Below are 55,756 nucleotides of genomic sequence, written 5' to 3' on the forward strand. Positions count from 1 at the left end.
GGGTTCGCGCCACGCCCCCGCCGCGTGCCGGATCGGCGTGGACAACCCCTACGAGGGCGCCAAGGCCCTGCTCCTGGACGCGGTCGCCGACGCCAACGGCTGCCAGGCGATCTGGTCGAGTTCGCTCGGCTTTTCCACCGTGGTCGGCTTCGACTCGGACCTGGACGCGGTCGAACTGCTCTACACGTCGCTCCTGGTCCAGGCCACCGCCGCAATGAACCGGGCCGGCTCGCGCCACCACGAGTCCGGCCGCTCGCGGCGCACCAAGACCTTCCGCCAGTCGTTCCTGATCGCCTACGCCGACCGGATCCGCGAGCGGCTCACCGCCGCCGAGGAGGAAGCCGTCGCGGGCGCGAACGCGGCCTCGGACAATGCCCTGCTCCCGGTCCTGGCCGCGCGCGAGGTCGCGGTCAAGGAGACCACCGAGCGAATGTTCCCCACCCAGACCACGCACCGTCTGCGGGGCCGCGACGCGGACGGTTGGCGGCACGGCAAGGCCGCCGCCGACCGAGCCGAACTCGGCACCCGCACCCGCCTCGAACACGGCGAACCGGCCCGCTCGTAGCCACTACGGCGCCCACGTCCCACGCTGCGCCGGCACCGTGGGCGCGGGCGGCCCGCAGCGCCCCTCGGCCACCGCCCGATGCGCCTGACGCGCCGTCATACCCGGTCCGGCCAACGGCTCGACGTCCTCCAGGTGGAGCGGATCGCCGCACACCGAACAGACCACCTCGGCCTGCGCCTCGTGCCCCTCGGACCCACCGTGCCGATAGACCACCGGCGGCCCGGCCTCGTCCGCAAGCCAGGTATCGCCCCACTGCCCGATCGCCGCGAGCACGGGAAAGAAGTCCCGCCCCTTGGTGGTCAACACATACTCGTGCCGAGGCCGCCGCTCCTCGTACGGCACCCGGTCGAGCAGCCCCTCGTCGACAAGCCGGTTCAATCTCTGCGCCAGCACATTGCGGCCGATGCCCAGGTTCTCCTGGAGATCCTCGAACCGCCGGACCCCGTACGACGCCTCGCGCAGCACGAGCGGCGTCCACCCGTCGCCGAACAACTCGAGGACACGCGCGATGGAGCACGGCCAGGTGCCGAACGAGGTCCGCTTCATGTCGCCACATTACTGAGCGGGACGGGCTCGATACGCGATCGATCCCGCCCCGCTCAGTGTTTTTGACTACACGTCAGTTACAGCTCGCTTACCCGGCGCTTACGCGTCGCGCTTCCAACGCGGCTTGCGGTCGCCCGCCGGGCCGCCGGCCGGACGGTCGTAGTGCCCGTCCCGACGCGGCGGACGGTCGTGCGAACGCTCGCCGCCGTACGACGGCCGGTCGTTGTACGCGGGACGGTCGTTGTAGGTCGGCCGATCCCCGCGTGGCGCACGGTCGTTGCCGTACGCGGGACGGTCGGTCCGCGGCGCGCGGTCCCCGTACGACGGACGGTCGCCTCGGTAGCCACCCTCACGCCGGTCCCCGCCGCCGTACGACGGCCGGTCACCGGTACGCGGCGCCCGGTCCCCGTACGCGGGCCGGTCCCCGCCACGCGGGGCACGGTCGCCATAGGACGGCCGGTCACCCGTGCGCGGAGCGCGGTCGCCGCTGTTGTACGAAGGACGGTCGTTGTACGCGGGACGGTCGCCACGCGGGCCGCGGTCGCCCGACGGACGGTCGCCTCGGTAGCCACCCTCACGCCGGTCCCCGCCGCCGTAGGACGGCCGGTCACCGGTACGCGGGGCACGGTCGCCGTAGGCCGGCCGGTCGCCGCGCGGCGCACCACCACGACGGTCGCCGCCGCGGTCGCCGCCGTAGGGCGGACGGTCGCTGCCGCGGTCCCCGCGGTCGCCTCGGTAACCACCCTCGCGCCGGTCGCCGCCACGGTCGCCGCGGTCGCGGTCCGGGCGCTCGTAGCGCTCGGTGCGCACCGGGGCGTCGCCGTTCTTGGCCGCCTCGGCCAGCTCGGCGGCCTTGCGGCGCAGCTCGGCGGCCTCGGCCTTGAGCTCGATGATCCGACCCGCGAGCCGCTCGGCCTCGGCCTCGGCCTCGACCGCGGCGTCCGCCACGGACTGCGCCTTGACCTCGGACAGCGTGCGCGCGCCGGTCAGCTTGCGCATCTCCGGGTCGTTGGAGCCCTGCACCCGAAGGCGGGTCGGCTCGACGCCGGCGTCCTCCATCAGGCGGTCCACCGTGCGGCGCTGGTGCGGCAGCGCGAGGGTGACCACGGCGCCGGCCTCACCGGCACGCGCGGTACGACCCGCGCGGTGCAGGTAGTCCTTCGAGTCGGCGGCCGGGTCCACGTGCAGGACCAGGTCGATGCCGTCGACGTGGATGCCGCGCGCGGCGACGTCGGTGGCGACCAGGACCGGCGTGCGGCCCTCCTTGTACTCGGCCAGCGTGCGGGTGCGCGCGCCCTGGGTCATCCCGCCGTGCAGCGCCTCGGCCCTAACCCCGGCCTCACGAAGCTGCTGGGCGACGCGGTCCGCGCCGAACTTGGTCCGCACGAAGATCATCGTGCGCCCGCGTCGGGCCGCGATGGCGGCCGTGACGTACGTCTTGTCCTTGGGCTGTACGACCAGCACGTGGTGCGACATGGTCGTCACCGAGGACGCGTGCGGGTCCACCGAGTGGGTGACCGGGTCGACCAGGTACTTGCGCACGATCGCGTCGACGCCCTTGTCCAGCGTCGCGGAGAACAACATCCGCTGACCGCCGGCCGGGATCAGGTCGAGCAGCGCGGTGACCTCGGGCAGGAAGCCCATGTCCGCCATCTGGTCGGCCTCGTCGAGGATGGTGATCTCGACGTTGTCCAACACGGCCGAGCCGCGGTCCACCAGGTCCTGGAGCCGACCGGGGGTGGCGACCAGGATCTCCACGCCACGCTCGAGCGCGAAGATCTGCTTCGGCATCGACATGCCGCCGGTGACCGTCTTCATCCGCAGGTCGAGGATCCGACCGTAGGGCTCCAGCGCGTCGTGCACCTGCATGGCCAACTCACGCGTGGGCGTGAGGATCAGCGCGAGCGGACGACGGGCGCGCGCCTTGCGACCCGAAAGCCGGGTCAACATCGGCAGCCCGAAGCCCAGCGTCTTGCCGGAACCGGTCCGGCCGCGGCCGAGGATGTCCTTGCCGGCCATCGCGTCCGGCAGCGTCGCGGCCTGGATCGGGAACGGGTGGGTCACCCCGCGGCGCGCGAGCGCGTCCACGACGTCCTTGTGCAGCCCGAACTCGGCAAAGCTGGGGCCGGTCGGCTCGGGCTTGTCCGCGACCTCGTCGACCGACTCGCCCTCGACGCCCGCCTCGGCGTCGTCGTCGGCGTCGTCATCGATGGCCTGGTCGGCGGCCTCGTCGGGGTCTTCGTCCGCATCGGCGTCCGCCGCGGCCTCGTCCTGCGCCGCGAGCTCGGTGTCGCCGTCATTGGTGTCGTCGTGCTCGACGACCTCGGTAGCGATCTCGGTAGTCTCCGAGGCGACCTCGGTCACCTCGGCTGCCTGCGCATCCGCCACACCCTCCTGCACCTCGGCACCTTCGGTGCCGGGCATGGGCGTAGCAGTGTCATTGGCATAGGGGGGCATGCAAAACCTTCCGGATGCGGCCCGTCTCGAAGGTCCGCAGCCGAAATGTGGTCGCACGAGAAAGCGACACTTCTGCGGAGCACCAGAACGAGCCTACGAGGCGCCGCGGCTCACGGCGGCGCCTGGATATGGGCAAAGCGATTCACCAGCGTACCCGATCACTGCTCGTTTACGCCTATCGGGTGCGTTCGTACTCCACCCGCAGGCGCGCGTCCTCGGGTACGACGAGCAGCCTCGGCCGCTGCCACGTCCAGTGCTCGGGGAGTAGGAAGAGCGTCCCCGAGGTACGCCGCAGCAAGCGCAGACCGGTGTACCGGTAACGATAGGAAGCGCCCGTTTCTTCCTCGACCGCGACGCCGTCGTCCGGTCGCATCCGCAGATCCTGCACCGAGTAGAGCACCACGCCGGTCCGCCGGTGCAGTTGGTGCGCGACCGCCTTGCCCGCGTAGCGCCCCGACATCCGCCCGTACGTCCCCGCCGCCCAGAACAGACACAGCACCACCGCTGCGGCCGTGAGCACCGCCGTGAGCGACCAGTGCCGGCCACCACCCCCGGACCCGCGCCGATGCGCGCCGATCCGCCGGGACAACAACACCCCGTACACGCCGATCGACAACCCCACCACCAGCCCGCCGGGCAGCAGCAGCGCCCACCACCGCGCGCCCCACCCGGGCCACCGCAACGTCGCCGCCCACAGCGCGCCCGGCACCACGAACCACGCGCAACGCAGCGCCCAGGTGAACCACGCGGCGATCCGCCGGTGTCGGCGCAGCCGGATCAGCAGCCGAGGGTGCGCCACCCGGAGCGCCAACAGCCCGCCGACGACCGCGAGCAGCGGCCGACACAACGTGCGCAGCCCGTCCGCGACATACTCCGGGGTCGGCGTGCCCAGCACGCTCTCGTCGAACCCGAGGTAGTCGGCCCGGGCCGAGGCCCGCGCCCACCCGAAGTGGTAGAGCAGCCCCGCGAGCACCAGCGCGCCGAGCACCAGGATCGCCACGAACTGCCGCCCCGCGCCCGCCGATCGCTCCTCCGGGGCACTGCGTGCCACCTCGGTCCGGGCGGTCTCCGCGGTCCGCTGCACCCGATGCGCCGACTTGCGCCGCCGCGCCGACCGCCGAGCGGGCAACGGCGATCCCGGCCCCACGCCGGGCCCGACCGGCGCCGGCCCGGGCTCGCCGAACCATTGGGTGAGCATCGGCACCGGGTCGCCGTACGACACCTCGGCAACCTCGTCGGCCAGCCTGCCGCTCACCACGAACGGCACGAAGTCCGGGGCCGCCGTCGGGACTTGGTCCACCTGCCCACGGGCGTCGCGCGATGCCTGCGGCGCGCCGGCCGCACCGTCGCCCGCGCGCTCCGCCCGCGACTCGGCCGGCTCGGGCGGACTCGGGTCGTCCCACGCCTCACCCGGCAGCGGCCGGTACGGCAGCGGACTCGGCGTCGGCCGCCACTCGCCCCGCGCCCGCGGCACCACCACATCGGACTCGCCCACTCGGGTGGACGCCCGGGTTCCCGGAAACTCGGGCTCGTCGTCGGCGAAGTCCGGCATCGGCCCGATGTCCCCCTGCGTGGTCACCACTTCAGCATGGGCACCGGCCGAGCCCGGCTCCAATTTCGCCCCACCGCCGATCACCCATTCGGCGGCAGCGCGTGATGGCGCACCGGGAGCGCACGAGAACCACGACAGCGCGGCACTAGCGTGAGGGGGTGTCCCAGACCCGAGTGCTCGCCGCGATCTCCCTCGGCGGCGCCATCGGCGCGCTGGGTCGCTGGGGACTCGCGCAGGCAATTCCGCACACCGGCACCACGTTTCCCTGGGCGACCCTGCTGACCAACGTGGTCGGCTGCCTGCTGATGGGCGTGCTGATGGGGATCACCCCACCCGACCCGCTGCTCCGCCCGTTCCTGGGCACCGGGGTGCTGGGCGGCTTCACCACGTTCTCCACGTTCGCCGTGGAGACCCGCACCCTGCTCGCCGGCCACGCCTGGACCGTCGCCGGGCTCTACCTCGTCGGCAGCGTCGTGCTCGGCCTGGCCGCGGTCCGCGTCGGCCTCGCGCTCACCCACCACCGCTACGGAGCCGCCGGGTGATCCCGCTGATGGTGGTCCTGGGCGCACTGGTCGGCGCCCCCGTGCGCTATCTGACCGACCGCTGGGTATCCACCCGCTGGAAGTCGACCCTCCCGTGGGGCGTACTCCTGGTGAACGTGTCCGGCTCGCTGATCCTGGGCGTGCTCACCGGCCTGGCCCCCGACGCACGCATCGCCACCCTCGTCGGCACCGGCTTCTGCGGCACCCTCACCACGTTCAGCACGTTCGGCTACGCGGCGGTGCAGATCCACACCGTGGGCCAACACCTGATCGCCTCGCTCTACGTACTGCTCACCCTCACCCTGGGCCTGGCCGCCGCCGCCATCGGCTACGCCCTGGCCCACTGACCCTCAGCCGTACCCGTGCTCGTGCAACCACGCGTCCCCGATCCCGAAGTGATGCGCCACCTCGTGCACCACGGTCACCTCGACTTCTTCGACGACGTGTTCGTACGTCTCGCAGATCCGCAGGATCGGGTTGCGGTAGATGGTGATCCGGTCCGGCAGGACACCCGCGTACCAGCCGGCGCGCTCGGTCAGCGGGATGCCCTCGTAGAGGCCGAGCAGGTTGGTCCCGTGTTCGCCGTCGGGGCGGGGGTCGTCCTCGACGAAGATCGCCACGTTGTCCATCAGCCTGGTCAGCTCGGCCGGGATCCGGTCCAGGGCCTCGGCCACCAGTTCCTCGAACTCCTCGCGCGACATGTCCAGCACTCCCCCATTCTGCGGCCTCCGCGCCCCCGTTCGCGGGCGCGACCGCGCGCCCGCGGCGACCCCCGGATATCCGCTTTGCAAGCGCCGGCGAAAACCCCGTATAGTTCGGGACGTCCCCGACGGCAACAAGACGCCGGACACGGCCAACAAGCCCCCATCGTCTAGTGGCCTAGGACGTCGCCCTTTCAAGGCGGTAGCACGGGTTCGAATCCCGTTGGGGGCACGCAACAAACCCCCTCCGGGGGGCCGCAACAAGCCGGACAGCCAGTACGGTAGGGTTCAACACGAAACACCGCGAGCGAAGCCCGAGGAAACAACGGCGGACATCGCAGAGGTCCTGTGGAGCAGTTTGGAGTGCTCGTCACCCTGTCAAGGTGAAGGCCGCGGGTTCAAATCCCGTCAGGACCGCAAGATGGAAAGATCGGGGCGCCGAGAGGCGCCCTGATCCATCGAGGCCAGGTAGCTCAGTTGGTACGAGCGTCCGACTGAAAATCGGAAGGTCGGCGGTTCGACCCCGCCCCTGGCCACCGCGCCAGTGACATCGACGCCCCAGACGAGATCTCGTCCGGGGCGTTTCGCGTTGTCCGGGCCGGCCGCCCGACGCACTCACCCGCACGGGTTCCGCACCCGGCGCGCGCTCGTGTCCGCGCCGCTCGCACCGGAGTTCGTCGGGATACTGCGCTCATGAGCGCCGCCACCGGTCCCGATCCGATGCCCACTCACGATCCGCACGACGAGGGCATGGGCGCCCGGCTGAACTGGCTGCGGGCGGCGGTGCTCGGGGCCAACGACGGGATCGTGTCCACCGCGGGCCTCGTGGTCGGCGTCGCCGGCGCCACCGACGACCGCAACCAGTTGCTCACCGCGGGGCTGGCCGGACTGCTCGCCGGATCGTTGTCGATGGCCGCGGGCGAATACGTCTCGGTGAGCACCCAGCGGGACGCGGAGCGGGCCGCGCTGGTCCAGGAGCGCCGCGAGCTGACCGACGAACCGGAAGCCGAGCTCAACGAGTTGACCGGGCTCTACGAACGCCAGGGGCTCACCCCGGCGTTGGCGCGCGAGGTGGCCGAGCAACTCACCAAGCACGACGCGCTCGCCGCGCACGCCCAGGTCGAACTCAAGATCGATCCGGACGAGTTGACCAACCCGTGGCACGCGGCCGGCGCGAGCTTCCTGGCCTTCACCGTCGGCGCGTTGTTGCCGCTGCTCGCGATGGTGCTGCCGGCCGCCTCGACCCGGCTGCCGATCACGGTGGCCGCCGTACTGTTCGCCCTGGTGTTGTGCGGCTGGAGCGGCGCCCGCCTCGGCGGCGCCCCACCCGGGCGCGGCATCGTGCGCACCGCCGCCGGAGGGCTCCTGGCGATGGCGGTCACCTACGCGGTGGGCAGGCTGCTCGGCGCGAACGGAGTCTGATTCGCCACAGAGTCCGATTCACCGCAAATTGATGGCGAAAAGTATGTTTAAAGTGGACCCATGAGCCAACTGTTCGACGCCGGTCCCCCCGGCTGCCCACTCGCGGGCGTCGTGGACGTGTACCTGCCCCGGCTCGCGGAGTTCGCCTTCGAACCGGGGCTCGTGGCCGCCGTGGACCAGCACGCGGCGGCGGTGCGCACCTCGCTGGCCGCCGACGGCACGGGCCTGATCCCGCGTCAGCTGCGCCGCGAGGACCTGGCCGACTACGTGCTCGGATTCACCGATGTACTGGCCGAAGCCGACTGGCGGGAGCCAGTCGGCTACGACTTCGCCGCGCTGCGCCTGACCGCCGTGTGCTGGCTGGTCCGCGAACACGACCTGCTCGGCTGAGCGCCGACTACCGGCGCTCCTCCCGGGTCTGCGCGGGCTGTCCGGCGATCGCGTCGGCGCGGCCCTGCTGGTAGGCATTGACGCTGGCCCGCGCGTTGGTGCTCTCGCGCTCGGCGACATCGAGCCAGCGGTCCCAGCGCTGCCGCATCGGCTGCACCAGGCCGCCGCCGACGCCGACGATCAGGATGCCGGCGATGGTGGCGAGCGCGGCGGTGAGCACCGGGCCGGTGATCGCGCCGGCGATGCCGGCCTGACCGAGCGCGGCGATCACGCCGAGCGCCACGATGAAGGCCCATGCGATGGTGCCGAGGGTCTTCCCGTAGGAAACCGCGCCGAGGGCCGAGCGGACGATGTCGCGCACCGCGCCCGCGATGGCCATCGCGATCACCACGATCACCAGCGCCACGATGCCGCGCGGCAGCCACAGCACGATGGCCCGGATCATGTCGCTGATCGGGTTGGGTCCGAACACCCCGAAGCCCAGTTGCAGCGCCATCAACAGGATCGCGTAGTAGATGACCTTGGCGACGATGCCGGTCGCGTCGTACTTGGATCCTTCGAGGGTCCTGGCGACCCCACCGCGCTCGGCCACCTTCTCGAAGCCGACCTTGCGCAGCACCCGGTCGACGATGCGCGCGATCACCTTCGCGACGAACCAGCCGATCGCCAGGATCACGAGGAACGCGATCAGCTTCGGCACGAATGTCGCGAAGGACGACCACGCGTCCGTGAACCCCTTGCTGAAGTCGACCGACAGCGCAAGATCTTGGTTCTGTGTCATGGCGTCCCTCTTCACTGAGGTCTCCGCGCGTCACAGTGGTCACGCGCTCTCCCTCAAGTGGTAACACCGAGTATCCGAGCCTGCACGCGGAGCGCTGTGCCCCTACTCCACAGTGATGAGCGGACCGGCGCCGAACCCACCGCACCGGTGCGGGCCACCGGCCACCCCGCTCGCACACAGTCACGAAGGCCGGCGATTCGGCGAGGTCCGGATCGTGGCCGGAATCCGTGAATACTCACTCAGCGTGTTCGGCCGGCGATTTCGATCCGGGTCCGTTCGAATCCGCCTCGACCGCCGCCGTCGACTCCACCCCGGCCCGCCCGCGCGGCCCGCCCCGGACCGGTCGGCCGGTCACCGCGATCACCGCCCACCACAGCCCGCTCCGACGGCGTCCGGGCCACCGGGCGCACCGGCCGACACCCCGGCCGACCTCCGGGCGCGGGGCTGCCGCCCACACGGGCCGGCGCGGCCGGATTGTGGCGACCCGAATCACCCTCGCCGCGCAGTGGTTCGAACCATCGGCGCGAGTGGGCCCGAGGCCCGACGATGACGTCCATGTGACCAAGGTCACTGTTTCGATTGGAAATGGTTTTCATCGGCGGCCGGAAATCAACCGCTCATTCTATGTGATATTTTACTGTAGACCGTCGTGAATCCCCGGCGATGAGGCGACGAAGCGGGCCGAGCGAGACGGCCGCCCGCCGTCGGCACCCGAGCCCGACGTGCTCGAAACCCCGCGACGTGGCCGAAGCCGCGCACGTGGGCCGCCGAACCCGCGCCGGCCCGGCCCGAACGCACAAAAGAGTGCTGCACCGGACCCGGCGGGATCCGGTGCAGCACTCAGGGGAAAAGCTTTTCGACGCAGCCCTCAGGCTTCGCTGCGCTGCTGCGGAATGCCCGCGAGCAGGGCGCGGACCTCCACCTCGCGGTAGCGACGGTGTCCGCCGAGCGTGCGGATCGACGTGAGCTTGCCGGCCTTGGCCCAGCGCGTCACCGTCTTGGGGTCGACGCGGAACATGCTGGCAACCTCGGCCGGCGTCAGCAGCGGCTCGGCATCAGGCGTACGAGCGGTCATGAGCGGCCTCCTCGGGAGAACCGAACCAACACGGTTCTTTCTTCAAATTCTGCACCTTGACCCACGATGTCCTAAATAGTTCACGAGGGCCAAGTCGGTTATAGGACGAACGGCTTGTCCTTCACAGTACAAGTACACCATCCGCCGCACCCGGTTGGTCAAACCGCCGGAATTGGCATCCCAGGGTTCAAGCCACGCGATCCCGAAGGACCAGGCATAGCGGACAGTCACCCGACTGTGACGATGAGTCACTCGGACCCGATCGACCCCTCGTGCCCACCCCGCCCCACCAGCAACGAAGTATCCCCGATGACCCGACCCGGCCAGACCGACTACATCTGGTTTGTCCTTTTCATCATATACGAACCATTCGCTGGCGTATGCACCGTGTTGTGAGTCGATCTCCGTCAACCTGGAGGGCTGGGAGTCCCACAACTCGAACCAGCAGGTTGAGAGGCTTTCAGATCGTGGGGCGACTGAACACGAAAGAGTGACGACGGTCACGCCGAAACTTCATGAAATGCGGACGCTTGCTCAGCTCGCGTGCTCCAGCGCGCGTACCGATTGCCAACGCTCCGTAATCCTGCGGTAGGCCGCCGATGCTCGCGCTCCGTCACCGGACCCCAGCGCGGCGAGGCCCTCCGCGACGTCCGCGACGGAGTTTTCCGCGGCCGGATCGTCCGCCCCGAGCAGCCGCACCAGACCCCCGTAGTCGAGTTCGACCAGCGCGCGCGGATGGAACTCCTCCAGCCACCGGCCCACGCTCTCCAGGCCGGTGATCAGCGCGCCGTCCTCGACCGTGTCCCGCAGCACCTTCAGCGCCCGGGCCACCCGTCGCCGCGCCTGCACCATCGGCGTGCGGTAGTAGAGCTCGCCGGGTCCGGCCGCGGCGCCCTCGGCCGCCGGCACCAGCACCCGCTCGTCGGGGGCGAACAGTACGAACCAGCGCACCGGGACGTGCCACGTGCTGCTGTGGATGTGCGGATGCACGTCCGGATGCGCGGACTTCCACCGCTCGTGCTCGACGTGTGTCTGATCGATGACCATCCGCGGCCAGAACACGTCGAGCACCGTCGCCGGATACTCCCGGCGCAGCTCGGCCAGCGCCGTCCAGCAGCGCAGCCGGGTCTGCCGCGGGCAGATCACCGGGATGCCGTCCAGGACGTGCACATAGGCGTCCTCGCTCTCGTGCGGCGGGGCGATCACCGGAGGGGTGGCCAGGAGGTTCTCCAGGCCGCTCCGGTGCTCCTGCGCGGTCAGCCCGGCGGGCGAGGGCGGCTCGGGCGCCGCGGGGGTGCCTGTCGGCCGTGTGGCGACGTAGGCGGCCCAGCGGGCGCGTTCGGGTTCGGGAAACGCGGCAAGCGGCTCGTACACCCGCAGGTACGCCGCGTAGGGGGCAACCACCGAAGTCCGCACGAACGAATCTTGGCACGTCCGCGAAGCCTGGACGTGGAGAAGGTCCAACCCGGTGATCCGCACGGGTTCTAGGCTTGAACCGCCGCGCAGTTCCGCGCGGCGACACGTCACCACGCACCCATGGAGTCACCACAGTGACGGACAGCATGGACGGCCCCGGCGGCACCACGTCGGGCCTGGTGTTCGGCAGGTCGACCGGCCACGAACAGGTCGTCTTCTGCCAGGACCGCGCGAGCGGACTGCGCGCGATCATCGCGATCTACTCCACCGCCCTCGGACCCTCCCTCGGCGGCACCCGGTTCCACCCCTACGAGAGCGAGGAGGCGGCCCTCGCGGACGTGCTCAACCTCTCGCGCGGGATGGCCTACAAGAACGCCCTCGCCGGGCTCGACCACGGCGGCGGCAAGGCCGTGATCATCGGCGACCCGAACCGGGACAAGACCGAGGTGCTGCTGCGCGCCTTCGGCCGCTTCGTCCAGTCGCTCGGCGGTCGCTACATCACCGCCTGCGACGTGGGCACCTACGTCGACGACATGGACGTGGTCGCCAAGGAGTGCGCCTACGTCACCGGGCGCTCGCCCGCCGACGGCGGCGCGGGCGACTCGTCGGTGCTCACCGCCTACGGGGTCTTCCAGGGCATGCTCGCCTCCGCCGAGCACCGCTGGGGCACCCCGACGCTGCGGGGGCGCCGGGTGGGCGTCGCGGGCGTCGGCAAGGTCGGCCGGCACCTGGTCGGGCATCTGGTCGCGGACGGCGCCTCGGTGGTGGTCACCGACGTCGACGAGCGCGCGATAGCCAGGCTGCGGCAGGAGCACCCCGAGGTGGACGCGGTGGCCGACACCGACACCCTGATCCGGCTCCCGGACCTGGACGTCTACGCCCCGTGCGCACTCGGCGGGGCGCTCAACGACGACACCGTGCCGGTGCTGACCGCCGCCGTGGTCTGCGGCGCGGCCAACAACCAGCTGGCCCACCCGGGGATCGAGAAGGCGCTGGCCGAACGCGGCGTGCTCTACGCGCCCGACTACCTGGTCAACTCCGGCGGGGTGATCCAGGTCGCCGACGAGCGGCACGGCTTCGACTTCGAGCGGGCCAAGCGCAAGGCGACGGGGATCCGGGCGACCACCGCGCGGATCTTCGCGCTGGCCGACGAGGAGGCCGTGCCGCCCGCCGTCGCGGCGGACAGATTGGCCGAGCGGCGGATGGCGGATGTGAGCCGCCTGCGTGACATCTACCTCCAAAGCTGACCGACACGGTATCGTCAGACCCGGCAAAGGACCCCAGATCAGGCCCCTGACCAGCCGGAACGGCACAGCCCGGTCGGGGTCCGAGCCCCGCTGTCACCCATGCGACGTACCGTCCGGCGGCGGAAGCAGGTACCGTTAATCCCCTACGGGCCGGTTCTCAAGTGTCATCGAACCGTCCCTGACTATGAACGCGTGTCAAGACCCGGGGCCGTGAGCCCCGTCGTTGAGGGGGTCGAGCCATGGGGCGCGGCCGGGCCAAGGCCAAGCAGACAAAGGTCGCCCGCCAGCTGAAGTACAACAGCGGCGGTACGGATCTGAGCCGTCTGGCTGAAGAGCTGGGCGCGTCGTCGCCAACCGACTTGCCGATCGGCAAGCCCGAGGTTGACGACGACACGAGTGAAGACGAGTTCGACGACCCCTACGCGGGGTATTCGGCTCGCTACAACGATGACGAGGACGAGGAAGACGACGGCCGATCGCGCCATCGTTGACCCCGCACCCCTCGTCATCGGGCACGGGACGAAACACCCTCTTCAGCCGGGGTGCCCGTGTGTGGTGACACCGCCCGGTCCGGGACCGAGTAGGACGACTACTCGACCCCGGGCCGTTTGGCGTGTGCGCGAACGCGCCCACGGGGGTGCCGCCGTCCCGAACCGGGACGACGGCCACCGCCGCGGGTGCTTTTGTCATGCCCGGTGATCGCCGCTCAGTACGGCCCGGCCGGAGCCGGCCACGATCTCGCCGAGCCGCCAGGCGGGCACTCCGCGCTCGGCGAGCACCGCGAGCGCCGCGTCGGCCGCGTCGGCGGCGACCACCGCGACCATGCCCACGCCCATGTTCAGGGTCTTCTCCACCTCGGCGCGGGTCACGTCGCCGAGCGAGGCGACCAGGCCGAAGATCGGGGCGGGGGTCCAGGTCGAGCGGTCCAGGCGGGCGTCCAGGTGGGCGGGCAGCACCCGGGCCAGGTTGGCCTCCAGGCCGCCGCCGGTGACGTGCGAGTAGGCGTGCACGTCGGTGCGCCGGGCCAGGTCGAGGCAGTCCAGCGAGTAGATCCGGGTCGGCTCGAGCAGTTCCTCGCCGAGCGTGCGGCCCAGTTCCGGCACGTCCCGGTCGAGCCGCCAGCCGGCGAGGGTGAAGAACACGTGCCGGGCCAGCGAGTAGCCGTTGGAGTGCAGGCCGGACGCGGCCATCGCGAGCACCGCGTCGCCCTCGCGCACCCGCTCCGCGCCGAGCAGGCCGGCGGCCTCCACAACGCCGGTGCCGGCGCCCGCGACGTCGTACTCGTTCGGGTCGAGCAGGCCCGGGTGCTCGGCGGTCTCGCCGCCGACCAGCGCGCAGCCGGCCAGTACGCAGCCCTCGGCGATGCCCTTGACGATCGCCGCGATCCGCTCCGGGACGACCTTGCCGGTGGCGATGTAGTCGGTCATGAACAGCGGTTCGGCGCCGCACACCACCAGGTCGTCGACGACCATGCCGACCAGGTCGTGGCCGATCGTGTCGTGCTTGTCCATCGCCTGCGCGATGGCCACCTTGGTGCCCACCCCGTCGGTCGCGGTGGCCAGCAGCGGGCGCTCGTACCGCTTGAACGCGGACACGTCGAACAGGCCGGCGAAGCCGCCCAGGCCGCCGACGACCTCGGGCCTGGTGGCCTTGCCGACCCATTGCTTCATCAGCTCGACGGCGCGGTCACCGGCCTCGATGTCGACGCCGGCGGCGGCATAGGTCGCGGTGCGGGGGGTGGGGGTGGACTGGTCGCTCACGGCGGCGGCCCTTTCGGGTCGGGTCGGTGGATCTTCTCGGGGCGCCCCGTCGCGGCCCCCGGAGCGGGGGGCACGACGCGGCGATCCGAAGAGAGGAACTCGGGGGCTCGGCTGATCAGGGACGGCGGAGCGCGTCCTCGGCACCGCCGCCGGCGAGGAGGGCCTGCACGCCGTCCACGTCGGTACGGACGGTCTGCTCGATGCCTTCGAGCAGGTGCTTGCCCAGCCGCTCGGGGTCCGGCAGTTCGATCGGGTATTCGCCGTCGAAGCAGGCCCGGCACAGCCGGTCCTTGGGAATGGTGGTCGCCTCGACCATCGCGTCGATGGAGATGTAGGCGAGCGAATCGGCGCCGAGCGACTTGGCGATCTCGTCCACCGAGAGACCGTTGGCGATCAGCTCGGCCCGGGTGGCGAAGTCGATGCCGAAGAAGCACGGCCACTTCACCGGCGGCGAGGAGATCCGCACGTGCACCTCGGCCGCGCCGGCCTCGCGCAACATCCGCACCAGCGCGCGCTGGGTGTTGCCGCGCACGATCGAGTCGTCGACCACGACCAGGCGCTTGCCCTGGATGACCTCGCGCAGCGGGTTGAGCTTGAGCCGGATGCCCAGTTGGCGGATGGTCTGGCTGGGCTGGATGAAGGTCCGGCCCACGTAGGAGTTCTTGACCAGGCCGTTTCCGTACGGAATGCCGGACTGTTCGGCGTAGCCGATCGCGGCGGGGGTGCCGGACTCGGGGGTCGGCATCACCAGATCGGCGTCGACCGGGAACTCCTGGGCCAGCCGGCGACCCATCTCGACCCGGGACGCGTAGACGCCGCGGCCTGCGATCGTGGTGTCCGGGCGGGCCAGGTAGACGTATTCGAAGACGCAGCCCTTGGGCTTGGCCTCGGCGAAGCGCCGGGTGCGCAGGCCGTGCTCGTCGACCGCGATCAGCTCGCCCGGTTCGATCTCGCGAATGAACGAGGCGCCGACGATGTCGAGGGCGGCGGTCTCGCTGGCGACCACCCAGCCACGCTCGAGCCGGCCGAGCACGAGGGGCCGGATGCCCTGGGGATCGCGCGCGGCGTAGAGCGTGGTCTCGTCCATGAAGACCAACGAGAAGGCGCCCTTGACCTCGGGGAGCACCTGCATCGCGGTCTGTTCCAGGGACAGGTCCGGGCTGCCGGCAAGGAGCGAGGTCAGCAGGTCGGTGTCGCTGCTGGCCTCGATCCGGCCCTGGTAGGGGTAGTTGAGTTCGCTGCGATCGGGGCCCTGCTCGGCGACCAGACGGGACAGCTCACCCGTGTTGGTGAGGTTTCCGTTGTGGCCGAGCGCGATGCTGCCGGTCGCGGTGGCCCGGAAGGTCGGCTGGGCGTTCTCCCAGACCGACGAACCGGTGGTCGAGTAGCGGGCATGGCCGACGGCCATGTGCCCGCGAAGGGAGCCCAGAGTGGTTTCGTCGAAGACCTGGGAGACCAGGCCCATGTCCTTGAAGACCAGGATCTGGGATCCGTTGCTCACAGCTATGCCGGCGGATTCCGTCCCGCGGTGCTGCAATGCGTAGAGACCGAAATAGGTGAGTTTTGCGACCTCTTCGCCGGGGGCCCAGACGCCGAAGACGCCGCAGGCGTCCTGCGGGCCTTTTTCGCCGGGGAAGAGATCGTGGTTGAGTCGTCCATCGCCACGTGGCACGGGATCGAGTCTACGACAGGGCCGGATCGGTCGCGGATCACCCCATCAGTGGCAGGTATGCGGACAAGTCGCTGCGTTCGCCACTGGCCAGCACCCGACCCTCCTCGACCGCGTCCGCCCAGGTCAGACGGCCGGTGGCGAGGCGGATCCAGGTCCTGGGGTCGGTCTCGACCACGTTGGGCGGAACGCCCCGAGTGTGCCGGGGACCTGTGACGCACTGCACTACGGCGAACGGCGGGACGCGCACCTCGACCGAGTGTCCGGGGGTGCGGACGGCGAGCGCGTCGGCCAGCGCGCGAACCACCACGCCGAGCGCGTGCCGGTCGTGCGGGAACGGCTCGCCGAGCGCGCGCTCGAGGTCGTCGCCGTGTACGACAGCCTCGACGAGGCGGGTGACGAGCATGTCGGTAAGCCGCATCGGGCCGATCCGGGTGATGGTGATCCGGGTGTCGGGGACACCGTCGAGGGCGGCGATCGCGGCGTCGACGTAGTCGGCGGGGGTGTGGCCGGCCTCGGCCATGTCGTCGGCGATGGCCGAGATCACCTCGGCGTGCGCGGAGGTGCCGTTCGCCCACTGTTCGACGGTGATCGTGGGGCCGGTCGGAATCGGCTCGGCGAGCCAGCGCGGCACGGCCTGGACGCTCGCGGCCAGGTGGCCTACCAGGTTGGCGGTGGACCAGCCGGTCAGGTCGGACGGCGCGGCGAGTCGGGCGGGGGTCAGCCGGTCGGTCACGGCCACCAGCACGCGCCATTCGGCGATCAGCGCGGCGCGCACCTTGACCGGATCGACCTTGCGGGGGCGGGGGGCGGCGGGGCGGCTCGTCATGGATGCAGGTTAGGGGGCGACGCGCGGGGTCGTAGGTAGCCGATTCGTTTCTGCACAGCGTCGGCCCGCGCCCGCCGCCGGGTCGCCACGCTGGAGCCATGAGCAATTACGGGGATCCCGACCGGGTCGACACGATCGCGGCCGAGTTGGCGGGGGCGACGCAGCGGATCCGGCCCGGGTCGGTGGCGATCGACTGGCACGGCGACGCGGCGGACGCCTTCGCGACGCGGGCGCAGACCTGGCGTCGCGAGTGCGCGGCGACCGAGCCTGCGGTGCTCGCGGTGGTCGAGGCACTGCGTGCGCACGCGGCGGCGATGCGCGCCGCGCTGTCCCGGATCGCGGCCAACGAACGGGCCGCCCGCGAGGGCGCCGGGCCGGGCGAGGCGGAACACCTTCCGGCCGGGGGCAGCGCGGCGTGGCTGGAGGAACGATGGGCGGCGCGGTGAGCGGTGGATTCGGGGTGGCGCCGGAGGGGTTGGTGGGGGTCGCGGGGCGGGTGCGGGCCGTGGCCGGGGAGGTGTGGGCGGTGCGGGAGCGGGTCGCGGGGGTCGACGTGGCGGCGAGTCGGCCGTTGGCGCCGGAGACCTTCGAGGTGGTGCGGGCGCGGCTGCGCGAGGCGGTGGAGACGTTGGATCGGGCCGAGCGCAGCGGGGTGGATCTGGCGGATCGGCTGGCCGAGAGCGCGCGGGCGTACGCGGAGGTGGACACGACGGCGGCTACCCGGCTGCTCGCACTGCTCCCGGTGGGCGGCGCACTCCCACCGCCGGTCGCCGAGGCGCCGTTCGAGCCGCCCGAGGGGTACGACGGGCCGCTCGGGGTTCGGCCGATCGGGCGCGGAGCGGGGATCGTGCGGGTCGCGGCACCCGAGCCGAGCGAGGAGGAGATCGTGGCTCGGGCGAAGGGGTGGGCCGACCTGGGATTGGGCTACAGCATGGGCGGGCTGCACGACGGCTACCGCACGGACTGCTCGGGGCTGGTCTCGATGGCCTGGGGGCTGCCGCCGCCGGGGCTGACCACGGTGACCCTGCCGGAGGTGTCGCATCCGATCGACCGGGACGAACTGCGCCCGGGCGACATTCTGCTCAACACCGCGCCGGGCGCGGCCGGGCACACGCTGATCTTCGCGGGGTGGGCCGACGCGGCGCATACGAGCTACCACGCGTACGAGGAGAGTGCCTCGAAGGGCGCGCACTACGGCACGGTGCCCTACCCGTATTGGTCCGGGCACGGCACGTTCCGCCCGTATCGGCTGGGGAGTTGACCCGCACGGGGGTGCCCGCGGCGCGGGCACCCCCGTGGGTCGGGTCAGCCGAACAGGGCCTGGAGGGTCTCCTCGTGGGCCGTGCGCAGTTCGGTCAGGGGCACGGTGAAGTGGCCCTGGAGGTCGAGCGTGTCGCCGTCGACCACCCCGATCCGGGCGCACGGCAGACCGCGCACCTTGCACATGTCGCTGAAGCGCAGTTCCTCGCTGCGCGGCACCGCGACGATCGCCCGGCCCGCCGACTCGCTGAACAGCGCCACCGTCGGGTCGAGGTCCTCGGCCAGCACCACGCGCGCCCCGTTGCCGCCCGTCAGGCAGGCCTCGACCAGGGCCTGCGCCAGGCCGCCGTCGGCGAGGTCGTGCGCGGCGTCGATCATGCCGTCGCGCGAGCCCGCGATCAGGACCTCGGCGAGCAGCCGCTCGCGCGCCAGGTCGACCCTCGGCGGCAGCCCGCCGAGGTGGTCGTGGGCCACCTGCGCCCACGCCGAGCCGGACAGTTCCTCGTGTGTGTCGCCCAGGAGCAGGATGATCTGCCCCTCCTCGGCGAAGCCGATCGGCGTGCGCCGCTCGACGTCGTCGATCACACCGAGCACGCCGACCACCGGGGTCGGGTGGATCGCCGTCTCGCCGGTCTGGTTGTAGAAGGACACATTGCCGCCGGTCACCGGGGTGCCCAGGATCTGGCAGGCGTCGGCGAGACCGCGCGTGGTCTCGGCGAACTGCCACATCACCGCCGGGTCCTCGGGCGAGCCGAAGTTCAGGCAGTCGGTGACCGCCAGCGGCTTGGCGCCGGTGGTGGCCACGTTGCGGTAGGCCTCGGCCAGCGCGAGCTGTGCGCCGAGGTACGGGTCCAGCTTGCAGAAGCGGCCGTTGCCGTCGGTGGCCAGCGCCACGCCCAGGCCGGTCTCCTCGTCGATGCGGACCATGCCGGAGTCCTCCGGCTGGGCCAGCACGGTGTTCCCGAGCACGTAGCGGTCGTACTGGGCGGTGACCCACGACTTGTCCGCCAGGTTCGGCGACGCGACCACCTTCAGCAGGGTGGCCCGGAGCTCCTCGGCGCTGCCCGGGCGCGGCAGTCGCTCGGCGGCGTCCGCCTGGAGCGCGTCCTGCCACTGCGGGCGGGCGTAGGGGCGCTCGTAGACGGGGCCCTCGTGGGCGACCGTGCGCGGCGGCACGTCGACGATCTGCTCGCCGTGCCAGAAGATCTCGAGCCGGTCGCCCTCGGTGACCTCGCCGACGACGGTGGCGATCACGTCCCACTTGTCGCAGATCTCCATGAAGCGGGCCACGTGGGCCGGCTCCACGACGGCGCACATGCGCTCCTGCGACTCGCTCATCAGGATTTCTTCGGGCGAGAGCGTGTGGTCGCGCAGCGGCACGGTGTCCAGCTCGACCCGCATGCCGCCGGAGCCGGCCGAGGCCAGCTCGGAGGTGGCGCAGGACAGGCCCGCGCCGCCGAGGTCCTGGATGCCCGCGACCAGATGCTCGCGGAACAGTTCCAGGGTGCACTCGATCAGCAGCTTCTCCTGGAACGGGTCGCCGACCTGGACGGCGGGGCGCTTGGCCGGGCCGGAGCCCCCGCCATCATTTTCGGTGAAGGTCTCCGAAGCCAACACGGAGACACCGCCGATCCCGTCGCCGCCGGTGCGGGCGCCGTAGAGGATCACCAGGTTGCCCGCGCCGGACGCCTGCGCGAGGTGGATGTCCTCGTGCTTCATCACGCCCACGCACAGCGCGTTGACCAGCGGGTTGCCCTGGTAGCAGGGGTCGAAGACGATCTCGCCGCCGATGTTGGGCAGGCCCAGGCAGTTGCCGTAGCCGCCGATGCCCGCGACCACGCCGGGCAACACGCGCCGGGTGTCGGGGTGTTCGGCGGCGCCGAAGCGCAGCGGGTCCATCACCGCGACCGGGCGGGCGCCCATCGCCAGGATGTCGCGCACGATGCCGCCGATCCCGGTCGCGGCGCCCTGGTAGGGCTCCACGTAGGAGGGGTGGTTGTGCGATTCGACCTTGAAGGTGACCGCGTAGCCCTGGCCGACGTCCACGACGCCGGCGTTCTCGCCGATGCCGACCAGCATCGCGTCGTTCTCGGGCATCTTGTCGCCGAACTGGCGCAGGTGCACCTTGCTCGACTTGTACGAGCAGTGCTCGGACCACATGACCGAGTACATGGCCAGCTCGGACGAGGTGGGCCGGCGACCGAGGATCTCCCGGATCCGGGCGTACTCGTCCGGCTTGAGGCCGAGTTCGGCGAAGGGCTGCTCGACGTCGGGGTGCTCGAGCGCGTTCTTGACGGTGTCCAGGCTCATCAGGCGTTCACCAGGCGCTTCAGGATCGAGGTGAAGAAGGGCAGGCCCTCGGTCGTGGGACCGGTCAGCGGCTCGACCGCGTGCTCGGGGTGCGGCATCAGGCCGACCACGTTGCCGGCCGCGTTGCTGATGCCGGCGATGTCGCGGCGCGATCCGTTCGGGTTGACGTCGAGGTAGCGGGCGATCACCCGGCCCTCGGCCTCCAACTCGTCCAGGGTGCGCTCGTCGGCGACGAAACCGCCTTCACCGTTCTTCAGCGGAACGGTGATCTCCTGGTTCCGCGCGAAGTCCGACGTCCACGCGCTGGACACGTTCTCGATCCGCAACTTTTGGTCGCGGCAGATGAAGTGGAGGTGGTCGTTGCGGGTGAGCGCGCCCGGCAGCAGGTGGGATTCGCAAAGAATTTGGAAACCGTTGCAGATGCCCAATACCGGAAGGCCGGCCCGCGCCTGCTCGATCACCGATTCCATGACCGGCGAGAAGCGCGAGATGGCGCCGCAACGCAGGTAGTCGCCGTAGGAGAATCCGCCGGGCAGGACGACCGCGTCGACCTGCTGGAGGTTCTTGTCCTTGTGCCACAGGGCGACCGACTCGGCGCCGGCGATCCGCACGGCGCGCGCGGCGTCGCGGTCGTCGAGCGAGCCGGGGAAGGTGACGACGCCGACGCGGATCGTCACTTCCCCTCCTCCGCCTCGACGCGGACCGTGAAGTCCTCGATCACGGTGTTGGCGAGGAAGGACTCGGCGGCTTCGCGGATGCGGGCGAGCGCGGCCTCGTCGACCGGTCCCTCCAGCTCCAGTTCGAAACGCTTGCCTTGGCGGACGTCGGTGATTCCGTCGAATCCCAGACGCGGCAGCGCGCGCTGCACGGCCTGCCCCTGGGGATCGAGGATTTCCGGCTTGAGCATGACGTCGACGACGACGCGTGCCACAGGCACTCCCACTGTGATGGTTCGGGCCGGGGCCGTATCTCGGGATACGGGGTTCGGACCCTGCTGCTGGATCGGGTCGGTCGACGCCGGCACCCGATGGATCGGCGGTATCAGGGTACCGGCCGCCTCCGGGCGGCCGTCCCGGCGCCGAGTTATCCACAGCTTCGGAGTTGTCCACAGGGGGGTTCACCAGGTCGCGATGTCAATAAATCACCGTCAAACGGGCAATGCGCCCCACTCAGGCCGGCCGAGCGGCCCGGCGGGGGCAAGCTTGTCCACAGGCTGTGGATCAGTCCGTGTCCGACCTGCGGACACGCCCGTCCGGGCGCGGCGAGAGGAATATCTCGCGTATCGTGAAAACGAATCGCCGACCGGTAAATTAGCGCTTACCGAACCGAAGAACAGCGGACCACACCGCGACGGTTCACGTTTAGCGCTTAGACTCGGCAATGTAGTTTTGTTTTTCGCCTCGGTGCTATCACCCGAGAGGACACCGCCATGGCCCAGCGTGTAGTCGTCAGCCTGCACGACGACATCGACGGAAGCGAGGCCACGGAAACCATCCGTTTCGGCCTCGACGGCAAGTCGTATGAAATCGACCTTTCGGAAGAGCACGTTCAGCAGATGCGGGATGCCCTGGCCCCTTATCTCGCGGTCGCGCGGCGGACCGCGCGGACCGGAAAGCCGTTCCGGCAGACCACCGTCACCTCCGACCCCGCGGCGGTGCGGGCCTGGGCCCGCGCACGCGGCATGGACGTGCCCGCCCGCGGGCGCATCCCGGCCCGCGTGTACGCGGAATTCGAGGCCGCCAACACCGCCAACTGACGGCGCCTCGTCCCCCGCGCCCGGCCACCCGGCGCCCGGCGGGACATCCGGCCCCCGCGCTCCGCCTATCGGCGGGGACGGGGGCCGGGCCGTTCCCGGGCGCTCCCGGGTCGGCTCGGAAGAACTTTCCCGAGCAAATCCGGACATCCGTAGCGATCCGACTGCGCAGCGTGCCGAGGCACCTCCGACGGTCCGATAGAGTTCTCTTGCACCCGGGAAACCGGGGAACACACGCAGGCGTAGCTCAGTGGTAGAGCGCCCCCTTTCCAAGGGGGAGACGCAGTGTTCAATTCCTGTCGCCTGCTCTGCTCGACCCCTCGAACCGAGGTTGGTGGCAACCACCTCCGCGGATCGGGTAGGGTTGGGGACACAACGCGGGGCAATGCTCCGAGTCGTGCGGACGTGGCTCAGTTGGTAGAGCATCACCTTGCCAAGGTGAGGGTCGCGAGTTCGAATCTCGTCGTCCGCTCCAGATGTGAGAAGGCCGGATCACTCAGGTGATCCGGCCTTCTTGTTGTGTGCTCCTGCTTTGCCCCCCCGATTTTCGGCCGCCCCGGCGGATGCCAGGGTGGCCGAAAATCGACGTCGGTGGGATGTGGGGGTCAGGCTCAGCGGCGCCCGGTCAGCCGCTCGTAGACCTCGACGTACTTCTCGTGTGTGCGCGCGACGACCTCTGCGGGCATCGCCGGCGGCGGGGTGTCCGCCGCGCGGTCCCAGCCGGAGGCGGGCGAGGTCAGCCAGTCGCGTACGTACTGCTTGTCGAAGGACGGCTGGGCGTGGCCCGGCTCCCACCGGTCGGCGGGCCAGAAGCGGGACGAGTCGGGGGTGAGCACCTCGTCGGCCAGCACCAGGCGGCCCTGCGGGTCGAAGCCGAACTCGAACTTGGTGTCGGCCAGGATCAGTCCGCGCTCGCGCGCGATGTCCCGGGCCCGGGTGTAGACGGACAGCGTGGCCTCGCGCAGCGTGGCGGCCAGTTCGGTGCCGTGGTGCCGGGCGACGTAGTCGTAGGACACGTTCTCGTCGTGCTCGCCGACCTCGGCCTTGGTGGCCGGGGTGAAGATTGCCTCGGGCAGCTCGGAGCCCTCGGTCAGGCCCTCCGGGAGCGGGACGCCGCACACCGAGCGTGCGGCGCGGTACTCGACCGTGCCTGACCCGGCCAGGTAGCCGCGCGCGACGCACTCGACGGGGACCATGTCCAGGCGTCGGCACACCAGCGCGCGGCCGGCCCAGTCGGCGGGGGCGCCGGGGACCTCGGTGGCGAGCACGTGGTTGGGATACAGGTCGGCGAGCAGTTCGAACCACCACAGCGACAGGCTGGTGAGGATCCGGCCCTTGTCCGGGATCCCCGGCTCCAGCACCCAGTCGTAGGCCGAGATCCGGTCGCTGGCCACCATGACGAGGTTGCCGTCGGCGTCGGTGTACAGGTCGCGCACCTTGCCGGTGTGGATGTGGGTCAGACCGGGAACCTCGACCGGCTCGGGCTTGGTGACGAATCCGCTCACTGGAAACCAGCACTTTCTTGGGTCGCGGTGGGGAGAGCCGAGTCTTTCACGGGCTACACACGTCCGATGCCGGGGCCGGGGCGGAGGGCCGCAGGGGGCGGGGTGCGGGCGGTGTGCGCGTGGGCGTGGGCGGGGGCTGACGGGCGAGTGGCGTCCGGCGGGCGGGGACCAGGGTGGGCAGTCGGCGGGCGAGGCCGGGCGACGCGGGAGCGGGCGGCGCCGGGCAGGCAAGGCCCGGGCGGGCAGTGTGCGGTCGAGGCTGGGCGGACAACGGTGGACGTACGAGACCCGGGTGGACGGCAGTGGGCGGGTGGATCGCGTCGGGTGGGCAAGGCCGGGGCAGCGGGCGGACGCACGATGCCAGGCGACGCGCGGGCCGCAGCCGACAAGTGAGGCTGGGGGCGAGCAGTGGGCGCGCGAGTCCGGGGGCAGCGGGCAGGCGCGCGAGACAGGGCGGAGGAGTCCCGGGCGGACGATGGGGGACGCGCGAAGGGCAGGCGGCCCGGGCGCGAGCGCTCCCGGGGCGCGTCTTCGAACCCACGTCGGATCAGGCCGAGGCGCCCGGTGCGGTCTCTGCGTGCCGGGGAAGCGGCCGGGCAGCGGTTCCCGTTCGGCGGTGTCCCCGGTACGGCGAAACGTGCACGGCGCGGATCTGACGGACGGACGCCGGGCGGCGCGGGACCCGGCGGACGCATGCCGGACGACCCGGAACCGATGGGTACACGCCTCGCGACACAGGACCTGACGATCGGAGGCCGGGCGACACCAAACCCGACGAGGGGACGCCGGGCAGCATGGAACCGACAAGCGCATGCCGGACGGCACGGAGTCCGGCGGGCGGACCCCCGGAGAGCACGGAACCGGACACACCGGCGCCGCACGGCGCGGAACCCGACGGGCGGAGGTTGGGCTGCGCGAAGTCGGCAGGCGCACATCGGATGGCACGAAGCCCGACGGGCGCATTCAGGACGGCGCGGAGCCCGGCGGACGCACGCCGCACGCCGTGGAGTCCGACGCACGGACGCCGGACCGCGTGGGGTCCGGTGGGCGGATGTTGTGCGGTGCGGGAGGGGGTGGGCGGGGGTTTGGGAGGATATGTGCCGGGCTTCAGGCGGCCGAGCCGCCCGGGTGTACCGGTTCTCGGGTGGGGATGCCGATTCGGGCGAGCCAGGTGCGGAGGGGGGTGTCGTTGCCCTCGTCCACCGCGCGGGTGATCAAGGTGGCCAGGTCCACCGTGTGGCCCGTGACGTCGACCAGGACCGGGCCGTCCAGCCAGTCCACCGCCGGGTGCATCCGCTCGGTGTCGAGCGCGGCGCAGGCGACCACCGCGAACAGGTGGTCGGCGGCCTTGCGATGGTCCTCGTCCCGGTCGCGGCGCAGCACCGCGAGCGCGTGGTCGACGGGGGCCGCGAACGCCTCGGCCCGGGCCCGCCAGACCGGCTCGATGACCGCCTCGGGATAGTCGGCCCAGGAGACCGGGTCGGGCGTGGGCCCGTCCGCGAAGATGCCCGCCGCGAGCCGGGAGATCTCGTCGTCCATCGCGACCGGGTCGGTCAGCAGGTCGCTCGCGGGTCGCTCGGCCAGGCGCGCGCCGAACGCGTCGGCGAGCTTGTCCCGCCGGGAGAGTTCGGTCAGCGCCGACACCACGCCCGCCATCAGCGCGTCGGGGCGCCGGCCGATCGCCCACGCGGGGGCGGCCAGCCGGGTCAGCAGCCGGTCCCAGCCCGCGTAGGCCAGGCCCACCTGTTCGTGTGCGGTGGCGCGCAGTTCGGGCTCCAGCGGGATGGCCAGCGCCGCCGCGCCGACCGCGATCTCACGCTCCATCAGTTCCGCGTGGCCCTGGCACAGGCCGAGCAGTTGGCGGGCGAACGCGCGGGAGATCCGCCGGGCCGGGCGCAGCGGGGCCGGGCCGAGCGAGCGCCGCACGTCGGCGACCGCGTCCAGGCGGCGTACCCAGCGCCGGGCGCCGGCCACCACGGGCTCCGCCGACGCCTCGGTGCCCGCGATCACGGGGGCAAGGAGCGCGCGCAACTCCCCCACCCGCAACCACCACAGGAACGGCGCGCCGATCACCAGGACGGTGCGCCGGGATCGGCGGGGGTCGGGTTCCAGCCAGCTGTCGCATTCCGGGCACAACCGGATGCCGTCGGGCACCGGCACGTCCAGTTCGCCGGCCAACTCGCGCACCATCGTGTGCAGTTCCGGGGCCTGCTCCGGGCCGAGCACGATCGCCGGGATGCCGGTCCGACGCACCAGCGCAAGGTCGAGCGCGACCCAGCCGAGCACCGCCACCAGGGCCGCCGCGAGCGCCGCGAGCGCCGTCCCCGCGGCGCCCGTGCCGAAGGTGTGCGCGGCGCCGTAGGACAGCAGGCCGGCGGCGGTGAGCGCGGCCAGGATCGCGCCGTTGCGCACCCACAGCACCGCCCGCGCCCGCGCGCGCGCCTCGGCCAGCGCCAGTGGTTCGGCCGACTCGCCCACGTGCATCGCCCCCATCCGATCCTGGATCCGGGGATCACTCGTCCGGGTCGTCGGTCACGACCCGCGGTGCTCGCACGATAATGCGACGAGTTCTGGTGTTCAGCCCCTTCGGGCCGAACACCATCCCTGCGAGTGAGATCCGGGGCCGGACGGCTGTGTGGGTTTGAGCCGACCGATGGTGCCCGCGAACGGCCGAATTCCGCGGTGCTCGGCCGCACCCCGCCCGGTTGGGCCCGGTTCGGCCGGATTCAGCCCTTCGCGACGCCGCCGGCGACCTCGATCGTGCCGTCGATCGCCTTGGCGGCGATGTCGGTGCGGTGGTGCGAGCCGGGCAGGCCGATCAGCGCGACGCCCTGGTACGCGCGGTCGCGGGCCTGGGCCAGGGACGCCCCGGTGCCGGTGACCGAGAGCACCCGGCCGCCGGAGGACAGTACGTCGCCGGCCTCGCCGCGGCGGGTGCCGCCGTGCAGGGCGTAGGTGTGCGACAGCTTGGCCACCTCGGCCAGGCCCTTGATCGGGTCGCCGGTGCGCGGGGTGGCCGGGTAGTTCTCGGCGGCCACCACCACGGTCACCGCCGCGCCCTCGTGCCAGCGCAGCGGCTCCAGCTCGGCCAGGCGCCCGGTGGCGGACGCGTGCAGCACGCCGGCCAGTGGGGTGGCCAGGCCGGCCAGTACGACCTGGGTCTCCGGGTCGCCGAAGCGCACGTTGTACTCGATCACGCGCGGGCCGCGCGAGGTCAGCGCCAGGCCGATGAACAACACGCCGGAGAACGGGGTGCCGCGGCGGCGCATCTCGTCCACGGTGGGCTGGGCGACGGTGCGCACCAGGTCTTCGGTGAGGCCCTCGGGGGCCCACGGGAGGGGTGTGTAGGCACCCATGCCGCCGGTGTTGGGGCCCGCGTCGTCGTCGCCGACCCGCTTGAAGTCCTGCGCGGGCTGGAGGGCGAGTACGTCGTTGCCGTCGCACAGCACGAACAGCGAGACCTCGGGGCCGTCCAGGAACTCCTCGATCACCACCCGGTCGCAGGACGCGGCGTGCGCGCGGGCAACCTCGACGTCGTCGGTGACCACGACGCCCTTGCCCGCGGCGAGGCCGTCGTCCTTGACCACGTACGGCGGCCCGAACGCGTCGAGCGCGTGGTCGGCCTCCTCGACGGTGGTGCACACGTAGCTGCGCGCGGTGGGCACGCCGGCGGCGGCCATCACCTCCTTGGCGAACGCCTTGGAGCCTTCCAGGCGCGCGGCGGTGCCGGAGGGGCCGAAGCAGTCGATGCCGCGTGCGCGCACGGCGTCCGCGACGCCGGCGACCAGCGGCGCCTCGGGGCCGACCACGACGAGATCGACGCCGAGGCGCTGCGCCAGGTCGGCGACGTCGCCGGCGTTGAGGGTGTCGACCGGGTGCAGTTCGGCCACCTGTGCGATGCCGGCGTTGCCGGGCGCGCAGTGGACGGCGGTAACCGCGGAGTCGAGGGAGAGCGAGCGGCACAGCGCGTGCTCACGGGCACCGCTGCCAATCACGAGGACCTTCACACGGGCAGCCTAGTGGGTGGGCAAGGTGCACCGAACTCAGGCGAAGACCACCATCGCGCCCAGCGTCACGCTCTCCTGCGCGGCGGCGTAGAGCGTCGCCCACACGAAACGTTCGCGGGCGAAGGGCGCGCCGTCGTAGGTCGGCGTGGGTCGGGGCGGGTCGAGCAGGTCCACGCCGATGTAGGGGGCCAGGTCCTCCAGCTCGCGCAACATGCCCAGGCTGGAGCCCAGCGGCCCGCCGTCCTCGGGCAGCGGGTCGTCCATCAGCGGTTGCGGGAAGTCGACCGGCAGATAGGCACCCGCGTGGTCGTAGTGCCAGACCAGGTGGGAGAACTGGGCCGCCGCCTCGAAGGTCTCCAGGAGGCGGTCGTAGTCCTCGCCGAGCCGCTCCACCGGGGTGACCGGGAACCCCGTGCGGTGCAGCAGGTAGGCGCGGCGCAGATAGTGCAGCGACTCGTGGTCGAACGCGCCCGCGAGCCGCACCTCGGCGGTACCCGGCTGCCAGGTCCGCACCGGCACGGTGGGCAACCCGTGGCCGACCAGCGCGGCGTCGTAGGCGGCCAGTTCGTCGCGGAACGGATTCTCCGGGTTGTGACACAGCGCGTCCACCAGCGGAACGAGCCAGACGTCGCAATCCACGCTGCAGCTCCCGGTCTTGTTCGATCCCACGCGGCGGTTACCGGCGCCACGGTACCGCCCCGGTCGGGCCAACCGTCAGCGCGCGTCCGCGAGTTCGCGGGCGAGCCGGCGGCCCACCGCGGTGTAGTCGCGCATCAGCGCCATCGCGGCCTCGGCGTCGCGCCGCGCGACCCGGTCGGCGAGTTCGCGATAGCGGCCCCAGCCGGACGAGGTGGGCGGGGCGTCGCGCAGGTAGGGGACGATGTACATCCAGGCCTGCACGCGCAGTACGGCGAGCACGTCGGACAATCGGCGATTGCCGCTCCAGCGGCCGAGTTCGCCGAAGAAGCGCCGGTCGAGCAGGGCGACCTCGGAGACGTCCCCGTTCCATCGCGCCGCGTCGAGCCGGTCGCCGAGCGCGCACAGCGTCGGCATCGCCTCCTCCGGCGCGGTCCGCGCGATCCGGCCGATCAGCGGTACGCCGAGCAGTCGGCGCGACTCGACGATCTCGGCGAAGTCGGTCCAGGTGAAGCTGCACACCTGGAAGCCCCGGTGGTGGCCGCCGAGCAGCAGGCCCTGCGCGGCCAGTTGAATCAGCGCCTCGCGCACCGGGGTTGCCGACACCCCGAAGCGCTGCGCGGTCTCGTTGACGGTGAGCGACGTGCCGGCCGGGAGCCGACCGGTCACCAGGTCGTCGCTGAGTACCTCGGCGATCTCCTGGCGCAGGCTGATCCGCCGCAACGGGGCCTGCCCACCGGGGACATCGGCAAAGCCGGTAAGTCGAACGCCGTCTAAAACACTGCCCTGTGCCGCACGCACGCGGTCTCTTCTCGCCGGCCGTCGGCGCCGTCGCGCCGACGGGCACCCGTCCGATCAAGTCGATCGCGTCGATCATATGAACGGATATCCGATTTGGGGAGCAACGTGCCCATCCGATTTCGCCCGCGACGTCGGGAGTGGGCCGGCAAAGCGGGGAAAGCCGGGCTCGGGGCGCGAAAAAAGCCGTACCCCGCACCGGTCGGGGTGCGGGGTACGGCTGCTCCGACGCCGAGTCGGGCGAGGGTCACACGCAGAACGTGTCCGCGACGCTCAGCGCCTCGTCCAGGATGGCCAGGCCCTCCTTGACCTCGGCCTCGGTGCTCGTGCACGGCGGGACCACGTGGGTGCGGTTCATGTTGACGAACGGCCACAGTCCCCGGGCCTTGCAGGCAGCGGTGAACTCGTTCATCGGCTGCGCGGCCGGCCCCGCGGCGTTGTACGCCACCAGCGGCTCGCGGGTGTCCTTGTTCTTGACCAACTCGATCGCCCAGAACACGCCCAGGCCGCGGACCTCGCCGATCGAGGGGTGCCGCTCGGCCAGCGCGCGCAGCTCGGGGCCGATCACGTGCTCCCCGAGCGACTTGGCGTGCTCCACGATCTTCTCGTCGCGCATCGCGGTGATCGTGGCCACGGCGGCGGCGCAGGCGAGCGGGTGCCCGGAGTAGGTCAGGCCGCCCGGGTAGGGGCGCTCGCGGAAGGTCTCGAAGATCCGGTCCGAGATGATCACCCCGCCGAGCGGGACGTAGCCGGAGTTGACGCCCTTGGCGAAGGTGATCAGGTCCGGGGTGATGTCCCAGTTGTCCACCGCGAACCACGCGCCGGTGCGGCCGAAGCCGGCCATCACCTCGTCGGCGATGAAGACGATCCCGTACTTGTCGCACAGCGCCCGGACCCCGGCCAGGTAGCCGGCCGGCGGCACCAGGATGCCCGCGGTGCCCACCACGGTCTCCAGCACGATCGCCGCGATGGTCTGGGCGCCCTCGAACACGATGGTGTTCTCCAGGTGCGCGAGCGCGCGCTCGCACTCCTGCGTCTCGCCGTCGGCGTGGAAGGCGGAGCGGTAGGCGTACGGGCCCCAGAAGTGCACGATGCCGGACACGCCGGTCTCGTTCGGCCAGCGGCGCGGGTCGCCGGTCAGCGCGATCGCGTTGGCGGTGGCGCCGTGGTACGAGCGGTAGGTGGAGAGCACCTTGTGCCGGCCGGTGTGCAGGCGCGCCATCCGGATCGCGTTCTCGTTGGCCTCGGCGCCGCCGTTGGTGAAGAAGACCCGGTTCAGGTCGCCGGGGGCCAGCTCGGTGATCAGCCGGGCGGCCTCGCTGCGCGCGTCGTTGGCGAACGCCGGCTGGACCATGCACAACTTGTCGGCCTGCGCCTTGATCGCCGCGACCACCTTGGGGTGCTGGTGGCCGATGTTGGTGTTGACCAGCTGGGAGGCGAAGTCGAGGTAGCGGTTGCCCTCGTAGTCCCAGAAGTAGGAACCTTCGGCGCCCGCGACCGCCAGCGGGCTGATGAGCCCCTGCGCGGACCAGGAGTGGAAGACGTGGGCGCGGTCGGCGTCGTATACGGCCTGCCCGGCCGCCTGGTCCAGAGTGCTCATGCGGCCACCCTAGGGCCGGACAAACCCCGCCCGAAGGAGGCAGGTTGTCAACGATCATCGGGCCCGGCCGACAGTGTGTCGGCCGGGCCCGATGGTCCGCGCGGATCGACTACTTGCCGCGCAGCAGGCTGTTGATCTCGATGGTCTGCGTGCGGCCGGGGCCGACGCCGATCGCCGAGATCGGCGCGCCGGACATGTCCTCCAGGGCCCGGACGTAACGCTGCGCGTTCTTCGGCAGATCCTCGAACGACCGCGCGCCGGTGATGTCCTCGGTCCAGCCGGGGAGCTTCTCGTAGATCGGCTTCGCGTGGTGGAAGTCGGTCTGCGACATCGGCAGTTCGTCGTGCCGCACGCCGTCGATGTCGTAGGCGACGCAGACCGGGATCTGCTCCCAGCCGGTGAGCACGTCCAGCTTGGTCAGGAAGAAGTCGGTGAGCCCGTTGACCCGGGTCGCGTAGCGCGCGATCACCGCGTCGAACCAGCCGCAGCGCCGGTCGCGCCCGGTGGTCACGCCGCGCTCGTGGCCGATCCGGCGCAGCGCCTCGCCGTCCTCGTCGAAGAGTTCGGTCGGGAAGGGACCGGCCCCCACGCGGGTGGTGTACGCCTTGAGGATGCCGATCACGCCGGTGATCTTGGTCGGGCCGATGCCGGACCCGGCGCACGCGCCGCCCGCCGTCGGGTTGGACGACGTGACGAACGGATAGGTGCCGTGGTCCACGTCCAGGAGGGTGCCCTGGCCGCCTTCGAGCAGGACCACCTTGCCCTGGTCCAGGGCCTGGTTCAGGACCAGTGTGGTGTCGGCCACATACGGGCGCAGTCGGTCGGCGTAGCCGAGGTATTCCTCGACGATCTCCTCGACCCGCAACTCGCGGCGGTTGTACATCTTGACCAGCATCTGGTTCTTGTCCGCCAGCGCGCTCTCGACCTTCTGGGTCAGGATGCCCGCGTCGAACAGGTCCTGGACGCGGATCCCGACCCGGTTGATCTTGTCGGCGTAGGCCGGGCCGATGCCGCGCCCGGTGGTGCCGATCTTGCGCTTGCCGAGGAACCGTTCCGTCACCTTGTCGAGCGTGCGGTGGTACGGCGTGATCAGGTGCGCGTTGCCCGAGATGAGCAACTTGGAGGTGTCGATGTCGCGTTCGACCAGGGTGCTGATCTCGTGCAGCAGCACCCCCGGGTCGACCACGACACCGTTGCCGATGACGGGCGTGCACTCGGGCGTGAGGATGCCGGAGGGCAACAGGTGGAGGGCGTACTTCTGATCGCCGATGACAACGGTATGGCCGGCATTGTTGCCGCCCTGGTACCGGACCACGTAGTCGACGGATCCGCCGAGCAGGTCGGTAGCCTTCCCCTTGCCCTCGTCTCCCCATTGGGCGCCGACGAGTACGAGTGCGGGCATGAGGCGTACACCCCTTCCAGGCGGGGCATGTTTGACAACGGGAGCCCCGGACGGTCCAAGCCCCTTGACGCGGTGCGCGGCAAGGGGCTCTTGCGGGGAGAGGTTACCTGAGGAAGGACGACCGGTGTCGGCCGAGCGCTCGCTGCTCGTGATCACGGACCCTGCGGCTCGCTCGGCGGACGGCGAATCCGTCCGGGTCGCGCTCGATGTTCTGCGGGCCTGCGCCCCCAGCAAGATCGTCATTCCCACGGACACCGCCGACCTGCAGCGCGCCCTCGCGCGGCGGGGTCGTCGGCGTGTCGTGGTGATCGGCGGGGATGCCGGCGTGCATGCCGTGGCGCGCTTACTGGACCGGCAGGGCGAGCTGGGCGAGACCCCGCTGGGGATCGTGCCGGTGGACACCGGGAGCGGCCACGGACTGGCCGAGGCGTTGGGTCTGCCGGCCGAGCCCGCCAAGGCCGCGCGCGTGGCACTGGGCGAGAACGAACGTTCCTTCGACCTGATGGCGGACGACCTGGGCGGCCTCGCGCTGCGGTCGGTACGCATCGGCCACGGGGTCCGCGCGGCGCGTGCGACCCCGGCCGGGACGTCGGCCGGCCGGCGCGGGCGCGGGCTGTTCGAGCAGGCCGCGCGGACCGTGTCGAACACGCTGCGCGCCGCGGTCGGGCCCTCGGGACACCGGCTGCGGATCGAGGCGGACGGCACGGTGGTGGCGGACCTGGATCGCCCGGTGTTGTCCGTACATCTGGGCTGCGACGGCTCGGCGGCGCCGCACCCGAACATGACGGAAATCACGTCGAACGGGTCGAACGCATCGAATGGGTGCAACGGCTCCGGGACCGCGAGCGTGATGATCACCGGACACCCCGGCAACACCCGCTTCGGCCAGACCGCCCCGACGCGCGAACCGCTGATACAGCTGCGCGCCCACGAAATCACGGTCTGTGGCCGCGACTTCACCTACGCCGCCGACGGCATGCCGACCGGCCCGGTGCACCTGCGCACCTGGACGGTCCGTCCGACGGGCTGGCGCCTGTTCGTCCCGGCGTAGCCCGATGCCCGAAATGCCGTAAATAGAAGGCAATTACCGAAACGCCGCAGCAAAAACGCCGGCCGAGCCCAAGAATCAGCCCGGCCGGCGTTTGCGGCCGGCTCTCCCGGAGGCCGGGTAGGTCAGCCCTCCAGGACGTTGGCCGCCGTGGCGCTGCTGTCCCGCAGGAAGATCGTGCAGCGCGAGTACTCCTCTTCCTCACCGATGGCCCCCGCCGCCCGCGCCAGCGCATGCAGGGAGCGCAGGAAGCCCCGGTTCGGCTCGTGCTCCCACGGCACCGGTCCGTGCCCGCGCCAGCCGGACCGGCGCAGCGCGTCCAGGCCGCGGTGGTAGCCGACCCGGGCGTAGGCGTAGGACTCGATCACGTTGCCCTCGGCGAACGCGGCGTCGGCCAGGTCGGCCCAGGCGAGCGAGAAGGTGGGGAACTTCGCGGCCACCTCGGCCGCCGGCACGCCGTCCACGAGCAGCGCCAGCGGCTCGGATTCCTCGGGCAGGTAGGTGGGGTCGGGTCCGCCGAAAAGATTCTGATCGATGGTCATGGGCTCATGATTGCCCATCGATCGGCCGGTACGACGCAAAGCCCGCGACCGAGGGGCCGCGGGCTTTGCGAGGTGCGGCGCGGGCTACTTCAGCCGGGTGCCCGCCGAGCGCAGGTCCCGGCAGGCCACCACGACCCGCTCGGCCATCCCGGTCTCGGCCGCCTTGCCGTACGAACGCGGGTCGTACAGCTTCTTGTTGCCCACCTCGCCGTCGACCTTGAGCACGCCGTCGTAGTTGCGCAGCATGTGGTCGACGACCGGGCGGGTGAAGGCGTACTGGGTGTCGGTGTCGACGTTCATCTTGACCACGCCGTAGTCCAGCGCCTCGCGGATCTCCTCGAGCAGCGAGCCGGAGCCGCCGTGGAAGACCAGGTCGAACGGCTTCTCCCGGCCGTACTTCGCGGCGACCGCGTCCTGGATGTCCTTGAGGATGCTCGGCCGCAGCTTGACGTTGCCCGGCTTGTACACGCCGTGCACGTTGCCGAAGGTCGCGGCCAGCATGTAGCGGCCCTTTTCGCCCAGGCCGATCGCCTCGACGGTCTCAAGGGCATCGGCCGCAGTCGTGTAGAGCTTGTCGTTGATCTCGTTGGCGACGCCGTCCTCCTCGCCGCCGACCACGCCGATCTCCAGTTCCATCACGATCCGCGCGGCGGCGCACTTGGCGATCAGCTCGCGGGCGATCTCCAGGTTCTCGGCCAGCGGTACGGCCGAGCCGTCCCACATGTGCGACTGGAAGAGCGGGTCCTGCCCCTTGGCCACCCGCTCGGCGGAGATGTCGACGAGGGGTCGCATGAACCCGTCGAGCTTGTCCTTGGGGCAGTGGTCGGTGTGCAGCGCGATGTTCACCGAGTACTTCTCGGCGACCACCTTCGCGTACTCGGCGAAGGCGACCGAGCCGACGACCATGTCCTTGACGGTGGTGCCGGACAGGAACTCGGCACCGCCCGTGGACACCTGGACGATGCCGTCGCTCTCCGCCTCGGCGAAGCCGCGCAGTGCGGCGTTGAGGGTCTGCGAGGAGGTCACGTTGATCGCCGGGTAGGCGAAACGTCCCGCCTTCGCCCGGTCGAGCATCTCTGCGTAGACCTCGGGAGTTGCGATGGGCATGCGTCTGCTCCTTGTTGCTCGAGCCGGCGGTGATATGAGGGTTTCGGACACGGATGGCCGTATCCCCGCTTGCCGCCCATCCTGGCAGACCGCCCGGGTCGACACCGCATCCCGCCTCCTCGTTCGGGGGAGTTCGTACGCAGGAGCGGGCGCGATATCTGACGGATCATCAGGTGGGCGTCACGGGGATCGTCGAACTGCGCGCGGGCGTCCGCCCGAACCGGGTTTCTCGCCCACAGCCTCCCCAGCCGACCGCCGCGTCATGCGCGCCCGCCGATCCGGTCGGTGCCGTCGGGCCCCTCGCGGTGCGAACTTCGCCCCCGGGCGCAACCCGCGGGGAGGTGGGGCGTCCTCAAGTACAGGGCCGGGTTCGATGGGGCGGGCGCGGTCGCACGACAGCGAAGGGGGCGGCAGGGCTGTGGCGCTGCTGAGCGTGCCGGAATTCGGGGGCGACCAGAGGTCGTCCGCGCCGCCGACGGAGGACGGGGGTGCGGTGCCGGGCATCGTGCGCCGGCCCCGCTTTCGAATGTTGCGGGGCGGCCAGGAACCGCCCGCCCGACCGACGTTGACCCAGCTCTACCACGCCCAGCGGCTCGGCATGGTGCGCCTGGCCATCCTGCTCGTGGACGACCTGGGCTCCGCCGAGGACGTGGTCCAGGACGCGTTCACGGCGCTCTACTCGCGCTTCGGCGAGGACCTCGAGGACGTCGACAACGCGATCGCCTACCTGCGCACCTCGGTGGTCAACCTCTCCCGCTCGGTGCTGCGTCGGCGGCGTACCGCGCGGGCGTACGTCCCGCCGCACGAGCCGGACGCCTCCTCGCCCGAGGACGCCGTCGTGCTCTCCGAGGAACACCTGCGCGTGCTGGCCGCCGTCCAGCGGCTGGCCCCGCGCCAGCGCGAAGTCCTGGTGCTGCGTTACTGGTCCGACATGACGGAGGCACAGATCGCCGAGACCCTCGGACTGTCCCGTGGAGCGGTGAAGTCCACCGCGAGTCGCGCCATCGATGCCCTCGAAAAGATCATGAAGGACGAACAGTCGTGACCGAACGAGATGCGCACAACGAGCCGATGGAGGAACTGCTGCGCGCGGCCCTCGGGGCCCGCGCGGACGGCGTCACCGCACACCACCTGCGCCCGTCGGGCCCGCCCGGCGCCACCACCCGCACCGGGCACTCCCGGTGGACGACGATGGGGATCCCGCTGTCCGCGGTGCTCCTGGCCGCGGCGGCGTTCGCCGGCGTGTCGCTGGCCGGGGCACCCGAGACCGACCGGAGCACACCGCTGCAGTCGCAGGTCCCGGTGCCGCTGCCCACCGCGGTGGTGAGCCCCTCCCTCGGAGTGGCGAACGCGGTCCCGCCGGAGAGTGCTTCGGTCCCCGGTCCGTCCGAGACACCGGAGTCGGACCCGCCACCGTCGAGCACCCCGCCGCCGAGCCGGCCGCCGAGCTCGAACCCGCCCAGCACCTCGCCGAGTTCCTCGGCCAAGCCGAAGTCGAGCGACGTCGCGGCGGTGCACTTCGACGTCCAGCCGTCCTGGCGGGTGGTGCGGGAGGACGCCATGCACGAATGTGTGCTCGCGGACGCCCGGTTCGCCGGCGACTGCCTGGGCCACGGCGCGTGGGTCAACGTCAAGCCCGTACCGGACCCGGACGGCAATTGGCCGACCGAGACGACCGTGGACAAGGACGAGGGTGGGCTGACCCAGCCGTTGTGCATGCGCGACGGCAAGTCGGTCCCGATTCCGACGGCCGGCGCGATCACCATGAAGCTGACCACCAAGTCGACGGTCACCGTCGCGGGGCAGCCGGCCAAGTACCGCTCCTGGACGGTGACCTGCGCCGATGTCGGGTCCTACCAGATCCGGCTGTGGTGGCTGGTGGACCAGGGGGTCTACGTGCACACGACCGGGCTGCCGGCCGGCGACGACCTCGCCGACCGGGTGGTGGCGTCCCTGGACCTGTCCGGCTTCCGGCCCGCGACGGGCGGCTGAGCGGGCGCGGGTGGGCGCCGGTGCGCGCGGGTGGGTGCCGGTGGGTGCCGGTGGGCACGCCGACCGCGCCGGCTCAGTGCTTCTCGGCGACCTGCTGCGCGGCCTTGCGGGCCGCGACCAGGATCGGGTCCCACACCGGCGAGAACGGCGGTGCGTAGCCGAGGTCGAGGGCGGTCATGTCCTCGACGGTCATCCGGTGGGTGAGCGCGACGGCGGCGGTGTCGATCCGCTTCGCGGCGCCGTCCCGGCCGACGATCTGTACGCCCAGGAGTCGCCCGGTGAGCCGCTCGGCGATCATCTTGACCCGCATCGACCGGGCGCCCGGGTAGTAGCCGGCCCGGCCGGTGGACTCGATCGTCGCGGTGACGAACTCGTAGCCGGCCGCCGCCGCGTCCTTCTCGCGCAGGCCGGTGCGGCCGATCTCCAGATCGCAGACCTTGCTCACGGCGGTGCCGACCACGCCGGGGAAGGTCGCGTAGTCGCCGCCGATGTTGGTGCCGATCACCCGGCCGTGTTTGTTCGCATGGGTGCCGAGCGCGACGTGTTGCCGGCGGCCGGAGACCAGGTTGAGCACCTCGACGCAGTCGCCGCCCGCCCAGATGCCGTCGGCGCTCACCCGCATCCGCAGATCGGTCCGCAGGCCACCGCTCTCGCCCAGCGGCAGGCCCGCCGCGCGGGCCAGTTCGGTGGCCGGGCGCACCCCGAGGCCGAGCACCACGATGTCCGCCGGAAAGCGGCCGGCGGCGGTCAGCACGGCGCTCGCCCGACCGTCGGTCAGCTCGACCTCCAACGCCTCCGTTGCGGTCACCACGTCGATGCCCAGGCCCTCCATGGCCTCGTGCACCAGCGCGCCCATGTCCGGATCGAGCGTGGACATCGGCTGCGCGGAGCGGTCCACGACGGTCACCGTCAGGCCCTTGCGGACCAGCGCCTCGGCCATCTCGATGCCGATGTACCCGCCGCCGATCACCACCGCCCGGCGATGCTCGGGGGCGAGCCACTCGGTCAGCTCGCGCGCGTCGTCCAGGGTCTGTACGCCGTACACGCCGGGCGCGTCGAACCCGGGCAGCGCCGGCCGGACGGGCACCGCGCCGGTGGCCAGGACGAGTTGGTCGAAGCCGATCCGGTCGGTTTTCCCGCTGCCCAGGTCGCGAACGGAGATCTCGCGCCGATCCAGGTCGAGCCCCTCGGCCTCGACCCCGAGCCGTAGGTCGATCCCGCGCTTGCGGTGCTCCTCGGGCGTACGCGCGATCAACGCGTCCGGACCGTCCACGTCACCGGACACCAGATAGGGGATGCCGCACGCCGAGTACGAGGAGAATCGGCCGCGTTCGACCACCACGATCTCCAGGTCGTCCACGTCGCGCCGACGTCGGGCCTGGGAGGCCGCACTCATCCCGGCGGCGTCGCCGCCGATCACCACCAGTCGTTCGTTGCCCACGTGCTGCCCCTGACTCTGTGTGCGTGCGGATGCCCGCGATGTCCGCGAGCCGTACCGATCCGGCCCCGCGCCGGTCGCGATCGCCGCCGGCAAGGTCCCGACCTGGTAATGATGCGGGCTCCGGGGCGGGGACGGGTGACGAGGCACGCGTCGCGCGGACTACCCTCCAGAGGTGGAATTCCAAGCTGTCAACGTCCTCGACGCGACGTCCCTCATCTCGACGTTCGGACTCATCGGCATCCTCGCGATCATCTTCGCGGAGACGGGCCTGCTGGTCGGGTTCTTCTTCCCGGGCGACTCGATGTTGTTCCTGGCCGGCGTCGCCGCGTCCTCGTCGGCGGAGGAGATCGTCGGCACGTCCATCTCGCTGCCCTGGTTGCTGGTCGGCGCGCCGGTATGCGCGATCGCCGGCGCCCAGTTCGGCCATTTCCTGGGGGCCCGGTTCGGCACGAAGATGTTCAGCAAACCGGACTCGAAGCTGTTCAAGGCCGAGTACGTGACCAAGGCCGAGGAGTACTTCGACAAGTTCGGGCCGGCCAAGGCGGTGCTCCTGGCCCGGTTCATCCCGATCGTCCGCACGTTCCTGAACCCGGTCGCCGGCGTCCTGGAGATGCCCGCGCGGACCTTCTTCGTCTGGAACGTCATCGGTGGCCTGGTGTGGACCGACGGCATCATCCTGCTCGGTTACAAGCTCGGCGACACGATCGGCAGCAGTATCGACAAATACCTGCTGCCGGGAATCTTCGTGATCGTGCTGATCTCGCTGCTCCCGATCATCATCGAGGTGGTGCGCAGCAAGCGTGAGGCAAAGCGCGAAGCGGCTTCCTCAGGTAACTGAATCAATACGCTGTGAAACGGCGGCGGGGCGCATTGGCGCCCCGCCGCTTTTTCGTTGTCCGGGCCGGCGTTCGGAAATTGGCCGTATTGGAATCCGCAGGCGTACAACCTTTTCGCGATGCGATGCGTCGGCGGCGGGTCGGCGGTGGATTCCGGGTACGAAAACACCCTGCCTCCGGACGGGGACCGGAGGCAGGGTGGGTTATCGGGGTGTCACCGTCGACACCGTCAGGCGGCGGAGCCGTTCTTGCGGCGACGCGAGAACACCAGGAAGCCCGCGCCCGCGATCAGCGCGGTGCCGGCGGCGGCGCCGATCAGCACGGGGGTGTTGTTGTCGTCGGAGCCGGTGGCGGCCAGTTCCTTGCCGGGCTTCTTGACCGGCGGCTTGACGGGCTTGGTCGGAGGCTTCGGCTTGTAGTTCGGGTCCGGCTTCGGCGCGGGCTTGCCGGCCTCGACGACATCGAACAGGTAGCCGTCGCTGATCGACACGAAGCCACCCTCGGGGTCGTTCCCGCCCTCCTTCGGGTTCTTGGAGCCGGACAGCACCACGTACGCGGCGGCGGTCTGGCCCAGCGGCGCCTTGGCGGTGAAGGAGATGCGCACGTCAATGGTGACCGTGGCCTTGTCCTTCAACTCCCACGGCCTCGTCTCGTCGTCCGAGTCGATCGGGAAGAAGGCCGCGATGACGCGCGGGCCGAAACCGTCCTCGGCGGGTATGTCCTGCTGCCACGCACTCGTCCACTGACCGGTGACCGGGTGCTTGTACTCGACCTTGAGGTGCTCTGCGCGAAGCGAGCCGGCCTCGTTCTCCAGCTCGATGGACGGTATGAAGTGCAGGTCGCGGCCCTTGTCGTTGGTGATGGACGCCTTGAACGCACCGGCGTCACCACCCTGGACGAACTTGGCCGGCATGCCGGAGACGGAGACCCTCGGGCCGTCGCCCTTGTTCGGGTTCGGGATGACCACGGCCTCGCCGGCGGCGGCCTTCGAAACCGGCGCCTTGGCGTCCGGCGCCTTGGTGTCCGGCTTCGCGGTGGTCGAGGTCGTCGGGGCCGCCGACGTTTCCTTGCCGGGCGTGCCCTTGTCGTCCTTCGGAGCCGCAGTCGAGGACGAACTGGTGGACGGAGTGGTGCTGTTCTCACCCGTGGCCATCGCGGCAGGAGCGGCGAATAGCGCGACCGTGGAAACCATGGCCGCGACGGCGGTCGCAGAAAGGCTGCGGCGCAGCTGCATGAAAAACCCTCTTCGAGTGGTGCTGAAGGTGAAGGTGGCCGCCGGGTCGGACGGGGAACCGACCCGGCGGCCCGAGGGGGAAGGGGCGGGGGTGTTCACGTCCCGTTCGGCGCGAATCGACTCGGCCGTGAGATCACGGCGAGCGCGCAGGACGACATACACGACGTATTCATACTTCCCCCCCGGGAAGTCCGGTCGGCGGATGCGCCGACTTCGGAACCGGATCCGACAATATCCGAGACCGGGGAAAAAGCAACGGCCGTCCCAAGAATGCGTAATGCATCACACGGGACGGCCGGCTGCGGAATGTACGCGCGGCGAACTAATTCAGTTCGAGGTCTTCCAGGTGGTAGGCGACCCGGTACTCCAGGCCGGCCTTTTCCACCGTCGGGGCGGCGCCGCGTTCCACGATCACCGCGACCGCGACCACCTCGGCGCCGGCCTCGCGCAGCGCCTCGACGGCGGTGAGAACCGAACCGCCGGTGGTGGAGGTGTCCTCGACGGCGAGGACGCGGCGGCCCTTGACGTCCGGGCCCTCGATCCGGCGTTGCAGGCCGTGTGCCTTGCCGGCCTTGCGCACCACGAACGCGTCGAGCCGGCGGCCCTGTGCGGCGGCGGCGTGCAACATCGCCGCGGCGACCGGGTCGGCGCCCAGGGTCAGCCCGCCGACCGCGTCGAAGTCGAGGTCGGCGGTGAGTTCCAACATGACCCGGCCGACCAGCGGCGCGGCCTCGGCGTCCAGGGTGATCCGGCGCAGGTCGACGTAGTAGTCGGCCTCCCGCCCGGAGGACAGGACGACCTTGCCGTGCACGACGGCCTTGGTCTTGATCTGGTCGAGCAGCGCATCACGGTCGGAACTCATGGCAAGGCAGCCTAGTGCCGGGGGACGCCGATCCCGGCTCAGGCCCGGCCGGTGTGGCGGCGGCGAACCTGCGACAGTCGCCGCCGGCACCCCGAGCGCACGACGGGCGGCGCGGCCGGCGTTCAGGTCCGCGCGGTGTTGCGGCGGCGGACGTGCGCCAGGCGCCACACCACCAATGCGCCCAGCACCGGGACCAGTACACCGAGCGCGCGACGGGCGACGCGGCCCGTGCCGCGGCCGGCCTCGGACCACAGATCCGGTTCGGCGGACAGTACGGACACCGGCGGCGCCGGGCGAACTCGGGTGCGTGGTCCGGCGAACGGCTCGGCGATCGGCTCGACCGGTTCGAACGGGGTGTCCGGCGGCGGGGCCAGCTCGTCGGCCAGCGCGGCGGCGAACAGGTCGGCGGCCCGGCCGAAGGCGACTCGCCGAGCCGAGTCGGTCTCGGCCTCGGTCTCGGCATCGGTGCCAGCGGCGGCCTCGGCATCGGCATCGGCATCGGCATCGGCCTCGACCTTCGGCCCCGGCTCGGCCGTGAACACGATCCGGGTCTCACCACCCCGGTCCGACTCCCCGTCGTCGGCCGCGCTCAGGTCGTAGAGCCGCATCGTGAACTCCGCGTCCAGTCGCCCCGCCCCGCCCTCCTCCGCGCCCTCGACGGTCGCGGTCAGCGCCAGCGGCTCGGCCGCGTCGACCAGCCGCAGGGTGCCGCGATAGGCGACCGTGTCGGCGCCCACCCGTAACCGCCAGCGGCCGATCAGCTCGACGCCCCCGGCCCCGTCCCGGGCCGGCCGGTCGAGCAGTAGGCCGGGAACACACTGGCCGAGCCGCTCGGCGTCGTGGAAGGTCTCCCATATCGCGCGCACCGGGATCGGCACGACGACCTCGTACTGCATCCGTTCTCCCCGTTCCGCGCGGCGGACGGCGGTCCACCCGCGCGACCTCGGACCGGCCCGGACGGCCGACCGCTACCGCCCACCCCATCACACCCGCCGGTGTCGCCCGGTCGGCGCGTCGGGGTCGATCACCCGCGGGCGCGCGTCGGGCTCGGCATCCGGCACCGGCGGCCCCTCGGGCAACCGCAGCCGGCGCGCCCTCGGGTAGGCCACGGGCCCCACGAGCCCAGCGAACAACACCGCGGCGCCGGCCAACGCGACCCCCGCCCCCAGCGGTCCGCTGCCCAGCACCTGCGCACACCACCGCGCCGCCAACCACGAGCAGACCCCCGCGCCGGCCGACACGATGGCCAGGCCCAGATGGGTGCGGGCCACCCGGAGCGTGTCCAGGCCGCCCAGTCGGCGGCGCAGCACCAGGGCCAGCCAGACCAGGCCGATCACCTGCGCGGCGCTGTACCCGGCGGCCATCCCGGTGACCGCCCACTTCACCGGCAGCGTCCAGTAGGCCAGCAGCGAGAACAGTGCCCCGGCCGCGGTCATCGCGACGTTGGCCCAGAACGGCGTGCGGGCGTCCTGTACCGCGTAGAGGCCGCGCTGGATCAGGTATTGCGCCGAGTAGGCGATCAGCCCGGGCGCGAACGCGGTCAACATCAGGCCCATCGCCCGGGTGTCCGCCTCGGTGGTGATGCCGTGCTGGAAGACCAGCGCGGTCACCTGCGGGCCGAGCGCGAAGAACAGGAACGACACCGGCACGATCACCAGCGCGTTCAGCCGCAGGCCGCGGGAGACCAACTCGCGGACCGCCGCCGGGTGTCCGTCGGCCGCGGCCCGGCTGATCCGGGGCATCAGCATGGTGGCGATCGACACGGTGACCACGCCGTGCGGGACGATCCACAACAACTGCGCGTTGGAGTAGGCGGTGTAGCCCACGCCGTGCCCGAGTCCGGACTTGACCGCCCGGTCGGACACCTCGACCGCGAGCCGGGTCACCAGCCAGTAGCCCACCTGCGAGACGCCCACCAGGGCGACCGCCCAGCCGGCCATCCGCAGCGGCGCGCCCAATCCGTGGCCGCGCCAGTCGAAGCGCGGTCGATAGCGCACGCCGGCCGCGCGCAGATAGGGCACCAGGGCCGCCGCCTGCACCACGATCCCCAGTGTGGTGCCCAGGCCGAGCAGCCGGATCTGCGCGGGGGTGATGCTCTGCGCGTCCCGCACGTCGTGCGCCACCAGCAGGAAGGACCCGAACACCGCGATCACCACGATGTTGTTCAGGATCGGCGTCCAGGCCATCGGCCCGAACCGGGCGCGCGCGTTGAGCACTTCGCCGACCAGCGCGAAGACGCCGTAGAAGAGGATCTGCGGCAGGCACATCCGGGCCAGCGCGATGGTCAGCGTGCGCTGCGCTCCGTCGTAGTCGGCGTAGGCGGACACGATCGCGGGCGCCGCGAGGACGCCTGCGACGGTGAGCGCGAGCAGCAGACAGCCGACCGCGGTGAGCAGCCGGTCGGTGTAGCCGGCCCCGCCGTCCGCGTCCCGGCGGGCCGCGCGCACCAGTTGCGGCACCAGGACCGAGTTCAGCGCACCGCCGATGAGCAGGATGTACAGGATGTTGGGCACCGTGTTGGCGACGTTGTAGCCGTCCGCGAACAGCCCCGTGCCGAGCGCCGCGACCACCGTGGCGCTGCGCGCGAAGCCGGTCAGCCGGGAGATCACCGAGCCGAGCGCGAGGCTCGCGCCGCCGCGCAGCACCGACCGTCCCCTGCCCACCGCACCGCCCCCTCGGGCCCGGCCGCGTGCCGGTTCGGCCGGGCGCGCCGGCTCCGTCGCACGCTTTCCGGACCGGGCATCACGATCCGTACCCCGAGCGTGCCTGCCGCGCGGCGGAGCCGAGACGACATGGCTCACAAACGACTCCAATTCGGCCTGGATCGGGGCTTCGGACATGCTCCCCCGTTGTCTGAGTCCCCGAGAGGCCACTTCTGTTGCATCCGAATTTCTCGGTGACGAAACCCCGTTGCCACGGGCTCATTAAGGGATGCGGGGCTACCCGCATCCCTCCGTCCCCGAGGAGACCTCCCGTGGTCACGCTGCTCCCCGCGCCGCCCGCGCGCGCTGCCGTTCCCGCGCTTCCCGTCGTGCCCGACGCCGGTGTGCTGCCGCCCGCCGGGTCGGCCGGCTCCGCGCTGCGGGTCGGCCCGCTGCCGCAGGACGCGCACCTCGCGCATCTGGACGCGCGCGGCGACGCGGGTTTCCTGCAATACCCGTCCTGGGCCGTGGTCAAGGACACCTGGCGCAGTGAGGGCATCGGCTGGTACGACACGAACGGGGTCGTGGTCGGCTCGGCCCTGGTGCTGTACCGCAAGATGCCCAAGGTGCCGTACTGGTTCGCCTATCTGCCCGAGGGTCCGGTCATCGACTGGACCGACCCCAAGCCGGAGCGCTGGCTGACCCCGCTGCTCGAACACCTGCGCGCGCGCCACGTGTTCACCGTCCGGATGGGACCGCCGCTGGCGCATCGCAGATGGCGGGCGCAGACCGTCAAGGACGCGGTCCGGCACGGCCTCAAGCACCTGGACCGGGTCACCCCCGACGAGATCGACCCGCTGGGCGCGACGGTCGCACTGCGGCTGGGCGACCTGGGGTGGCGCGCGTCCGGGGACGGTGCGGACGCACAGCCGCGCTACACCTTCGAGTTGCCGTTCGAGGGCCGCCCGTTGGACCAGGTGAAGGCGGGCTTCAACCAGGAGTGGAAGCGGGCGATCTCGAAGGCGGACAAGGCGGGTGTGGACATCAGCGTGGGCGGATACGAGGACCTGCCCGCGTTCTTCGAGCTGTTGCAGGTCACCGAGCGCCGCAACGGCTTTCGACTCGGCCGCGAACTGCCCTACTACCAGCGCCAGTTCCGCGCGCTGAACACCGAGTCGGCGGGCCGGATGAAGCTCTACCTGGCCCGCTTCGAGGACCGGTTGCTGGCCGCACACACGCTGATCAGCTCCGGCTCGCGGGTCTGGTACCAGACCGGCGCGTCCACGGACCACGGGCGTGGGGTGCGGCCCAGCCACGCGTTGCAGTGGCGGATGATCCGGGACGTGCACGAACGCGGCGTCCCGGTCTACGACATGCGCGGGGTCAGTCCGGTGATCGACCCGGACGACCGGCTGTTCGGGGTGCTGCGCTGGAAGCTGGGTACGAACGGGCGGGTCGTGGAGAACCTGGGCGAGTGGGAATATCCGGTGATGCCCGCGCTGCACAAGGCGTTCCGGGCCTACCTGTCGATCCGCTGACCGGTGCGCGCTCGGGCGCATGGTCGGCGGCGCTCCGGGTGATCCGGACCGGCCTCGCCGGTGTTCACTCGCGTGCGTAATCGGCGATGCGCGGGTTGTTCAGGGTGGCCGGCGGTACGTCCATCCGGGCCTCCTGCGGCGGGAAGCGGCCAGCGAGGGCGAGCCGGCCGGCGGCCAGGAACGGGACGACCGCCGGATCCGGCGCGTCGTCGGCGGCCCGCAGCACGTTCCCGGGGGTGGGCGCGGCGAGCAGGAAGCCCCGGCCGGCCGGGCCCGGCACGGTGATCCGGTACGGCACGGTCCACAGGCCCGCGGCCCGCAGGCCGGCATCCACGCACCAGAACGCGCGCGGGTGCGCGTCGGGGGCCGGGGCGCGCACCACCAGGCGGCCGGCCGGGCGCAGCACGCTCCGGGTCATGCCGTAGAACTCCTGGGTGTACAACCGCGCGGCGGCGCCGACGGTGGGCCCGGGCAGGTCGGCCACCACCACGTCGAAGCGCTCGGCGGTGCCGCGTACCCAGCCGAAGGCGTCCGCGCCGACCACCCGCACCCGGGGGTCGGCGAACGCGTCGCCGGCGAGCGCGCGCAGCGCCGGGTCGGTACGCGCGGGGGTGGTCTCGCCGACGGCCGCCACCACGAGCACCACCTCGCGCACCGCCGGGTAGCGCAGCACCTCACGCAGGGCCAGTCCGTCGCCGCCGCCGAGCACGAGCACCCGCTCGTGCCGCCCGGCCATCGCGGGGTGCACCAGGGCCTGCGCGGTCTCGCTCGCGCCGGCGGCCGACACGCGCCGCTCGCCGGACACGTACAACTCGGGGCCGGTGTCGGTGTGGGTGACCACCACGTCGCCGTGCGCGGACACCACGTCGCCGGTGTAGAGCGCGTCGCGGGCGGCCCGTTCGAACGCGGGGCTGTAGAGCCAGGTGCCGGTGAGCAGGGCGAGCACCGCGCCCACCGCCGCGTAGAGGGCCGGCCGCAGTCGGGTGGGCAGATCGGCGCGGAAGAGCCACAGCACCACCAGCGCGCCGGCGATCGCGTTGACCATGCCGGCGAGCAGCACGGTGCGCAGTTGACCGAGGTGCGGCAGCAGGAGGAACGGGAAGAGCAGGCCGCCGATCAGCGCGCCCACGTAGTCGGCGGCGAACAGGTCGGCCACCGCGCTGCCCGCGTCCTGTGGCCGGATCCGCTGGACCAGGGTCATCAGCAGCGGGATCTCGGCGCCGATCAGCAGCCCGAGCACGCCCGCCACCGCGATCATCGGCCAGCGGTAGACGTCGTACCAGGCGAACCCGGCGTAGAGCGCGGTCGCGCACAACCCGCCGCACGCGGCGAGCAGCAGTTCGGCGACCAGGAACGCTGCGGCGGCGTGGCGGGCCAGCGGCTTGGCGGCGAGCGCGCCGACGCCCATCGCGAAGACCATCACCGACAGCACGATCGAGGTCTCCACGACCGGATCGCCGCCCAGCGTCCCGCCGAGCGCGGCCAACGCCAGCTCGTAGACCAGCCCGCAGGCCGCGCACACGAGCACCGCGAACAACAACACGCCCCGCGCCGCACCCGCGCCGAGGCCTGCCCGCCGGGGCGGGGCCGCCGACGCGCGCACCAGGGTGACGGCGCGCGGCGCGGAGGAACTCACGCCGAGCAGGGTAGGCGCGCCACGGCCGGGGGAGGTCGGACGCGCCGAGGGTTCACCCGATCCGACTACGCGAGCGCGGGGCTCGGGCGTGTCTTCAAGCCCTCGGGCGTGGGCCGGCGTGCTGCGCGCCCGAGTTCGGGTGCGGCCGGTCGTCACATCGCGCGGCTCCGGGTGTTCACGATGCGGCGCTCCTGGGGGTAGGTGTGCCACGTGGACCAGACCGCGCCGGTGCCGCAGGGATCCACGACCATCGCGGTGACCGCGTGCGGGAGGCCCGGATACTCGCCGATCAGTCCGTGTTCGTGGCCGGTGGCCAGGGCGACGATCTCCCGGACCCGGGCCACGAAGGCGCCGGCGCCCAGTTGTTGGGTCAGCGCGGTGAACTCGTATTCCCACCGGCCGAGCCGGGTCGCCGCGCGGGCGGGCAGCGGGGTGGCCGCGCCCGGTACGCAGGCGACGGTCTCCGACACCGGGTCTCCTCCGCCGCGCGCGGCCGTGATCAGCATCTGGTGCGAGGCGCCTAGGAGTCGCAAATCCAGCTTCAGTCCGCCGAGTTCGACGGCGCGTGCGGCCAACGCGGGAAGCGGCGGCAGGCCCAGGCACCAGCCGAGGGCGTCCGCGCGGGTGTCGGTATACGAGGTGGTGAGTGTGGCGTGCATTCTCGCGCTCATCTGTCCGGGCAACGGGGAAGACCCACACGGGAGGCTCCCGGGGGTGACAATCGGCTGCAAACCAGGGGACATGACTCACGGTAGGGGCCCGAAGGCACACCGTCGTCACCCGTAAAGGTGAAAGCCGTTCACACGAACGGGTGAAGGGCACCCTGTGAGCCGCCCGGGCCCGCACGCGAGGATGGGCACCCAGAGCCGAACCCGCGAAGGAGCCGTACGGATGACCCGACCCCTGTTGGCCCGACACCTGGACGGCCTCGGCACCACGATCTTCGCCGAGATGTCCGCCCTCGCCCGCAGCACCGGCGCGATCAACCTCGGCCAGGGTTTCCCCGACACCGACGGCCCCGCCGAGGTGCTCGAAGCCGCGGTCGCCGCGATGCGCGACGGCGCGAATCAGTACCCGCCGGGCGACGGCATCCCCGACCTACGCCTGGCCGTGGCCGAGCACCGGCAGCGCTTCTACGGCCAGACCTTCGACCCGGACGGCGAGGTACTGATCACCACCGGCGCCACCGAGGCGATCGCCGCGGCTCTCCTGGCGCTGCTCGAACCCGGCGACGAGGTGATCGCGCTCGAACCGTTCTACGACTCGTACGCGGCGTGCATCGCGATGGCCGGTGCGCGCCGGGTCGGCGTCACGCTGCGCCCCCCGTACTTCCGCCCGGACCTCGACGAACTGCGCGCGGCGGTCACCGAGCGCACCCGGGTGATCATGCTCAACACCCCGCACAACCCGACCGGCACCGTGCTCACCCGCGCCGAGCTGGAGGCGATCGCGGCGGTCGCGATCGAGCACGACCTGATCGTGGTCACCGACGAGGTGTACGAACACCTGGTCTACGCCGGCGAGCACATCCCGATCGCCACGCTGCCTGGCATGCGCGAGCGCACGGTCACCATCTCGTCGGCGGGCAAGACGTTCTCGTTCACCGGCTGGAAGATCGGCTGGGTGTGCGCGCCGCGCGAGCTGATCGCGGCCGTGCGCACCACCAAGCAGTTCCTGACCTACACCTCGGGCGCCCCGTTCCAGCCCGCCATCGCCCACGCGCTACGCCTGCCGGACGCCTACTTCACCGACCTGCGCGACGACCTGCGCGCCAAGCGCGACCTGCTCGGCGGCGGCCTGCGGGCGGCCGGCCTGACCGTCTACGAGCCGCAGGGCACCTACTTCACCACTACCGACATCACCCCACTCGGCTACACCGACGGCCTGGACTTCTGCCGCCGACTGCCCGAACTGCGCGGGGTGGTGGCCATCCCGGAGGTGGTCTTCTTCGACAACGTCGAAGTGGGCCGCCCGCTGGTCCGCTTCGCCTTCTGCAAGCGCACGGAGGTGTTGCAGGAGGCCGCCAAGCGCCTGGCGGCGACGGGGTGACCGGGGCCGTGGCCGGCCTTGAGCGGCTCGCGACCTGCTCGGCGGCCGGACCGGTCACCTACTGCTGGCACGACCGACGTGAACTCCGGCCGGTCCGAACGCCTGCCGACCAGCCGGAGCTCACCCGGGTCCACCGCGCACCTCGGCTTCACCGAGGACGTCGGCGTCGAGCGGGCGCAGCGCCGCCCTGAGTTGGTCGGGGTCGGCATTGATGCGGGCCGTGGCGCGCCAGGAAACGACCGCGCGATGCACGGCCTCCCCCGTCCCCGACTCGGCGGCGTCGGACACCAGTGCGTCGAGCAGCTCGACGGTGAACGCTCGGACCTCGTCCGCGTCCGGATGCCGCGCCCACGGGAACACCTCGGGCAGCGCGAGCGGGAGCGACTTCGCCCTGTCGTCGTACTTCATCGGAGCAACCGCCTAACGGCCGGCGTGTGTGTGGGAGCCGGGTCGGCCCCCACACACACGAGTGTTCCGTCGCTACGCCTCGTCGTCGGCGGCCGGCTTTTCCTCCGGGCCGTACTGCTCGGTGATCCAGTTGGCGAACGAGATGCACGTGCTGATCCACGCGCGCGTGGTGAACACGAAGAGTTCGCGGTTGATGCCGGGCTCGCAGTCGAGCTGGGCCTCGCCGATCAGGCGCAGCTGGGCCTCGTGCTCGTGGGTGTAGACCTTGGGCCAGAAGAACTGGCGGTGCCACTCGTCGAGCAGCTCCAGCATCCGCGGCTTGTCGGCGGGGTCGAACGCACGGTCCAGGAACATCCGGACCGTGAAGATCTCGTGCTTGTCGCCGCGCAGCATGAAATAGACGCGGAAGCCATCCCAGGGCGCACAGATGTCGCCCTCGTCATCGGTGAAATGGTTCACCTGAAGTTCGTCGAGGACCTGATTGATCAGGTCCGCCGACGGCTTGACCACCGGGGCGGCCGGAACGAAGGTCGACCTCGGAAGCGAGGACGGGTCGATGCTCATGAAGGATCCTCTCCAGACGTAATCGACGCCATCCTCTCTCATTCGGCCCAGCCGGGTGGGCCGCGCCGGCGCTCTCACTCGTACTCGGTGCCGCCCTTGCGGGTCAGGTATGCCTCGGAAACGATCTTGCCGATCGCCCGCCCGCCGACCACGTCGCTGTACCGCTCGCGCGCGGGCCGGACCACGATCCCCTCGCGCAGGTGCGCAGTCGTCCCGGAGACCGTCTCCCGCCCCTCGGCCAGGGCCAACAGCGCGGCCTCGGCGTAGGCCCCGGCGTAGAGGGTGGGCACCACGGGTAGTCCGGTGGCCAGGTCGCCCAGCAGCTCGGCCAGTTCCTCGGCGGGCACGTGCCGCACCGCGCCGGACTCGTCGGCGAGCGCGACGTCGAACACCGCGTAGCCGGGCAGCTCCGACCGGCCCTGTGCGCCGTAGGCCAGGTCCTGTACGCCCTGCCCGAACACCTCGCCGAACACCCCGACCCGGGCCGCACCGAACCGCGCGGCCAACTCGGCGGCGGCGATGGGCACTTGGTGGGCGAGCACGGTGCGCCAGTAGAGGTTCTGCTCGTCCCGGACCAGCGCCTGCGACCTGGCGCCGAAGCCCTTCGAGGACACGAAGCTCTCGCCGGTGGCGGCCACGTAGGTGTAGAGGCAGGCGGTCCCGTGGATCTTCTCGGTGGCCACCACCGGCTCGCCGGCCGTGAACAGCTCCGGGTAGCGCCGTACGTTCTCGATCTCGACCCAGGGCAGGAGATCGGCGGCGGCCACGATGTCGCCGCTCATGTGCACCGGGATGGGCGGCACCCACTTGACGATGCCCAGCAGTTCGGCGAAGTCCTCGTCGTCGGCGAGCGCGGTCTCCAGGTCGAGGTCCAGGTCGGCGAGCGCGGCCGGGCGGCACACGAGGCCCTGGGACAACTCGCCGCGCAGCCGGATCGCCCGGACCCGGTTCTTCGCCGACCCGGCCAGCCGCCCGGTGAGCCCGAGTTCCTCGATCAGCGGGTCCGGGAGCACGGCCTGCTCCGGGATGTAGAGGGCCACGTCACCGGTGACGTAGGCGCCTTTGGCCACCACGGCCCGGTAGAGCCCGACCTGGGCCAGTTCCAGCGCGTCGGCGTTCGGGTGCGGGTGCACCACCAATCGCTCGACCGTGACCTTGAGTGTGGACATGGGTCGCCCCTTCCCCGTTTCCCCGTTGGTTGTTGCCCGTCGCCCGTTGTGCGTTGTGCGTTGTCCGTGGGCTCCGGACTCCACGGTCGCGCGTACCCGGGCCGGGTCGCCAACGAATTACCGGCGGCCCGGGACGGCATGGGATGCGGGTGAACACGGTTCGCCCCGCGCCGCCGGAACAGTGTGGGTGGTCACCAGGACGGCGCTCGTCGGGTGGCCGTGAACGTAGACGTTGCTGGTCAGTTCGCTGATTACCTCGGCAACGTCGTCCTCGTGGGCGCCGGCAACGCTGTGGCCCGCACCTCCGCCGATTCCCGTCGGCTTCGCTCCTGGAAGAAATCGAAAACGGTCAGGCATCGAGAATTTGCCGTGCGCGGGCGCGCAGGGGTTGTTCCAGGTCGAGGTTGTCGCCGCGTGTGGTGGTCTGGAGGAGCTGGGTGATGACGGCGAGTTCGGAGAATCGGCCTGCGGGGGTGTTCAGGACGTGCGCGAGTTCGCTCCGGATTCGGGCCGCGACGTCCGGTACGAGGAGGCTGTAGGTGTGGAGCATCGCGGCGTCGTAGCCGGCCGGGGCGGTGCCCCAGCCTTCCCAGTCCAGGATGGCGAGCCGGGGTGCGGTCAGGTTGGCCCAGTGCAGGTCGCCGTGGGCGGTGCTCCAGGCGGGGACGGTCGTGTCGATCGGGCGTCCGAGGTATTCGGGCATGGCGCGGTCGACGTATGCCTGGCGCAGGGCGATGCGGTCGGTGGTCACGGGGGCGATGTGGTCGAGTGCCCGGCGCAGGTCGTGCCACCACGTGTCGTCGAGTCCGGGGTCTTCGCGGAGTACGGGGCCGGCGGTGGTGATCGGGCGGGCCGTGACGCGGTCGTGGAGTTCGGCTCGGAAGGCGTGGTCGCCGTCGGCCCAGTCCTCGACGCCGCGCAATCGGGGCCTCGGTGCGGAGTCCGGGATAGCTTTCTCGGCGTCCTCCGGCCCGAGCCACAACCGGCCGCCCGCCTTGTCGGCAGGTGCACGGACGAGTCGCAGCCACCCGAGGCCGTGATCACCGGCGACGGGCCCGCTGAGGGTCCTGCCGCGCCATCCCCACACTTCGGTGCCGTCGTCGGGAACGACCGTGAGAGCGGTTGCGGAACGCCGGTAGGCATCGCGCATCAAGGCGACTTCGCGCGGGTCGTCAGGCGGCGAAAACATCGCTGATCCTTCGGAGTCGACTCGGTTCGAGCGGCGGACGCGCACAGGCTCTCATGGCGTCGCTCCAGTGTTTCGGGTCGCTGCTGGAGAGCAGGACACGACACACTCCCGGCGCGGATGCCGGCACGATCAGGGCGGCCTGCGCGGCCGTCAGTCCGTCGCCGACGAGTTCGACGGCCTCGGGTGTGAGCATCACGGGCAGCTCGCCTCCGTGCAGTGGGGCCGATGCGAAGACCTCGACGCCCGCTGCGAGGGCGTCTCGAAGCACGCCGCCGCCCGCCATTGCGGCGACGACCGGTTCGAGGTGGACCAGGGAAACGGGGAGTTGCACCGCCCGCAGGTGGTGCCCCTCACCGGCCACGGTCCACGCCATGGACAACAGTGTCTCGACATCGAACCGGCCGGTGGAGAAGCCGGTCCAGGTCGCGATGCCGTAGCCGCCGATCGCGCCCTCGGCAGCCGCTTCTTCGAGGGCTTCGATCGCCGACAGCAGCCGCGCGGCTCGGGCCTCGCGACTGCCCTCCGAGGCGTGTTCGGGATTGTGGAGGAATACGACGTCGGGTCGTCGCCCGAGTTCGGAGCGGCTGCGGTGGATCTGCCAACGTACGAACTCGGGCGCCAGGCTGTGCCGGGTGCCCGCTTCGCGTCGGTTCAGGACTCCTGCGGCGAGTGCCTCGGCGGCGACCTCCCGGGTCATGAAGCCGACCTTCGTGGACACCCGGATTCGGGGGTGCGCCGCAAGGATCGGCGCCAGAGCGCGCTCGGCCGTCCCGGCCCCGTAGTTCGGCGCTGTGTCGATCCACTCCACCCCGGCCGCCACCGCGACCTTCGCCGCGAGCGCCACATCGCGGCAGCGATAGGTACCCAACGCGAGCGTGGCCGTCATGTGGTCACCGTCCCGACGTGCGCGACCTGGCCGGCCACCAGCTCGGTGACCACGGCGGCGGCCTGTTCGACCCGCACCCCCGACGCCTGGGCGAGCTCGCCGAGCCGATAGGAACGGCCGTCCAGGAGAAGGGCGAGCATCGCGTGCACCTGCGCAGCGAAGATCCACTCCTCGCCCCCTGCCGTAAGTACGACTTGGCCGTCGGGGTCACGGGTCACCGATGCCCGTGAGACGAGCAGTCTCACCGGCAGCCCGGGCGACGCAGGCACGCCGTCGACATAGGGAAGCGAAGGGGCCTGTCGGGGCTGTTCGGTCGCGTCCCGGAACTCGGCGTATCGATCGACCACACCCTCGGTTTCGAGCTCGGTCGTGATGAGCTTGAGCAAGCTTTCGGCGAAGTCCTGCTTCTGTCGTGCCGTTCCGAGCCGCGGCACGTCGGCGCGTACCGCCTGGTGGGTGCGCAGGGTGTCGGCGAGCCAGCCGATCAGGTCGGCGCCGGTCGTGCTTTGCAGGCCGAAGGTCAGGTGCAGGGACCCCCCGCCATTCTCGGCGGCGACGGCGTGCCACCAGCCGCGCGGCACGTACAGCGTGTCGCCAGGGGTGAGTACAAGGTCCGCGATCGGTTCGTCGGGTAGCGGTTCGGGGGCTTCGACGTCGCGGTGCATCGGCGCGACACGGGTAGGACCGTACAGGCGCCACCGCTTGGTGCCGTCGACCTGGACGACAACGACGTCGTGGTCGTCCCAGTGGGTTCCGAAGCCTTCGTTCGCGGTCCACGACGCGTACAGGTTGGCCTGCACCGCAGTGCGAAAGTCGCGTTCCAGCTGGGCGGCGAGGTCGCCGATGCGGGCGTGGAGTTCGTCGGCGGCGTCCAGGACGAGGGTGGCCCCGGCGGCCAACTGCTCGTGCAGGGCCGCTGGTTGTTCGTGATCTGGTAGACCACGATCACGCTGCGGCACGTCGCTTCGCGCCGGTCCTTGTGGTACGTGGGTGTCGAGCCGCACCCGTAGGGATCCTGGGCGATGCGGGCCATGCCTTCGTCGAGATCACGTAGTTGCGCCGTTGTCAGGTTCCGGCGGGCCCTCTCGCAGGCGGGACTGTACGTGACCGAGTACGACATTCCGATCCTCCCCCATGATCGTCATTGCGTCTGCCTCTTCATGGATCCCTTGAACCCAGTCGTGCGCCTGCCGGATGGCCTCGTCAATTTCGGGGCGTGTCCGCCGCGACCACTGGTTCAGAACCAAGAGCATGTCCCGTGCGGGCGTGTCCTCGATGGCCCTGGTGAACTCGTCGCGTTGGTCTTCCGGAAGCGCGTCGCGGATGCCCGCGATCGTGGCCGGAATCTCGATCAACTCGTCCTTGATCCATGTCCGGAACGTGCGCCCGTCCGGTTCCGGCCCGTCCCGGCGCTCGTTCTCGTCGGTGTGCTCGTCCATAGGCTTCCCTCAATGTGCGTCATGGCCCGGCTACAGCCAGTGTGCTGCCGAGAGGGCGGTGCGGTGAAGTAACTTGCCCCTGGGGCTACTTCACGTCCCAGCCCTACATCACACACGACCAACGATTCACCGGCGGCCGGGGACACGACGGAACGCACGAGGACGCGGGGAGTGTTCGTCGCCCGCCGCCCGGACGCGGCCGGCCCCGGCGCCAAGATGCCCAGCTCGGCCGCGAACAGCCGGACGGGGCAACGTAGTTACCAACCTTGGTACGCCGCATCAGCGGCACATGCCTGGGCACCGAGGGCCGTTCGGGACCAGCTCTCTCCCGCCGGAGAGGCCGCAGACGCGAAAGGACGCCCGCAAAGGGGACCATCGCCTACTTCGCGCGTCGGATCAGTCGCGCTTGAGCTCGGAAAGCAGTGCGGTCCAAGCCGCAGCGCCGAAACTCTGGATGGGGCCGTTCGTCAACTTGCTGTCGCGCACTCCCGTCTGTGTGGCGTGGGTGACATGGGCGACCTGCACACACTCCCCTCCCCCGTTGGAGTAGGACGAGGTCCGCCATATCGCCCGAGTCGGGACCGACGCGGAGCGCGGATGGACGTTCTCAATCACTGTTCAGCTCTCCTGACACATGTTCGATGAGCGCGATGCGGGAATGGCCTCGATCGTCTTGGTGAACTCGTCGCGTTGGTCTTCCGGTAGCACTTCACGTATGCCCGCGGTCGTGGCCGGCGTCTCGATCGTTTCGCCGCCGCCCACGAACGGAACGTCAGCCCGTCGTGCCCGTCGACCTCGCGCTCGTGCTCGTCGTGGTGCTCGTTCATAGGCTTGCCTCGGTGTGCGTCATGACTCGGCTACAGCCAGTGTGTTGCCGAGAGGGCGGTGCGGTGAAGTAGCGCGCTTCCCTGGCGCTACTTCACGTCCCTGCGCCTACGTCACGCCACCAAT

At 71.3% G+C, this 55,756-nt stretch carries 54 protein-coding genes and 5 tRNA genes (1 of these 59 cut by a window edge); 21 read left to right on the forward strand and 38 right to left on the reverse strand.

What is annotated here, in order from left to right:
- Positions 1–565: the end of a DUF2786 domain-containing protein gene (locus ABIA38_RS03155; RefSeq protein WP_424636826.1), read on the forward strand. It extends 662 nt beyond the left edge of the window; only the last 565 of its 1,227 coding nucleotides appear in the window; its start codon lies off the left edge, out of view; the stop codon is at positions 563–565.
- 3 nt (positions 566–568) lie between these two features.
- Here the strand turns inward: ABIA38_RS03155 and ABIA38_RS03160 are convergent, their stop codons facing one another.
- The 3 genes from ABIA38_RS03160 to ABIA38_RS03170 all read right to left on the reverse strand — a co-directional run bounded on the left by ABIA38_RS03160 (position 569) and on the right by ABIA38_RS03170 (position 5,147).
- Positions 569–1,111, reverse strand: a complete 543-nt coding sequence (locus ABIA38_RS03160) for a winged helix-turn-helix transcriptional regulator (RefSeq protein ID WP_424636827.1) — start codon at positions 1,109–1,111, stop codon at positions 569–571.
- 99 nt (positions 1,112–1,210) lie between these two features.
- Positions 1,211–3,535 (reverse strand): DEAD/DEAH box helicase, encoded by a 2,325-nt coding sequence (locus tag ABIA38_RS03165; RefSeq protein WP_424636828.1) that lies wholly within the window; start codon positions 3,533–3,535, stop codon positions 1,211–1,213.
- A 208-nt stretch (positions 3,536–3,743) separates the two neighbouring features.
- Positions 3,744–5,147 (reverse strand): hypothetical protein, encoded by a 1,404-nt coding sequence (locus ABIA38_RS03170; protein ID WP_424636829.1) that lies wholly within the window; start codon positions 5,145–5,147, stop codon positions 3,744–3,746.
- A 131-nt stretch (positions 5,148–5,278) separates the two neighbouring features.
- On the opposite strand from ABIA38_RS03170, the gene ABIA38_RS03175 reads away from it, so the two are divergent.
- Both ABIA38_RS03175 and ABIA38_RS03180 read left to right on the forward strand, forming a co-directional pair.
- Complete coding sequence (locus tag ABIA38_RS03175) at positions 5,279–5,662, forward strand: fluoride efflux transporter FluC (RefSeq protein WP_424636830.1); 384 nt, start codon at positions 5,279–5,281, stop codon at positions 5,660–5,662.
- Positions 5,659–6,009 (forward strand): fluoride efflux transporter FluC, encoded by a 351-nt coding sequence (locus tag ABIA38_RS03180; protein ID WP_424636831.1) that lies wholly within the window; start codon positions 5,659–5,661, stop codon positions 6,007–6,009. The genes ABIA38_RS03175 and ABIA38_RS03180 overlap by 4 nt, the downstream gene beginning before the upstream one ends.
- A 3-nt stretch (positions 6,010–6,012) precedes the next feature.
- Here the strand turns inward: ABIA38_RS03180 and ABIA38_RS03185 are convergent, their stop codons facing one another.
- Positions 6,013–6,372 carry a metallopeptidase family protein gene (locus tag ABIA38_RS03185; RefSeq protein WP_424636832.1) on the reverse strand — a complete coding sequence of 120 codons (360 nt, stop codon included), beginning with the start codon at positions 6,370–6,372 and terminating at the stop codon, positions 6,013–6,015.
- Between the two features lie 150 nt (positions 6,373–6,522).
- On the opposite strand from ABIA38_RS03185, the gene ABIA38_RS03190 reads away from it, so the two are divergent.
- From ABIA38_RS03190 to ABIA38_RS03210, 5 genes are all read left to right on the forward strand, one after another.
- Positions 6,523–6,595 (forward strand) — tRNA-Glu (locus ABIA38_RS03190).
- Between the two features lie 110 nt (positions 6,596–6,705).
- Positions 6,706–6,780, forward strand: a tRNA-Asp gene (locus ABIA38_RS03195).
- 45 nt (positions 6,781–6,825) lie between these two features.
- A tRNA-Phe gene (locus ABIA38_RS03200) sits at positions 6,826–6,899 on the forward strand.
- A 157-nt stretch (positions 6,900–7,056) separates the two neighbouring features.
- Complete coding sequence (locus ABIA38_RS03205; protein WP_424636833.1) at positions 7,057–7,785, forward strand: VIT1/CCC1 transporter family protein; 729 nt, start codon at positions 7,057–7,059, stop codon at positions 7,783–7,785.
- A 60-nt stretch (positions 7,786–7,845) separates the two neighbouring features.
- Positions 7,846–8,175, forward strand: coding sequence for a DUF6401 family natural product biosynthesis protein (locus tag ABIA38_RS03210; RefSeq protein WP_424636834.1), 330 nt, complete (start codon positions 7,846–7,848; stop codon positions 8,173–8,175).
- A 7-nt stretch (positions 8,176–8,182) separates the two neighbouring features.
- Here the strand turns inward: ABIA38_RS03210 and ABIA38_RS03215 are convergent, their stop codons facing one another.
- The 3 genes from ABIA38_RS03215 to ABIA38_RS03225 form a co-directional block, all read right to left on the reverse strand.
- A complete protein-coding gene (locus ABIA38_RS03215; protein ID WP_424636835.1) occupies positions 8,183–8,956 on the reverse strand; it encodes a mechanosensitive ion channel family protein in 774 nt (257 codons plus the stop codon).
- 868 nt (positions 8,957–9,824) lie between these two features.
- Complete coding sequence (gene bldC / locus ABIA38_RS03220) at positions 9,825–10,031, reverse strand: developmental transcriptional regulator BldC (protein WP_020555617.1); 207 nt, start codon at positions 10,029–10,031, stop codon at positions 9,825–9,827.
- 534 nt (positions 10,032–10,565) lie between these two features.
- Positions 10,566–11,447, reverse strand: coding sequence for a hypothetical protein (locus ABIA38_RS03225; protein ID WP_424636836.1), 882 nt, complete (start codon positions 11,445–11,447; stop codon positions 10,566–10,568).
- A 146-nt stretch (positions 11,448–11,593) separates the two neighbouring features.
- On the opposite strand from ABIA38_RS03225, the gene ABIA38_RS03230 reads away from it, so the two are divergent.
- Positions 11,594–12,694 (forward strand): Leu/Phe/Val dehydrogenase, encoded by a 1,101-nt coding sequence (locus tag ABIA38_RS03230; protein WP_424637173.1) that lies wholly within the window; start codon positions 11,594–11,596, stop codon positions 12,692–12,694.
- Positions 12,695–12,933: 239 nt separating this feature from the next.
- On the forward strand, positions 12,934–13,185 hold the full coding sequence (locus ABIA38_RS03235; RefSeq protein ID WP_020555620.1) for a DUF3073 domain-containing protein: 252 nt from the start codon (positions 12,934–12,936) through the stop codon (positions 13,183–13,185).
- Positions 13,186–13,380: 195 nt separating this feature from the next.
- Here the strand turns inward: ABIA38_RS03235 and purM are convergent, their stop codons facing one another.
- From purM to ABIA38_RS03250, 3 genes are all read right to left on the reverse strand, one after another.
- Positions 13,381–14,454 carry a phosphoribosylformylglycinamidine cyclo-ligase gene (gene purM / locus ABIA38_RS03240; protein WP_424636837.1) on the reverse strand — a complete coding sequence of 358 codons (1,074 nt, stop codon included), beginning with the start codon at positions 14,452–14,454 and terminating at the stop codon, positions 13,381–13,383.
- A 115-nt stretch (positions 14,455–14,569) separates the two neighbouring features.
- The gene (gene purF / locus ABIA38_RS03245) at positions 14,570–16,126 is read right to left on the reverse strand and encodes an amidophosphoribosyltransferase (protein WP_424636838.1); all 1,557 of its coding nucleotides are present in this window, start codon (positions 16,124–16,126) and stop codon (positions 14,570–14,572) included.
- A gap of 37 nt (positions 16,127–16,163) precedes the next feature.
- The gene (locus ABIA38_RS03250) at positions 16,164–16,952 is read right to left on the reverse strand and encodes a sterol carrier family protein (RefSeq protein WP_424636839.1); all 789 of its coding nucleotides are present in this window, start codon (positions 16,950–16,952) and stop codon (positions 16,164–16,166) included.
- Between the two features lie 98 nt (positions 16,953–17,050).
- Between ABIA38_RS03250 and ABIA38_RS03255 the strand changes: the two genes are divergently transcribed.
- Together ABIA38_RS03255 and ABIA38_RS03260 are read left to right on the forward strand one after the other, a co-directional pair.
- Positions 17,051–17,398: a hypothetical protein gene (locus ABIA38_RS03255; RefSeq protein WP_424636840.1), complete on the forward strand. Its 348-nt coding sequence runs from the start codon at positions 17,051–17,053 to the stop codon at positions 17,396–17,398.
- Positions 17,383–18,213, forward strand: coding sequence for a hypothetical protein (locus ABIA38_RS03260; protein WP_424636841.1), 831 nt, complete (start codon positions 17,383–17,385; stop codon positions 18,211–18,213). Before ABIA38_RS03255 ends, ABIA38_RS03260 begins: the two co-directional genes overlap by 16 nt.
- 44 nt (positions 18,214–18,257) lie before the next feature.
- On the opposite strand, the gene purL is transcribed toward ABIA38_RS03260, so the two are convergent.
- Genes purL through purS form a run of 3 tightly spaced genes read right to left on the reverse strand, consistent with a single transcriptional unit; the run spans position 18,258 to position 21,453 of the window.
- The gene (gene purL, locus ABIA38_RS03265; protein ID WP_424636842.1) at positions 18,258–20,522 is read right to left on the reverse strand and encodes a phosphoribosylformylglycinamidine synthase subunit PurL; all 2,265 of its coding nucleotides are present in this window, start codon (positions 20,520–20,522) and stop codon (positions 18,258–18,260) included.
- Positions 20,522–21,199: a phosphoribosylformylglycinamidine synthase subunit PurQ gene (gene purQ, locus ABIA38_RS03270; RefSeq protein WP_424636843.1), complete on the reverse strand. Its 678-nt coding sequence runs from the start codon at positions 21,197–21,199 to the stop codon at positions 20,522–20,524. The genes purL and purQ overlap by 1 nt, the downstream gene beginning before the upstream one ends.
- Positions 21,196–21,453 carry a phosphoribosylformylglycinamidine synthase subunit PurS gene (gene purS / locus ABIA38_RS03275; protein ID WP_424636844.1) on the reverse strand — a complete coding sequence of 86 codons (258 nt, stop codon included), beginning with the start codon at positions 21,451–21,453 and terminating at the stop codon, positions 21,196–21,198. Before purS ends, purQ begins: the two co-directional genes overlap by 4 nt.
- A 498-nt stretch (positions 21,454–21,951) precedes the next feature.
- Between purS and ABIA38_RS03280 the strand changes: the two genes are divergently transcribed.
- From ABIA38_RS03280 to ABIA38_RS03290, 3 genes are all read left to right on the forward strand, one after another.
- Positions 21,952–22,278, forward strand: coding sequence for a histone-like nucleoid-structuring protein Lsr2 (locus ABIA38_RS03280; RefSeq protein ID WP_126636576.1), 327 nt, complete (start codon positions 21,952–21,954; stop codon positions 22,276–22,278).
- 233 nt (positions 22,279–22,511) lie between these two features.
- Positions 22,512–22,583 (forward strand) — tRNA-Gly (locus ABIA38_RS03285).
- A 91-nt stretch (positions 22,584–22,674) separates the two neighbouring features.
- Positions 22,675–22,750 (forward strand) — tRNA-Gly (locus tag ABIA38_RS03290).
- A gap of 136 nt (positions 22,751–22,886) precedes the next feature.
- On the opposite strand, the gene ABIA38_RS03295 is transcribed toward ABIA38_RS03290, so the two are convergent.
- From ABIA38_RS03295 to ABIA38_RS03325, 7 genes are all read right to left on the reverse strand, one after another.
- The gene (locus ABIA38_RS03295; RefSeq protein ID WP_424636845.1) at positions 22,887–23,780 is read right to left on the reverse strand and encodes a phosphoribosylaminoimidazolesuccinocarboxamide synthase; all 894 of its coding nucleotides are present in this window, start codon (positions 23,778–23,780) and stop codon (positions 22,887–22,889) included.
- Positions 23,781–24,887: 1,107 nt separating this feature from the next.
- Complete coding sequence (locus ABIA38_RS03300) at positions 24,888–26,273, reverse strand: hypothetical protein (RefSeq protein ID WP_424636846.1); 1,386 nt, start codon at positions 26,271–26,273, stop codon at positions 24,888–24,890.
- Positions 26,274–26,506: 233 nt separating this feature from the next.
- Positions 26,507–27,787 carry a phosphoribosylamine--glycine ligase gene (purD, locus tag ABIA38_RS03305; protein WP_424636847.1) on the reverse strand — a complete coding sequence of 427 codons (1,281 nt, stop codon included), beginning with the start codon at positions 27,785–27,787 and terminating at the stop codon, positions 26,507–26,509.
- A 36-nt stretch (positions 27,788–27,823) separates the two neighbouring features.
- Entirely contained in the window at positions 27,824–28,426 is a 603-nt protein-coding gene (locus tag ABIA38_RS03310; protein WP_424636848.1) for a hypothetical protein, read from the reverse strand.
- Positions 28,427–28,501: 75 nt separating this feature from the next.
- Positions 28,502–29,146, reverse strand: coding sequence for a GntR family transcriptional regulator (locus tag ABIA38_RS03315; RefSeq protein WP_424636849.1), 645 nt, complete (start codon positions 29,144–29,146; stop codon positions 28,502–28,504).
- Between the two features lie 322 nt (positions 29,147–29,468).
- The gene (locus tag ABIA38_RS03320) at positions 29,469–30,821 is read right to left on the reverse strand and encodes an aspartate aminotransferase family protein (protein WP_424636850.1); all 1,353 of its coding nucleotides are present in this window, start codon (positions 30,819–30,821) and stop codon (positions 29,469–29,471) included.
- Between the two features lie 109 nt (positions 30,822–30,930).
- A complete protein-coding gene (locus ABIA38_RS03325; protein WP_424636851.1) occupies positions 30,931–32,223 on the reverse strand; it encodes an adenylosuccinate synthase in 1,293 nt (430 codons plus the stop codon).
- A gap of 124 nt (positions 32,224–32,347) precedes the next feature.
- Between ABIA38_RS03325 and ABIA38_RS03330 the strand changes: the two genes are divergently transcribed.
- Positions 32,348–33,274: a diacylglycerol kinase family protein gene (locus ABIA38_RS03330; RefSeq protein ID WP_424636852.1), complete on the forward strand. Its 927-nt coding sequence runs from the start codon at positions 32,348–32,350 to the stop codon at positions 33,272–33,274.
- 122 nt (positions 33,275–33,396) lie between these two features.
- Here ABIA38_RS03330 and ABIA38_RS03335 read toward each other — a convergent pair whose 3' ends face one another.
- Positions 33,397–33,813 (reverse strand): DUF3151 domain-containing protein, encoded by a 417-nt coding sequence (locus ABIA38_RS03335; RefSeq protein WP_424636853.1) that lies wholly within the window; start codon positions 33,811–33,813, stop codon positions 33,397–33,399.
- A gap of 84 nt (positions 33,814–33,897) precedes the next feature.
- The gene (gene fbaA, locus ABIA38_RS03340) at positions 33,898–34,920 is read right to left on the reverse strand and encodes a class II fructose-bisphosphate aldolase (RefSeq protein WP_424636854.1); all 1,023 of its coding nucleotides are present in this window, start codon (positions 34,918–34,920) and stop codon (positions 33,898–33,900) included.
- A 418-nt stretch (positions 34,921–35,338) separates the two neighbouring features.
- On the opposite strand from fbaA, the gene ABIA38_RS03345 reads away from it, so the two are divergent.
- Both ABIA38_RS03345 and ABIA38_RS03350 read left to right on the forward strand, forming a co-directional pair.
- Positions 35,339–35,965: a SigE family RNA polymerase sigma factor gene (locus ABIA38_RS03345; protein WP_424636855.1), complete on the forward strand. Its 627-nt coding sequence runs from the start codon at positions 35,339–35,341 to the stop codon at positions 35,963–35,965.
- Positions 35,962–36,912: a hypothetical protein gene (locus ABIA38_RS03350; RefSeq protein ID WP_424636856.1), complete on the forward strand. Its 951-nt coding sequence runs from the start codon at positions 35,962–35,964 to the stop codon at positions 36,910–36,912. The genes ABIA38_RS03345 and ABIA38_RS03350 overlap by 4 nt, the downstream gene beginning before the upstream one ends.
- 73 nt (positions 36,913–36,985) lie before the next feature.
- Here the strand turns inward: ABIA38_RS03350 and ABIA38_RS03355 are convergent, their stop codons facing one another.
- Positions 36,986–38,353 carry an FAD-dependent oxidoreductase gene (locus ABIA38_RS03355; RefSeq protein WP_424636857.1) on the reverse strand — a complete coding sequence of 456 codons (1,368 nt, stop codon included), beginning with the start codon at positions 38,351–38,353 and terminating at the stop codon, positions 36,986–36,988.
- 172 nt (positions 38,354–38,525) lie between these two features.
- Between ABIA38_RS03355 and ABIA38_RS03360 the strand changes: the two genes are divergently transcribed.
- A complete protein-coding gene (locus tag ABIA38_RS03360) occupies positions 38,526–39,191 on the forward strand; it encodes a DedA family protein (RefSeq protein ID WP_424636858.1) in 666 nt (221 codons plus the stop codon).
- Between the two features lie 227 nt (positions 39,192–39,418).
- Here ABIA38_RS03360 and ABIA38_RS03365 read toward each other — a convergent pair whose 3' ends face one another.
- The 4 genes from ABIA38_RS03365 to murJ form a co-directional block, all read right to left on the reverse strand.
- Positions 39,419–40,381, reverse strand: coding sequence for an LPXTG cell wall anchor domain-containing protein (locus ABIA38_RS03365; protein ID WP_424636859.1), 963 nt, complete (start codon positions 40,379–40,381; stop codon positions 39,419–39,421).
- Positions 40,382–40,745: 364 nt separating this feature from the next.
- The gene (pyrE, locus tag ABIA38_RS03370) at positions 40,746–41,285 is read right to left on the reverse strand and encodes an orotate phosphoribosyltransferase (protein WP_424636860.1); all 540 of its coding nucleotides are present in this window, start codon (positions 41,283–41,285) and stop codon (positions 40,746–40,748) included.
- A gap of 122 nt (positions 41,286–41,407) precedes the next feature.
- On the reverse strand, positions 41,408–42,181 hold the full coding sequence (locus ABIA38_RS03375; protein ID WP_424636861.1) for a CoxG family protein: 774 nt from the start codon (positions 42,179–42,181) through the stop codon (positions 41,408–41,410).
- An 87-nt stretch (positions 42,182–42,268) separates the two neighbouring features.
- Positions 42,269–43,948: a murein biosynthesis integral membrane protein MurJ gene (gene murJ / locus ABIA38_RS03380; protein ID WP_424636862.1), complete on the reverse strand. Its 1,680-nt coding sequence runs from the start codon at positions 43,946–43,948 to the stop codon at positions 42,269–42,271.
- A gap of 311 nt (positions 43,949–44,259) precedes the next feature.
- Between murJ and ABIA38_RS03385 the strand changes: the two genes are divergently transcribed.
- Entirely contained in the window at positions 44,260–45,465 is a 1,206-nt protein-coding gene (locus ABIA38_RS03385; protein WP_424636863.1) for a lipid II:glycine glycyltransferase FemX, read from the forward strand.
- A gap of 64 nt (positions 45,466–45,529) precedes the next feature.
- Here the strand turns inward: ABIA38_RS03385 and ABIA38_RS03390 are convergent, their stop codons facing one another.
- Together ABIA38_RS03390 and ABIA38_RS03395 are read right to left on the reverse strand one after the other, a co-directional pair.
- Positions 45,530–47,101, reverse strand: a complete 1,572-nt coding sequence (locus ABIA38_RS03390) for a polyamine aminopropyltransferase (RefSeq protein ID WP_424636864.1) — start codon at positions 47,099–47,101, stop codon at positions 45,530–45,532.
- A gap of 152 nt (positions 47,102–47,253) precedes the next feature.
- Positions 47,254–47,760 carry a DUF2617 family protein gene (locus tag ABIA38_RS03395; protein WP_424636865.1) on the reverse strand — a complete coding sequence of 169 codons (507 nt, stop codon included), beginning with the start codon at positions 47,758–47,760 and terminating at the stop codon, positions 47,254–47,256.
- A 232-nt stretch (positions 47,761–47,992) separates the two neighbouring features.
- On the opposite strand from ABIA38_RS03395, the gene ABIA38_RS03400 reads away from it, so the two are divergent.
- The gene (locus ABIA38_RS03400; RefSeq protein ID WP_424636866.1) at positions 47,993–49,150 is read left to right on the forward strand and encodes a pyridoxal phosphate-dependent aminotransferase; all 1,158 of its coding nucleotides are present in this window, start codon (positions 47,993–47,995) and stop codon (positions 49,148–49,150) included.
- A gap of 120 nt (positions 49,151–49,270) precedes the next feature.
- Here the strand turns inward: ABIA38_RS03400 and ABIA38_RS03405 are convergent, their stop codons facing one another.
- From ABIA38_RS03405 to ABIA38_RS03445, 9 genes are all read right to left on the reverse strand, one after another.
- A complete protein-coding gene (locus ABIA38_RS03405) occupies positions 49,271–49,558 on the reverse strand; it encodes a prevent-host-death family protein (RefSeq protein WP_424636867.1) in 288 nt (95 codons plus the stop codon).
- A gap of 72 nt (positions 49,559–49,630) precedes the next feature.
- Positions 49,631–50,122, reverse strand: a complete 492-nt coding sequence (locus ABIA38_RS03410) for a YbjN domain-containing protein (RefSeq protein ID WP_424636868.1) — start codon at positions 50,120–50,122, stop codon at positions 49,631–49,633.
- Between the two features lie 74 nt (positions 50,123–50,196).
- Entirely contained in the window at positions 50,197–51,291 is a 1,095-nt protein-coding gene (locus ABIA38_RS03415; protein WP_424636869.1) for an RNA ligase (ATP), read from the reverse strand.
- A gap of 349 nt (positions 51,292–51,640) precedes the next feature.
- Positions 51,641–52,480, reverse strand: coding sequence for a hypothetical protein (locus ABIA38_RS03420; protein ID WP_424636870.1), 840 nt, complete (start codon positions 52,478–52,480; stop codon positions 51,641–51,643).
- A complete protein-coding gene (locus ABIA38_RS03425; RefSeq protein ID WP_424636871.1) occupies positions 52,464–53,366 on the reverse strand; it encodes an aldo/keto reductase in 903 nt (300 codons plus the stop codon). Before ABIA38_RS03425 ends, ABIA38_RS03420 begins: the two co-directional genes overlap by 17 nt.
- A complete protein-coding gene (locus ABIA38_RS03430) occupies positions 53,363–54,265 on the reverse strand; it encodes a JmjC domain-containing protein (RefSeq protein ID WP_424636872.1) in 903 nt (300 codons plus the stop codon). Before ABIA38_RS03430 ends, ABIA38_RS03425 begins: the two co-directional genes overlap by 4 nt.
- Positions 54,266–54,412: 147 nt before the next feature.
- Positions 54,413–54,805: a hypothetical protein gene (locus ABIA38_RS03435; protein ID WP_424636873.1), complete on the reverse strand. Its 393-nt coding sequence runs from the start codon at positions 54,803–54,805 to the stop codon at positions 54,413–54,415.
- Between the two features lie 396 nt (positions 54,806–55,201).
- Positions 55,202–55,420 carry a DUF397 domain-containing protein gene (locus ABIA38_RS03440; protein WP_424636874.1) on the reverse strand — a complete coding sequence of 73 codons (219 nt, stop codon included), beginning with the start codon at positions 55,418–55,420 and terminating at the stop codon, positions 55,202–55,204.
- Between the two features lie 3 nt (positions 55,421–55,423).
- Positions 55,424–55,567, reverse strand: coding sequence for a hypothetical protein (locus ABIA38_RS03445; RefSeq protein ID WP_424636875.1), 144 nt, complete (start codon positions 55,565–55,567; stop codon positions 55,424–55,426).
- Between the last annotated feature and the right edge of the window lie 189 nt (positions 55,568–55,756).

Origin of the sequence: Embleya sp. AB8 (assembly GCF_049739465.1) — a bacterium.
Classification (GTDB): Bacteria; Actinomycetota; Actinomycetes; order Streptomycetales; family Streptomycetaceae; genus Embleya.

What these genes read in the sequence shown, in the direction of transcription:
- fbaA (WP_424636854.1), bottom strand. Translation starts at nt 34,920, where the DNA reads ATGCCCATCGCAACTCCCGAGGTCTACGCAGAGATGCTCGACCGGGCG.
- ABIA38_RS03235 (WP_020555620.1), top strand. Translation starts at nt 12,934, where the DNA reads ATGGGGCGCGGCCGGGCCAAGGCCAAGCAGACAAAGGTCGCCCGCCAG.
- ABIA38_RS03375 (WP_424636861.1), bottom strand. Translation starts at nt 42,181, where the DNA reads ATGCAGTACGAGGTCGTCGTGCCGATCCCGGTGCGCGCGATATGGGAG.
- ABIA38_RS03230 (WP_424637173.1), top strand. Translation starts at nt 11,594, where the DNA reads ATGGACGGCCCCGGCGGCACCACGTCGGGCCTGGTGTTCGGCAGGTCG.
- ABIA38_RS03420 (WP_424636870.1), bottom strand. Translation starts at nt 52,480, where the DNA reads ATGTTTTCGCCGCCTGACGACCCGCGCGAAGTCGCCTTGATGCGCGAT.
- ABIA38_RS03210 (WP_424636834.1), top strand. Translation starts at nt 7,846, where the DNA reads ATGAGCCAACTGTTCGACGCCGGTCCCCCCGGCTGCCCACTCGCGGGC.
- ABIA38_RS03410 (WP_424636868.1), bottom strand. Translation starts at nt 50,122, where the DNA reads ATGAGCATCGACCCGTCCTCGCTTCCGAGGTCGACCTTCGTTCCGGCC.
- ABIA38_RS03165 (WP_424636828.1), bottom strand. Translation starts at nt 3,535, where the DNA reads ATGCCCGGCACCGAAGGTGCCGAGGTGCAGGAGGGTGTGGCGGATGCG.
- ABIA38_RS03405 (WP_424636867.1), bottom strand. Translation starts at nt 49,558, where the DNA reads ATGAAGTACGACGACAGGGCGAAGTCGCTCCCGCTCGCGCTGCCCGAG.
- bldC (WP_020555617.1), bottom strand. Translation starts at nt 10,031, where the DNA reads ATGACCGCTCGTACGCCTGATGCCGAGCCGCTGCTGACGCCGGCCGAG.
- ABIA38_RS03205 (WP_424636833.1), top strand. Translation starts at nt 7,057, where the DNA reads ATGAGCGCCGCCACCGGTCCCGATCCGATGCCCACTCACGATCCGCAC.
- ABIA38_RS03250 (WP_424636839.1), bottom strand. Translation starts at nt 16,952, where the DNA reads ATGACGAGCCGCCCCGCCGCCCCCCGCCCCCGCAAGGTCGATCCGGTC.
- ABIA38_RS03415 (WP_424636869.1), bottom strand. Translation starts at nt 51,291, where the DNA reads ATGTCCACACTCAAGGTCACGGTCGAGCGATTGGTGGTGCACCCGCAC.
- ABIA38_RS03280 (WP_126636576.1), top strand. Translation starts at nt 21,952, where the DNA reads ATGGCCCAGCGTGTAGTCGTCAGCCTGCACGACGACATCGACGGAAGC.
- ABIA38_RS03255 (WP_424636840.1), top strand. Translation starts at nt 17,051, where the DNA reads ATGAGCAATTACGGGGATCCCGACCGGGTCGACACGATCGCGGCCGAG.
- ABIA38_RS03215 (WP_424636835.1), bottom strand. Translation starts at nt 8,956, where the DNA reads ATGACACAGAACCAAGATCTTGCGCTGTCGGTCGACTTCAGCAAGGGG.
- ABIA38_RS03260 (WP_424636841.1), top strand. Translation starts at nt 17,383, where the DNA reads ATGGGCGGCGCGGTGAGCGGTGGATTCGGGGTGGCGCCGGAGGGGTTG.
- ABIA38_RS03395 (WP_424636865.1), bottom strand. Translation starts at nt 47,760, where the DNA reads ATGCACGCCACACTCACCACCTCGTATACCGACACCCGCGCGGACGCC.
- ABIA38_RS03435 (WP_424636873.1), bottom strand. Translation starts at nt 54,805, where the DNA reads ATGGACGAGCACACCGACGAGAACGAGCGCCGGGACGGGCCGGAACCG.
- pyrE (WP_424636860.1), bottom strand. Translation starts at nt 41,285, where the DNA reads ATGAGTTCCGACCGTGATGCGCTGCTCGACCAGATCAAGACCAAGGCC.
- ABIA38_RS03335 (WP_424636853.1), bottom strand. Translation starts at nt 33,813, where the DNA reads ATGACCATCGATCAGAATCTTTTCGGCGGACCCGACCCCACCTACCTG.
- ABIA38_RS03365 (WP_424636859.1), bottom strand. Translation starts at nt 40,381, where the DNA reads ATGGTTTCCACGGTCGCGCTATTCGCCGCTCCTGCCGCGATGGCCACG.
- purL (WP_424636842.1), bottom strand. Translation starts at nt 20,522, where the DNA reads ATGAGCCTGGACACCGTCAAGAACGCGCTCGAGCACCCCGACGTCGAG.
- ABIA38_RS03425 (WP_424636871.1), bottom strand. Translation starts at nt 53,366, where the DNA reads ATGACGGCCACGCTCGCGTTGGGTACCTATCGCTGCCGCGATGTGGCG.
- ABIA38_RS03325 (WP_424636851.1), bottom strand. Translation starts at nt 32,223, where the DNA reads ATGCCCGCACTCGTACTCGTCGGCGCCCAATGGGGAGACGAGGGCAAG.
- ABIA38_RS03300 (WP_424636846.1), bottom strand. Translation starts at nt 26,273, where the DNA reads ATGGGGGCGATGCACGTGGGCGAGTCGGCCGAACCACTGGCGCTGGCC.
- ABIA38_RS03320 (WP_424636850.1), bottom strand. Translation starts at nt 30,821, where the DNA reads ATGAGCACTCTGGACCAGGCGGCCGGGCAGGCCGTATACGACGCCGAC.
- ABIA38_RS03400 (WP_424636866.1), top strand. Translation starts at nt 47,993, where the DNA reads ATGACCCGACCCCTGTTGGCCCGACACCTGGACGGCCTCGGCACCACG.
- ABIA38_RS03160 (WP_424636827.1), bottom strand. Translation starts at nt 1,111, where the DNA reads ATGAAGCGGACCTCGTTCGGCACCTGGCCGTGCTCCATCGCGCGTGTC.